General features: G+C 71.6%; 48 protein-coding genes, 3 tRNA genes and 1 pseudogene (1 of these 52 only partly in view). 33 read left to right on the forward strand and 19 right to left on the reverse strand.

Going from position 1 to position 55,242, the window contains the following annotated elements; genetic code table 11:
• The 3 genes and pseudogenes from ACIRA5_RS48915 to ACIRA5_RS48925 form a co-directional block, all read right to left on the reverse strand.
• Positions 1-234, reverse strand: a pseudogene (locus ACIRA5_RS48915) (3-oxoadipyl-CoA thiolase); the annotation flags it as partial.
• Positions 231-890: a CoA transferase subunit B gene (locus tag ACIRA5_RS48920; RefSeq protein ID WP_403703784.1), complete on the reverse strand. Its 660-nt coding sequence runs from the start codon at positions 888-890 to the stop codon at positions 231-233. The gene ACIRA5_RS48920 and the pseudogene ACIRA5_RS48915, both read right to left, overlap by 4 nt.
• Complete coding sequence (locus ACIRA5_RS48925; RefSeq protein ID WP_403703787.1) at positions 890-1,645, reverse strand: CoA transferase subunit A; 756 nt, start codon at positions 1,643-1,645, stop codon at positions 890-892. The genes ACIRA5_RS48920 and ACIRA5_RS48925 overlap by 1 nt, the downstream gene beginning before the upstream one ends.
• A gap of 221 nt (positions 1,646-1,866) precedes the next feature.
• Here ACIRA5_RS48925 and ACIRA5_RS48930 point away from each other — a divergent pair, with 221 nt between their 5' ends.
• The 4 genes from ACIRA5_RS48930 (at position 1,867) to ACIRA5_RS48945 (ending at position 6,560) form a co-directional block, all read left to right on the forward strand.
• Positions 1,867-2,370 (forward strand): MarR family winged helix-turn-helix transcriptional regulator, encoded by a 504-nt coding sequence (locus ACIRA5_RS48930; RefSeq protein ID WP_403703790.1) that lies wholly within the window; start codon positions 1,867-1,869, stop codon positions 2,368-2,370.
• Positions 2,371-2,459: 89 nt separating this feature from the next.
• Complete coding sequence (locus tag ACIRA5_RS48935; RefSeq protein WP_403703793.1) at positions 2,460-3,965, forward strand: hypothetical protein; 1,506 nt, start codon at positions 2,460-2,462, stop codon at positions 3,963-3,965.
• A gap of 100 nt (positions 3,966-4,065) precedes the next feature.
• Complete coding sequence (locus tag ACIRA5_RS48940) at positions 4,066-5,325, forward strand: AAA family ATPase (protein ID WP_403703796.1); 1,260 nt, start codon at positions 4,066-4,068, stop codon at positions 5,323-5,325.
• Positions 5,322-6,560, forward strand: a complete 1,239-nt coding sequence (locus ACIRA5_RS48945) for a VWA-like domain-containing protein (RefSeq protein WP_403703799.1) — start codon at positions 5,322-5,324, stop codon at positions 6,558-6,560. The genes ACIRA5_RS48940 and ACIRA5_RS48945 overlap by 4 nt, the downstream gene beginning before the upstream one ends.
• Positions 6,561-6,614: 54 nt before the next feature.
• On the opposite strand, the gene ACIRA5_RS48950 is transcribed toward ACIRA5_RS48945, so the two are convergent.
• Positions 6,615-7,616 carry a DUF3048 domain-containing protein gene (locus ACIRA5_RS48950; protein WP_403703955.1) on the reverse strand — a complete coding sequence of 334 codons (1,002 nt, stop codon included), beginning with the start codon at positions 7,614-7,616 and terminating at the stop codon, positions 6,615-6,617.
• A 155-nt stretch (positions 7,617-7,771) separates the two neighbouring features.
• Positions 7,772-8,842, reverse strand: a complete 1,071-nt coding sequence (locus ACIRA5_RS48955; RefSeq protein ID WP_403703802.1) for an ATP-dependent DNA ligase — start codon at positions 8,840-8,842, stop codon at positions 7,772-7,774.
• A 74-nt stretch (positions 8,843-8,916) separates the two neighbouring features.
• Here ACIRA5_RS48955 and ligD point away from each other — a divergent pair, with 74 nt between their 5' ends.
• Both ligD and ACIRA5_RS48965 read left to right on the forward strand, forming a co-directional pair.
• On the forward strand, positions 8,917-9,933 hold the full coding sequence (gene ligD, locus ACIRA5_RS48960) for a non-homologous end-joining DNA ligase (RefSeq protein WP_403703805.1): 1,017 nt from the start codon (positions 8,917-8,919) through the stop codon (positions 9,931-9,933).
• Positions 9,934-10,051: 118 nt separating this feature from the next.
• Positions 10,052-11,089, forward strand: coding sequence for a LacI family DNA-binding transcriptional regulator (locus tag ACIRA5_RS48965; protein WP_382179681.1), 1,038 nt, complete (start codon positions 10,052-10,054; stop codon positions 11,087-11,089).
• 78 nt (positions 11,090-11,167) lie between these two features.
• Here ACIRA5_RS48965 and ACIRA5_RS48970 read toward each other — a convergent pair whose 3' ends face one another.
• A complete protein-coding gene (locus ACIRA5_RS48970) occupies positions 11,168-11,833 on the reverse strand; it encodes a TetR/AcrR family transcriptional regulator (RefSeq protein ID WP_403703809.1) in 666 nt (221 codons plus the stop codon).
• A gap of 217 nt (positions 11,834-12,050) precedes the next feature.
• Positions 12,051-12,842 carry a VOC family protein gene (locus tag ACIRA5_RS48975; RefSeq protein ID WP_403703812.1) on the reverse strand — a complete coding sequence of 264 codons (792 nt, stop codon included), beginning with the start codon at positions 12,840-12,842 and terminating at the stop codon, positions 12,051-12,053.
• A gap of 234 nt (positions 12,843-13,076) precedes the next feature.
• Here ACIRA5_RS48975 and ACIRA5_RS48980 point away from each other — a divergent pair, with 234 nt between their 5' ends.
• From ACIRA5_RS48980 to ACIRA5_RS49010, 7 genes are all read left to right on the forward strand, one after another.
• Positions 13,077-13,325 (forward strand): WhiB family transcriptional regulator, encoded by a 249-nt coding sequence (locus ACIRA5_RS48980; protein WP_177324188.1) that lies wholly within the window; start codon positions 13,077-13,079, stop codon positions 13,323-13,325.
• Positions 13,326-13,477: 152 nt separating this feature from the next.
• A tRNA-Ala gene (locus ACIRA5_RS48985) sits at positions 13,478-13,549 on the forward strand.
• A 31-nt stretch (positions 13,550-13,580) separates the two neighbouring features.
• A tRNA-Gly gene (locus ACIRA5_RS48990) sits at positions 13,581-13,652 on the forward strand.
• Positions 13,653-13,680: 28 nt separating this feature from the next.
• Positions 13,681-15,018, forward strand: a complete 1,338-nt coding sequence (locus tag ACIRA5_RS48995) for an SDR family NAD(P)-dependent oxidoreductase (RefSeq protein WP_403703815.1) — start codon at positions 13,681-13,683, stop codon at positions 15,016-15,018.
• Positions 15,012-16,235 (forward strand): ribonuclease inhibitor, encoded by a 1,224-nt coding sequence (locus ACIRA5_RS49000; protein WP_403703818.1) that lies wholly within the window; start codon positions 15,012-15,014, stop codon positions 16,233-16,235. Before ACIRA5_RS48995 ends, ACIRA5_RS49000 begins: the two co-directional genes overlap by 7 nt.
• Positions 16,224-16,300, forward strand: a tRNA-Trp gene (locus ACIRA5_RS49005). The genes ACIRA5_RS49000 and ACIRA5_RS49005 overlap by 12 nt, the downstream gene beginning before the upstream one ends.
• 95 nt (positions 16,301-16,395) lie before the next feature.
• Positions 16,396-19,764: a hypothetical protein gene (locus ACIRA5_RS49010; RefSeq protein WP_403703821.1), complete on the forward strand. Its 3,369-nt coding sequence runs from the start codon at positions 16,396-16,398 to the stop codon at positions 19,762-19,764.
• A gap of 21 nt (positions 19,765-19,785) precedes the next feature.
• Here ACIRA5_RS49010 and ACIRA5_RS49015 read toward each other — a convergent pair whose 3' ends face one another.
• From ACIRA5_RS49015 to ACIRA5_RS49025, 3 genes are all read right to left on the reverse strand, one after another.
• A complete protein-coding gene (locus ACIRA5_RS49015; protein ID WP_403703824.1) occupies positions 19,786-20,763 on the reverse strand; it encodes an acyl-ACP desaturase in 978 nt (325 codons plus the stop codon).
• A 219-nt stretch (positions 20,764-20,982) separates the two neighbouring features.
• Entirely contained in the window at positions 20,983-21,759 is a 777-nt protein-coding gene (ddaH, locus tag ACIRA5_RS49020) for a dimethylargininase (RefSeq protein ID WP_403703827.1), read from the reverse strand.
• Positions 21,760-21,928: 169 nt separating this feature from the next.
• Positions 21,929-23,617: an ABC-F family ATP-binding cassette domain-containing protein gene (locus ACIRA5_RS49025; protein WP_403703830.1), complete on the reverse strand. Its 1,689-nt coding sequence runs from the start codon at positions 23,615-23,617 to the stop codon at positions 21,929-21,931.
• Positions 23,618-23,919: 302 nt separating this feature from the next.
• Between ACIRA5_RS49025 and ACIRA5_RS49030 the strand changes: the two genes are divergently transcribed.
• Both ACIRA5_RS49030 and ACIRA5_RS49035 read left to right on the forward strand, forming a co-directional pair.
• Positions 23,920-24,600, forward strand: coding sequence for a GPP34 family phosphoprotein (locus ACIRA5_RS49030; RefSeq protein WP_403703833.1), 681 nt, complete (start codon positions 23,920-23,922; stop codon positions 24,598-24,600).
• 142 nt (positions 24,601-24,742) lie between these two features.
• On the forward strand, positions 24,743-25,612 hold the full coding sequence (locus tag ACIRA5_RS49035; RefSeq protein ID WP_403703836.1) for an isocitrate lyase/phosphoenolpyruvate mutase family protein: 870 nt from the start codon (positions 24,743-24,745) through the stop codon (positions 25,610-25,612).
• 16 nt (positions 25,613-25,628) lie between these two features.
• On the opposite strand, the gene ACIRA5_RS49040 is transcribed toward ACIRA5_RS49035, so the two are convergent.
• A complete protein-coding gene (locus ACIRA5_RS49040; protein ID WP_101402127.1) occupies positions 25,629-26,045 on the reverse strand; it encodes an SsgA family sporulation/cell division regulator in 417 nt (138 codons plus the stop codon).
• Positions 26,046-26,330: 285 nt separating this feature from the next.
• On the opposite strand from ACIRA5_RS49040, the gene ACIRA5_RS49045 reads away from it, so the two are divergent.
• The 4 genes from ACIRA5_RS49045 (at position 26,331) to mmpA (ending at position 28,809) form a co-directional block, all read left to right on the forward strand.
• Entirely contained in the window at positions 26,331-27,392 is a 1,062-nt protein-coding gene (locus ACIRA5_RS49045; RefSeq protein WP_403703839.1) for a WD40/YVTN/BNR-like repeat-containing protein, read from the forward strand.
• A gap of 85 nt (positions 27,393-27,477) precedes the next feature.
• A complete protein-coding gene (locus ACIRA5_RS49050; RefSeq protein ID WP_403703842.1) occupies positions 27,478-27,804 on the forward strand; it encodes a plasmid stabilization protein in 327 nt (108 codons plus the stop codon).
• A gap of 60 nt (positions 27,805-27,864) precedes the next feature.
• The gene (locus tag ACIRA5_RS49055) at positions 27,865-28,587 is read left to right on the forward strand and encodes an endonuclease V (RefSeq protein ID WP_403703960.1); all 723 of its coding nucleotides are present in this window, start codon (positions 27,865-27,867) and stop codon (positions 28,585-28,587) included.
• Between the two features lie 75 nt (positions 28,588-28,662).
• Positions 28,663-28,809 carry a morphogenic membrane protein MmpA gene (gene mmpA, locus ACIRA5_RS49060; RefSeq protein WP_403703845.1) on the forward strand — a complete coding sequence of 49 codons (147 nt, stop codon included), beginning with the start codon at positions 28,663-28,665 and terminating at the stop codon, positions 28,807-28,809.
• Between the two features lie 19 nt (positions 28,810-28,828).
• Here mmpA and ACIRA5_RS49065 read toward each other — a convergent pair whose 3' ends face one another.
• Positions 28,829-30,001 carry a saccharopine dehydrogenase family protein gene (locus ACIRA5_RS49065; protein WP_403703848.1) on the reverse strand — a complete coding sequence of 391 codons (1,173 nt, stop codon included), beginning with the start codon at positions 29,999-30,001 and terminating at the stop codon, positions 28,829-28,831.
• 296 nt (positions 30,002-30,297) lie between these two features.
• On the opposite strand from ACIRA5_RS49065, the gene ACIRA5_RS49070 reads away from it, so the two are divergent.
• From ACIRA5_RS49070 to ACIRA5_RS49090, 5 genes are read left to right on the forward strand one after another with little or no spacing between them, the layout of a single operon-like run.
• Positions 30,298-31,464 (forward strand): CaiB/BaiF CoA transferase family protein, encoded by a 1,167-nt coding sequence (locus ACIRA5_RS49070; protein WP_403703851.1) that lies wholly within the window; start codon positions 30,298-30,300, stop codon positions 31,462-31,464.
• Complete coding sequence (locus ACIRA5_RS49075; RefSeq protein ID WP_403703854.1) at positions 31,464-32,477, forward strand: LLM class F420-dependent oxidoreductase; 1,014 nt, start codon at positions 31,464-31,466, stop codon at positions 32,475-32,477. The genes ACIRA5_RS49070 and ACIRA5_RS49075 overlap by 1 nt, the downstream gene beginning before the upstream one ends.
• A gap of 14 nt (positions 32,478-32,491) precedes the next feature.
• Positions 32,492-33,634 (forward strand): acyl-CoA dehydrogenase family protein, encoded by a 1,143-nt coding sequence (locus tag ACIRA5_RS49080; RefSeq protein WP_403703857.1) that lies wholly within the window; start codon positions 32,492-32,494, stop codon positions 33,632-33,634.
• A gap of 30 nt (positions 33,635-33,664) precedes the next feature.
• Entirely contained in the window at positions 33,665-34,879 is a 1,215-nt protein-coding gene (locus tag ACIRA5_RS49085) for an acetyl-CoA C-acetyltransferase (protein ID WP_403703860.1), read from the forward strand.
• A gap of 58 nt (positions 34,880-34,937) precedes the next feature.
• Positions 34,938-37,112: a 3-hydroxyacyl-CoA dehydrogenase NAD-binding domain-containing protein gene (locus ACIRA5_RS49090; protein WP_403703863.1), complete on the forward strand. Its 2,175-nt coding sequence runs from the start codon at positions 34,938-34,940 to the stop codon at positions 37,110-37,112.
• A 52-nt stretch (positions 37,113-37,164) separates the two neighbouring features.
• On the opposite strand, the gene ACIRA5_RS49095 is transcribed toward ACIRA5_RS49090, so the two are convergent.
• Positions 37,165-37,899, reverse strand: coding sequence for a MerR family transcriptional regulator (locus tag ACIRA5_RS49095; RefSeq protein ID WP_403703866.1), 735 nt, complete (start codon positions 37,897-37,899; stop codon positions 37,165-37,167).
• A 266-nt stretch (positions 37,900-38,165) separates the two neighbouring features.
• On the opposite strand from ACIRA5_RS49095, the gene ACIRA5_RS49100 reads away from it, so the two are divergent.
• The 3 genes from ACIRA5_RS49100 (at position 38,166) to ACIRA5_RS49110 (ending at position 40,767) form a co-directional block, all read left to right on the forward strand.
• Positions 38,166-39,632, forward strand: a complete 1,467-nt coding sequence (locus tag ACIRA5_RS49100) for an amino acid permease (protein ID WP_403703869.1) — start codon at positions 38,166-38,168, stop codon at positions 39,630-39,632.
• A gap of 43 nt (positions 39,633-39,675) precedes the next feature.
• Positions 39,676-40,155, forward strand: coding sequence for a macro domain-containing protein (locus ACIRA5_RS49105; protein ID WP_403703872.1), 480 nt, complete (start codon positions 39,676-39,678; stop codon positions 40,153-40,155).
• Between the two features lie 135 nt (positions 40,156-40,290).
• Positions 40,291-40,767 (forward strand): hypothetical protein, encoded by a 477-nt coding sequence (locus ACIRA5_RS49110; protein ID WP_403703875.1) that lies wholly within the window; start codon positions 40,291-40,293, stop codon positions 40,765-40,767.
• A gap of 94 nt (positions 40,768-40,861) precedes the next feature.
• Here the strand turns inward: ACIRA5_RS49110 and ACIRA5_RS49115 are convergent, their stop codons facing one another.
• The gene (locus ACIRA5_RS49115; protein WP_382259166.1) at positions 40,862-42,361 is read right to left on the reverse strand and encodes a M1 family metallopeptidase; all 1,500 of its coding nucleotides are present in this window, start codon (positions 42,359-42,361) and stop codon (positions 40,862-40,864) included.
• 180 nt (positions 42,362-42,541) lie between these two features.
• Here ACIRA5_RS49115 and ACIRA5_RS49120 point away from each other — a divergent pair, with 180 nt between their 5' ends.
• Positions 42,542-44,503, forward strand: coding sequence for a Xaa-Pro dipeptidyl-peptidase (locus ACIRA5_RS49120; protein ID WP_403703878.1), 1,962 nt, complete (start codon positions 42,542-42,544; stop codon positions 44,501-44,503).
• Positions 44,504-44,516: 13 nt separating this feature from the next.
• Here the strand turns inward: ACIRA5_RS49120 and ACIRA5_RS49125 are convergent, their stop codons facing one another.
• Positions 44,517-45,491, reverse strand: coding sequence for an FAD-dependent oxidoreductase (locus tag ACIRA5_RS49125; RefSeq protein ID WP_403703880.1), 975 nt, complete (start codon positions 45,489-45,491; stop codon positions 44,517-44,519).
• A 66-nt stretch (positions 45,492-45,557) separates the two neighbouring features.
• Here ACIRA5_RS49125 and ACIRA5_RS49130 point away from each other — a divergent pair, with 66 nt between their 5' ends.
• The gene (locus ACIRA5_RS49130) at positions 45,558-46,583 is read left to right on the forward strand and encodes an oxidoreductase (protein ID WP_403703883.1); all 1,026 of its coding nucleotides are present in this window, start codon (positions 45,558-45,560) and stop codon (positions 46,581-46,583) included.
• Between the two features lie 110 nt (positions 46,584-46,693).
• Positions 46,694-48,334 carry an ABC-F family ATP-binding cassette domain-containing protein gene (locus ACIRA5_RS49135; protein WP_101402144.1) on the forward strand — a complete coding sequence of 547 codons (1,641 nt, stop codon included), beginning with the start codon at positions 46,694-46,696 and terminating at the stop codon, positions 48,332-48,334.
• Between the two features lies 1 nt (position 48,335).
• On the opposite strand, the gene ACIRA5_RS49140 is transcribed toward ACIRA5_RS49135, so the two are convergent.
• From ACIRA5_RS49140 to ACIRA5_RS49150, 3 genes are all read right to left on the reverse strand, one after another.
• Positions 48,336-48,905 (reverse strand): putative glycolipid-binding domain-containing protein, encoded by a 570-nt coding sequence (locus ACIRA5_RS49140; RefSeq protein WP_403703886.1) that lies wholly within the window; start codon positions 48,903-48,905, stop codon positions 48,336-48,338.
• 126 nt (positions 48,906-49,031) lie between these two features.
• Complete coding sequence (locus ACIRA5_RS49145; protein WP_403703889.1) at positions 49,032-51,431, reverse strand: Tex family protein; 2,400 nt, start codon at positions 51,429-51,431, stop codon at positions 49,032-49,034.
• Between the two features lie 88 nt (positions 51,432-51,519).
• Positions 51,520-52,386, reverse strand: a complete 867-nt coding sequence (locus ACIRA5_RS49150; RefSeq protein WP_403703892.1) for a hypothetical protein — start codon at positions 52,384-52,386, stop codon at positions 51,520-51,522.
• Positions 52,387-52,497: 111 nt separating this feature from the next.
• On the opposite strand from ACIRA5_RS49150, the gene ACIRA5_RS49155 reads away from it, so the two are divergent.
• A complete protein-coding gene (locus ACIRA5_RS49155) occupies positions 52,498-53,451 on the forward strand; it encodes a GlxA family transcriptional regulator (RefSeq protein WP_403703895.1) in 954 nt (317 codons plus the stop codon).
• Between the two features lie 50 nt (positions 53,452-53,501).
• Positions 53,502-54,137: a DJ-1/PfpI family protein gene (locus ACIRA5_RS49160; RefSeq protein ID WP_403703898.1), complete on the forward strand. Its 636-nt coding sequence runs from the start codon at positions 53,502-53,504 to the stop codon at positions 54,135-54,137.
• Here the strand turns inward: ACIRA5_RS49160 and ACIRA5_RS49165 are convergent.
• Positions 54,127-54,915, reverse strand: coding sequence for an enoyl-CoA hydratase/isomerase family protein (locus ACIRA5_RS49165; RefSeq protein WP_403703901.1), 789 nt, complete (start codon positions 54,913-54,915; stop codon positions 54,127-54,129). The two genes, ACIRA5_RS49160 and ACIRA5_RS49165, sit on opposite strands and share 11 nt — an antisense overlap.
• A gap of 66 nt (positions 54,916-54,981) precedes the next feature.
• Here ACIRA5_RS49165 and ACIRA5_RS49170 point away from each other — a divergent pair, with 66 nt between their 5' ends.
• A protein-coding gene (locus ACIRA5_RS49170; RefSeq protein ID WP_352047735.1) for a DUF308 domain-containing protein crosses the window boundary here: on the forward strand, positions 54,982-55,242 show its beginning. Its footprint extends 324 nt past the window's final position; 261 of the gene's 585 nt are visible here — the first part of the coding sequence; the start codon lies at positions 54,982-54,984; its stop codon lies beyond the right edge, outside the window.

Genomic DNA, 55,242 nt, shown 5'->3' on the forward strand with positions numbered 1-55,242 from the left:
GGGCAGGCCGGCGAGCAGGGCGGCCATGCGGGCGACGTTGCGGTTCTCCTCACCGGCGCCGTTGGCGTTGCCGAGGTAGACGTCCTCGATCCGGGCGGGGTCCAGGTCCGGGGTGCGGGCCAGGAGTTCCCGGATGGCGTGGGCGGCGAGGTCGTCCGGGCGGACCGACGCGAGGCCTCCGTTGTACTTGCCGATGGGGGTGCGGACCGCATCGACGATGTAGACGTCCTTCACGGTTGGGTCTCCTCGCTGGGTTCGGCTGCGACACGGATCTTCGCGGCGGTCTTGGCCACGATCTCTTCGACCGTGACGCCGGGCGCGGTCTCGATGAGCACCAGCCCGTCGTCGGTGACGTCGAGGACGCCGAGGTCGGTGATGATCCGGTTGACGCACGCCTTGCCGGTGAGCGGCAGCGCGCACTCCTGAAGGATCTTCGCGGTGCCGTCCTTGGCGGTGTGGGTCATGACGACGATGACGGTGCGGGCGCCGTGGACGAGGTCCATCGCGCCGCCGATCCCGGTGATCATCTTCCCCGGGATGGCCCAGTTCGCCAGGTCACCGCCCGCGGACACCTGCATCGCGCCGAGCACGGCCACGTCGATGTGGCCGCCCCGGATCATCGAGAACGACAGCGCCGAGTCGAAGAAGGAGGCGCCCGGCAGGACCGTCACGGTCTCCTTGCCTGCGTTGATGAGGTCGGGGTCGACCTGGTCCTCGGTGGGGTAGGGGCCGGTACCGAGGATGCCGTTCTCCGACTCCAGGATCACCTCGACGCCGGCCGGGAGGTAGTTGGGGATCAGCGTCGGCAGCCCGATGCCGAGATTGACGTACTGCCCGTCCTGGAGTTCGCGTGCCGCACGGGCCGCCATCTCCTCGCGTGTCCACGCCATCAGCCGCTCACCGTCCGCTTCTCGATCATCTTCGCGGCGGCCTGCTCCGCAGTCAGCGCGACGACCCGCTGTACGAAGATCCCCGGCAGATGCACCGCGTCCGGGTCGATCCCGCCGGGCTCGACCAGCTCCTCCACCTCGGCGATCGTCACCCTGCCCGCCATCGCCGCGAGAGGGTTGAAGTTCCGGGTGGACCTGCTGAAGACGAGGTTGCCGTGCCGGTCGCCCTTCGCGGCCCGGACCAGCGCGAAGTCGGTGCGGATGCCGCGCTCCAGCACGTACTCGGTGCCGTCGAACTCGCGCACCTCCTTCGGCGGCGACGCCAGCGCCACCCCGCCGGAGCCGTCGTAGCGCCAGGGCAGGCCGCCGTCCGCGACCTGGGTGCCGACCCCGGCCGGGGTGAAGAAGGCGGGGATCCCCGCACCACCCGCACGCAACCGCTCCGCGAGCGTGCCCTGCGGGATCATCTCCACCTCCAGCTCACCCGCCAGATACTGCCGCGCGAACTCCTTGTTCGCCCCGATGTAGGAGCCGGTCACCCGCGCGATCCGCCCGGCGGACAGCAGCACCGCGAGCCCGGACTCCATCGCCCCGCAGTTGTTGGACACCACGCCCAGACCGCCGACTCCGCGCTCGTACAGCGCCTCGATCAGCACGTTCGGCACACCGCTCAGCCCGAAACCGCCGACCGCCAGGGTCGCGCCGTCCGGCACATCGGCCACCGCCTCCAGGGCTGTGGCGACCACCTTGTCCATCCGTGAAGCCCCATCTCTTCCCAGCGTCCAGACCCTCAATTACTCAGGGCACTGATTATTTCTGCGAGGTTTCACTCACGCTGCCACCAGCGGCCCGTGCCGTCAAGACTTCCATGAGATCGGCGGGTGTGTGGCCGTCAGCGCGCTGGTACGCAGCCCGGTGATGCGCGGTATCGTTCAGTGCACCAACGAAATGACGGACTCACCCAGGGGGAGCGCACATGGCCGCGGTGGACCTCACCACCCACCCCGGGCACCTCGCCCGGCGACTCCAGCAGGCCCACTATCTGCTGTGGAACACGATGGTCTCCGAGGAGATCACCTCTCCGCAGTTCGCGGTCCTGAACGCGCTGGTCGCGGAGCCGGGACTGGATCAACGCACGGTGGGGGAGCGAGTGGGCCTGGACCGGTCGACCATCGCCGAGGTCATCAGCCGACTCAGTCGCCGGGGCCTGCTCGACAAGGTGCGCGATCCGCAGGACGGCCGCCGCTTCCTGCTGCGCCTCACCGACGAGGGGACGCGTACGCACCGCAAGCTGACCGTGCGCACGGCGCGTATGAACCAGGTCTTCCTGACCCCGCTCTCCGCCGAGGAGCAGACCGTCTTCTTCGACCTCATCCAGCGTGTCTCGGACGCCGCGGAGGGGCTGCGCAACCCGACGGAACCCCTCACCACGCAACGCCAGGGGGTCCTTCGCCAGGCGACGCCGGGCGAAAACATCTGACAGATCACGGTCAGGAGCGCTAGGCTCCCCGCGATGATGACTCACTCTGTCGGCAGAATGGGGGTCCCGTCCGCGCAAGGTGAGTGCTGATGCTCACTCAGACCGCGCATGGGGATTCCCGCCTTTCCTTCTGGTTGCCCGTGCGAGAGTTCGCCGTGCCGCCCGCCATGATCGAGACTGCGACCGCCCGCCGCCGTGCCGGGGACTGGGCGGGGGCGTGCGCCGCCGCAGGCATCGATGTCGATCTCAACCTGCGTTCCGTGGCGCGCACTTACGGCCACGACCTCGCCGCTGGGGTCCGGGCCGATCTCCGCCATCTGGCTCCCGACCTGCTGCGCTGGCACATGCCGAGGATCGCTCCGCACGGACTGCTGCGCCCGGGTCTGACCATCGCCCTGGCTCGGTACGACGCCCAAGGGCGTGACGGCGTAGGCCCGGTGCACCTCGTCGTGCGGACTCCACCGGCCTGGGCGGACGGCGGTCAGCGGATCAGCCTCGCCGTGTGGGCCGCACCGCAGGCCGGAGCCCGCGACGGATCTCACGACCGATCCCCCTTCGAGGCCGGTGTCCGCCGGCATCCGCACCCCCGTCCCAGCCGCCGCTTCCGCCTCGACCTGCACCGCCATCTGTGGGACGCGCGCAGGACCGATGAGCTGCGCGTGCGGTCCGGGGCCGACCTGGCGCCCGACGACGTCCGCCCCGAGAACCCGGATCCGCGGGGAATCGGGCTGCGGGGGCGCGGGTGTGCCGTGGATCGCTGGGCGGCCGAGGCGGGGATTGTGCTCCAGGCCCAGGCCCAGGCCCAGTCTCAGGCCGAGTCCCAGGGGCGGACGGCCGGTACCGTCGCCGTGCGGCTCGGGGCCCGGGACCGGCTGGTCCTGGACGTGGCCGCGGACAGGGACGGCGTCGGGCCGCCGGGTGTGCGGATCGCGGCGGCGCCCACGGACGGCAGCGTCTCGGCGCTGCCCGTCCTGCCCGACGCGGCCACCTGGCTGCTGCCCGACCTGGAACTGATCCGCACCGGTTCGATCGAGGTCGATCGGCTGCATCCGCTGGTCGCCTCGGCACTGGTACCCGATCACGCGCCGACCGCTTCCTCCCGGGCGCGGGAGTATGCCCCGGCCGGTCCCTCCCGGACACCGGGCAGGGCCGGGCAGCCACGCCTCGTGGACTGCCGGGGAGCCCAGCACCGTATCGGCCTGGTCGACGGGGTGCTGGCACCGCTGGACCATGATCCGGCCGAGATCCGCCGGGAGGAACTGCTGGTCGCGCTGACCGGTACGCCGCTTCCCTGCCTGCGGGCCATCGACGAGGCGCACCGTCGTCCGGACTGCCTCACCGGTGTCCGCGAACGCCTGATCCATGGTGACACCGCCGGTGCGCTGGACGTCGTCGAGGGCCTGCTGGGTCCGGACGCGGTGCTGCGCAGCGGCCCACTGCGGGACGAACTCGAGGCGGCCGCGCTACGGCGGATCACGTACGGCCTGTTCAGAGCGGGCATGACCGGCCCCGGCCCCGGATCCGGCCGCCTGCTCCCTGGCCCCGACCGCCCCCGTGGGCACCGAGCGCACCCGCGCCACACGACCGCTCGCTGACCCGGGGACGTCCGCCCCCCCTGCGCCCACCTGGCCACCCAGCGCACCCGCCGAGCGCACCCACCCACTCGTTCCTCAACGACCTTAAAGGTGATGAGATATGCCCACATGTACACCGTTCGTTGCGACCGGCACTCCTGCCGACCCGGCCCCCGCCTCTCAGATCGACGTAGCCGGCGCGTTGCTGGCGCTGCTGCGTGACGCCGGCACCGAACCGCGCCCCGACATCCAGCTGGAGGCACTGACGCTGGCCGTGGCCGCCGACCTGCCCGTGCTCCTGTGGGGTGAGCCGGGGATCGGCAAGACCGCGGCCCTGACCCAGCTCGCCGCGGCCCTGGACCTTCCGCTGACCACCGTGATCGCCAGCGTGCACGAGCCGTCCGACTTCTCGGGACTGCCCATCGTCGGCGACGACCCCGCGCAGCAGGGTGTCCCGATGGCCCCGCCGGACTGGGCGGTGCGACTGGTACGGGCGGGCCGCGGGCTGCTGTTCCTGGACGAGCTGTCCACCGCGCCACCGGCCGTCCAGGCCGCCCTGCTCCGCCTCGTCCTGGAGCGGCGGATCGGCGCCCTTCAACTGCCGCCCGAGGTCCGGATCGTGGCTGCCGCCAATCCGCGGTCCTCGGCCGCCGACGGCTGGGAGCTGAGCCCGCCGCTGGCCAACCGGTTCGTGCATCTTCAGTGGACCCACGACCACGAGGTCGTGGTGCGCGGCCTCGGGGGGACATGGCCACGGGCGACACTGCCCCGGCTCGACCCGGAGCGGTTGCCACAGGCCGTGGACTTCGCCCGGCGCGCGGTGTGCGGGCTCCTCTCCGCCCGCCCCGCACTCGTGCACCGGCTGCCGAGCAACGAAACACGCCGGGGCGGTCCCTGGCCGTCGCCCCGAAGCTGGGAGATGACCCTGGGTCTCGTCGCCTTCGCCACCGCGGCCGGCTCCTCCCGAGAAGTGCTTTCCCTGCTGGTCAGGGGCACGGTGGGGGACGGTCCTGGGCTGGAACTGCTGGCAAGCCTCGACCGGATGGACCTCCCGGACCCCGAGACGCTGCTCGCCGACCCGGCGGGCGCCGACCTGCCCGAGCGGGGGGACCTCCGCCAAGCCGTGCTCGACGGTGTGGTGGCCGCGGTCCGCGGGCGTCCGGAGAAGTCCCGTTGGGACGCGGCATGGGCGCTCCTGGTGCGGGCGCTGGAGACCGGAGCCCCGGACCTGGTGGTCGTCCCGGCGACCACACTCGCCTCGCTGCGCCAGGAGGACTGGGACGTTCCGGCAGCGATCGAGCGGCTTGCCGGCGCGGTGTCCCTGTCCCGGCGGGCCGACCGGGCGGCGGTCCGGACCGCCGCCGCGAAGGCCGGACGATGACCGCGCCCGCACCGGGGACACTGGACCTCGACAAGCTCTTCGCCGCCCGGCTGCACGCCGCCCGGGTCCGGCCCTACCTGGCCACGGCGCTGTTCGCCCTGCACACCGTGGAGTCGCGGCGCGTGCCGACGATGGCCGTCGACCGGCACTGGCGCTGTTACGCCTCGCCGGCGTTCGTGGACCGGACCCCGGTGGAGGAACTGGCCGGGGTGTGGGTGCACGAGGTGTCGCACCTCCTGCGCGACCACCACGGGCGCGGGGACAGGGTCGCGCGGGAGCGCGGACTGACCGGCCCGGGGGAACGGCTGCGGATGAACATCGCCGCGGACTGCGAGATCAACGACGACGCGTTCGGCGACGGACTGCTCCGGCCCGAAGGCGTCGTCACGCCAGGGTTCTTGAAGCTGCCCGAGGGACAGCTCATGGAGGACTACCTGCGCCAGTTCCGCCTCGGGGCGCTCACCCAGAGCCTGGCCTGGCTGGACTGCGGAAGCGGCGCCGACGGACTCGAACGGGAGTGGGACCTCGGCCCGGACGGCGCGCACGGCCTCAGCCCGCAGGAACGGGACGCGGTGCGGTTCCGGGTGGCGCAGGGCATCACCGCCCGCCCGGGAGACACCCCGAACGGGTGGCGGCGGTGGGCGGACGAAGCGTTCCACCCGCCGCAGCCCTGGCGCGAGCTGCTGGGCGCGGCGGTCCGCTCGGCGGCCTCCAGCTCCGGCGTGGGAGAGGACTACACGTACGGCCGGCCGTCGCGGCGCTCGGCCGGGGTGCCCGGCGCCGTGCTGCCGAGCCTGCGACGCAGGCCGCCACGGGTCTGCGTGGTCATCGACACCTCCGGGTCGGTCAGTGACGCCGAACTGGGCAGCGCGCTCCTCGAGGTCACCGCCATCTCCCGCGCCGTGGGCGGCCGCCGCGACCTGGTCACCGTGGTGCCCTGCGACGCGGCGGCCCCGATCGCGCACCCGCTGTGCCGTGCCGAGGGAATACCGCTGGTGGGCGGCGGGGGTACGGACCTGCGCACGGGCTTCGCCAAGGCGCTCAGGGCGCAGCCCCGGCCGGACGTCGTCGTGGTCCTGACGGACGGGCAGACGCCGTGGCCGGACCGGCCACCGTGCCGGACGGTGGTGGGTCTGTTCCCCCGGCAGCCGGCAGCCGGGTCGGGGGACGAGGACGATCCCGACTACGCACCGGACACACCGCCCGCGTGGGCACGGGTGGTAGTCATCGGGTAGCCGCCGCCGCGGTCACGGCTTCGTCGTCACGGCTCAGTCGTCATGGCTTCCTCGTCATGCCTTGGCGAGGACCACCCACACCTGCCCCTTCGCGAAGTTCATCGGCGCGCCGTCGGTGGTCGTGAAGTCCGTGCCGTCGCCGGCGGTCGGGCGCTTCCAGTCGACGTCGAAGACCTTGCCGTCGCGCAGTACCTTCGCCGTCCCCGAGCCCACCGTCTCCGTGTACGGCGTGTTGTTGCCGAGGACGTCGTGGTACTTGGAGTTGCGCACCTTCACGTACTGCACGACCACGGTCGCGGGCGCCACCCGCTTCCCGTCCGAAGTCACCGTCGGTGTCCCGTCCATCGACACCAGCCAGCGGTGCTTGCTCGCCGACCAGGCGAAGGTGAAGCGGGCCGAGGGGAAGCGCACCGTGCGCGAGGTCTCCGGGCTGCCGCCCGCCGGGGCGGCACCGAAGTGGAACCCGGTGGTGAGGGCGGCGGCCCCCGGCGCGGAGCGCATGAGCTGCTTCGGGTGCAGAAAGAGGTTGTGAGGGGCGACCTTGGAGGCACTGCGGTAATACGCGCTGGAGCCCTGATCGGCCGACACCGCATGCACGGGTGCCTTGGCGATGACCGGCAGCAGCTTGTGCTGGGCACCCGAGAAGGCGAGCGTCGGCATGTCGAACTGGCGCAGCAGCTCCAGGTCCGACTCGCGCGCACTGCGCACCGGCCCGACAGCCTGGGGCAACTTGCTCGCGTAGATGGCCATCAGCCGGCTCAGACCGCCCTCGACCTGCTCCGCGTAGACGACATCCGCCGCGTCGAGACCCGTCTGAGGGCGCGCCGCGCTCACATTGTCGATCTTCACGGCGAGCACGGGACCGGCGCCGGCGGTACTGGAAGGGCTCTGGGTCGGCCCCGTCTCCTGCCCTTGGCTGTGGCTCGGTGCCGCGGCGCGTCCGTCGTCGGTGGCGCTGCTGCCCGAGGAGCAGCCCGTCATCAGAGAGCCCGCCGCGACGACGGTCAGCAGCGCCGCCGTCATCGCGCCGCACCGCGTCCGCGCCATCTGTCGCATGCTCAACGTGCCACCCTGTCCCGTGCTATCGATGGTGCGCTCATAGGTTCATCGGTGGCCATACCCGCTCACTTCTGTTCGCGCGCGTCGAGTTGGACCGATCAGCCCACTTGTTGGACCGATCGGGCCGCGGGTCGGTTGTGCGGGTGACAGCGTCAGTTCTGCGGGCCGAGGATCTCCGCGAGGTCGTATCCGACGGGCTCGTCCAACTGGCTGTACGTGCAGCTCTCCGCGGTCCGGTCCGGGCGCCAGCGGCGGAAACGGGCCGTGTGACGAAACCGCACGCCGTTCTCCATGTGGTCGTACGCCACCTCCGCCACGCGCTCGGGCCGCAGCGGCACCCAGGAGAAGTCCTTCTTCGTCGACCACCGGCTGGGCGCGCCCGGCAGCCGCGCGGACTCGTGCGCCGACTCCTGCGACCAGGCCGCCCAGGGATGCCGCTCGACATCCTCCATGCGCAGCGGCTCCAGCTCCTCCACCAGCTGTGCCCGCTGTTTCATCGGGAAGGCGGCGCTCACCCCCACGTGCTGGAGGGTGCCCTCGTCGTCGTACAGACCGAGCAGCAGGGAACCGACGACGGGCCCGCTCTTGTGGAGGCGGTACCCCGCGACGACGACGTCCGCGGTGCGCTCGTGCTTGATCTTGAACATGGCCCGCTCGTCCTGCCGGTAGCGCAGGTTGAGCGGCTTGGCGATGACCCCGTCGAGGCCCGCGCCCTCGTACTGCTCGAACCACCGCTGCGCCACCTCGCGGTCCGTGGTCGCCGGTGCCACGTGAACCGGGGCCGTCACCCCCGACAGCGCCATCGTCAGCAGGGCCCGCCGGTCGCCGAGGGCTACGTCGAGCAGGGACTCGTCGGCCAGTGCCAGCAGATCGAAGGCCACGAAGGAGGCGGGAGTCTTCTCCGCCAGCATCCGCACCCGGGAGTCCGCGGGATGGATACGCTCGGTGAGCGCGTCGAAGTCGAGCCGTCCCTCCCTGGCGATCACGATCTCGCCGTCCATCACACAGCGCTGCGGCAGCCGCTCCCGCAACGCCGCCACCAGCTCGGGGAAGTACCTGGTCAGCGTCTTGCCGGTACGACTGCCGAGCTCGACCTCGTCGCCGTCACGGAACACGATCGCGCGGAACCCGTCCCACTTCGCCTCGTACTGCATGTCCGGCGGGATCTTCGCCACGGACTTGGCGAGCATCGGCTTCACAGGCGGCATCACCGGCAGATCCATGCTTCGATTCTGCGGCGACACGATGCCTTTCGCCCGGTGTGCGAGCCGTGCGGGCTGGGCCTACCGTGGCTCGCATGGCCGATGCGGTGGAACTCGACGCAGCCGGGAGGACCGTACGTCTGTCCAGCCCGGGCAGGATCTTCTTTCCGGAGCGCGGCTTCACGAAGCTGGACCTCGCCCAGTACTACCTGTCCGTCGGCGAGGGCATCCTGCGCGCCCTGCGCAACCGCCCCACCACCCTGGAGCGGTACCCGGAGGGCGTCACGGGCGAGAACTTCTTCCAGAAGCGGGCGCCCAAGAACATGCCCGACTGGATCCCGACCGCGCACATCACCTTCCCCAGCGGGCGCACCGCCGACGAGATGTGCCCCACCGAGGTCGCGGCCGTGGTGTGGGCCGCGCAGTACGGCACCCTCACCTTCCACCCGTGGCCGGTGCGCCGCGACGACGTCGACCACCCCGACGAGCTCCGCATCGACCTCGACCCACAGCCCGGCACGGACTACGAGGACGCCGTGCGCGCCGCCCATGAGCTGCGCGAGGTCCTGCACGAGTACGGCGATCTGCGCGGCTGGCCCAAGACCTCCGGTGGCCGAGGGCTGCACGTCTTCGTCCCGATCGCGCCGCGCTGGACCTTCACCCAGGTCCGCCGGGCCGCGATCGCCGCCGGGCGCGAACTCGAACGCCGGATGCCCGACCAGGTGACCACCGCCTGGTGGAAGGAGGAACGCGGCGAGAAGATCTTCGTCGACTACAACCAGACCGCGCGGGACCGCACGATCGCCTCCGCCTATTCGGTACGGCCCCGCCCGCACGCCCCCGTCTCCGCGCCCCTGCGCTGGGACGAGGTGGCCGAAGCGCGTCCCCGGGACTTCGACCTGGCGACCATGCCCAAGCGCTTCGCCGAACTCGGCGACGTGCACGCCGACATGGACGACCACGCCTTCTCCCTCGAAGCGCTCCTGGAGCTGGCCAGCCGCGACGAACACGACCACGGCCTCGGGGACCTGCCGTATCCCCCCGAGTACCCGAAGATGCCGGGCGAGCCCAAACGGGTACAACCGAGCCGGGCCAAGCGCGAGGACGGCTAGGGCTTTCGGATCACGCCGGCAGTCCCCCAGCGACGGGGTGGACGTCGGTCGGGGAGCGCTCTCAACGCGGGCTGCCCGGGGCTATCCTTCTTGGCAACCGCCGAGGAGGAGCCCTGAGGTGACCGAGACAGCGTCGCGCCCCACGCTGGAGGCCGTGGCCGCGCGAGCCGGGGTCTCACGGGCCACCGCCTCACGCGTCGTCAACGGCGGCGACGGCGTGCGCGAACCGCTCGTCGAGCGCGTCAGACGGGCCGTCGAGGAGCTCGGTTACGTCCCCAACCAGGCCGCCCGCAGCCTGGTCACCCGGCGCCACGACGCCGTCGCCGTCGTCATCGCCGAACCGGAGACCAGGGTCTTCGCCGACCCCTTCTTCGCCCTCCAGCTCCGTGGCATCAGCAAGGAGCTGACCGCACACGACTCGCAGCTCGTCCTGCTGCTCACCGAGGGCCGCGACGACCACGCGCGCGTCGGCCGGTATCTCGCCGGCGGTCATGTCGACGGCGCGCTCGTCTTCTCGCTCCACCTCGACGACCCGCTGCCGGAGCTGATCCACGGCGCGGGCGTGCCGACCGTGTTCGGCGGGCGACCCGGCTGGGGCGACGGCGCGCGGCGGGCCGTCTACGTCGACAGCGACAACCGGGGCGGCGCTCGCGAGGCGGTACGCCATCTCGTCGGACTCGGCCGCACCCGCGTCGCGCACATCACCGGCGCGCTCGACCAGACCTCCGCCGTCGACCGGCTCGACGGCTTCCGGGACGTCATGGGCGACGCCGATCCGCGGCTCGTCGTCGAGGGCGACTTCACGCCCGCGGGCGGCGAGCGTGCGATGCGGGAGCTGCTGGAGCGCTGCCCGGACGTCGACGCGGTGTTCGCGGCGAACGACCTGACGGCCTCGGGAGCCCTGCGGGTGCTGCGTGAGCGGGGGCGGCGGGTGCCGGACGACGTCGCCGTGATCGGGTTCGACGACATGCTGCCGGTCGCCGAACAGACGGACCCACCCCTCACGACGGTCCGTCAGGACATAGAGGAAATGGGCCGGTTGATGGCCCGACTGCTGCTGCGGGACCTCGATCGCCGGGCGGGCAAGCAGGGGGCGGACGGTGGCCCGGCCGGCGTGGTGCTGCCGACGACGTTGGTGCGACGGGTTTCCGCGTAGGACCGTTCCCGTGGTGCGCCCGCCCGCTGCGTTCCTGTGGTGCGCCCGCCCGCTGCGGTTCGCATCCCTTCGCTTACTTCAGTCCCGGTGCGGGCCCAAGTTGCCGAGGAACGTGCCCAGTTGGGGCGGGGTGAGCGACGGCTCGGGCAGTGGGGCGGCGGCGGGGGAGGCGCGCAGTCCGTCGAGGAGGAGGGCAAGGGGGCGGCGCCAGGCGTCCGGGGCGGTGCTCGTGAGGGCCGGGACGGCGCGGCCGAGTACGGCAAGCGCCACGAGGAGGTCCTCGGTGGTGAGATCGTCGCGGACCGTGCCCTGTTCGCGGCCGCGGCGCAGGAGCACCTCCACCGTCTCCCGGTTGTGGGCGTGCACGGAGTCGAGGGAGTGGACGCCCTCCAGATGGGTGGTCATCAGATCGTTGGCGCCGCGGTCGGTGGCGAGGCCCTCGAAGACCTCTTCGACGTATCCCAGCAGACCCGCCCAGGCGTCCTCGGCGGTCCGGGCCCGGTCTCCGGCGTCCATGGTCTGCGTGAGCGAGTCGCTGAAGACCGCGTCGACCAGCGCGGCGCGGCTGGGGAAGTGCCGGTAGAGCGTGGCGTTTCCGACACCGGCCCGGCGCGCGATCACATCGAGCGGCGCGTCCAGGCCCTGCGCGGCGAACACCTCGCGAGCCGCCTCGACCAGCAGCTCGCGGTTGCGCCGCGCGTCGCGCCGCCGCACCGGATCGGGCCCGTTCACGTCGACCTTCATCGTGTCGCCTCTCGGAAGTTCCGGGGAGCACTCCCCGGAACTGATGGTAGCGTCGAACTGAGAAATGGGGAGTGATCCCCACTTTTCGGGCGGAGTACAGCAGCTTTCCGGGCAGAGGGCAGCAGACCAGGGCGGGGCCGAAGGCAGACCAGGGCAGGAGTGAAGAGGGGGCCGGTGGGACCCACGTGCAGGAGTCTCACCGGCCTCGCTCGTACGCTCAGCTCTCCCGCGTCGCGCTCTTGATGACCGCGAAGCGCGCCCCGTACGGGTCGGCGAGCTTCGCCATGCGGCCGACGCCCTCCAGGTCCGTGGCGGGCATACGGACCGTGCCGCCCAGCTCCTGGGCCTTGCTGACGGAGGCGTCCGTGTCGGTGACCTCGAAGTACGGCAGCCAGTACGCGCCCGACTGCGCCTCGGTCGGGTCGTCGGCCAGCGGGACGACGCCGCCGAACATGTCCGTCTCCTGCGCCCCGGCGGGGTTGATACAGGTGTACGTGCCGCCGGGGAACGGAGTGGCCGAGGTCTCCCAGCCGAACACGGAGTTGTAGAACGCGGCGGCCGCCGGCTCGTCCGGGGTGTAGAGCTCGACCCAGCACAGCGAACCCGGGTCACCCGCCACGTCGATGCCCTTGTTCAGGCCCGGCTGCCAGATGCCGAAGGACACACCCGCCTCGTCCGCGAGAATCGCCATGTGGCCCTGGCCCATGACGTCCATGGGCTGGAAGAGCACGCTGCCGCCGGCCTGCTCGGCCGCCTTGGCCGTGGCCTGCGCGTCGGGGCTCTGGAAGTACACCGTCCAGCAGGGCTGGCCCTGCTCCTCGGTGGTCTGCATACCGCCCGCGGCGGTCTTTCCGGCGAGCTGGAAGAAACCGTAGCCGCCGGCGTCGGGGCCTGCCGACTGGAACTGCCAGCCGAAGAGGCCGCCATAGAAGGATGAGGCGCCTTCGATGTCGGGGGTGCCGACATCGAGCCAGTTCGGAGCGCCGGTGACAAAACGGGTGGTGAGCATGTTGTGCCCTCCTTTTGAGGGGTCCCGTTGCCTGTACTGCCGAGTCTGGCACCGCCCACTGACAATCGCTGCCAGGACTCCCACCGCGGGCAGGAGAGACCATGGTGACTACCCTGGGTGATCGGTTATGGTTGTTTTGTTTTCATCCTGTGCGGCGAGCCGCCTGGTACCTCGGTACGTGGCGTTGATCCCGCGTTGATCGAACGTTTTTCGCGGCGCGGCACGATTCTCGTCATGCACACCGACACCATGACCCCGGCCGACTCCGCCTGGCAGGAGCAGGCGTTGTGTGCGCAGACCGGGGCCGATTTCTTCTTTCCCGAGCCGGGCAGCTCGGTGCGTGAGGCAAAGCGCATCTGCGGGATGTGCGAGATGCGCTCCGCCTGCCTCGAGTACGCGCTGAACAACGACGAACGCTTCGGCGTCTGGGGCGGCCTGTCCGAGAAGGAACGGCTGAGCCTCCGGCGCGCGGACCAGAACTGACCCCTACGAAGCCGAAACGGCCCCCGACGACGCCGGGCCCCGCGCCGGACGCCGTGAACAGCCGCGTCCGGGCGGCGCCTTGCCCCGGTCCGGGCCCTGCCGTAATTCGGTGGGGCGATCCGGTGGCGGTGGCTAGGATCGCCGTGGCGCACCCGGGCGTAGAGCAGAGGCAGACTCGCCGCCTTGGCAAGGCGGATACGCCGGTTCGAATCCGGTCGTCCGGGCTGCGTCCAGCCGGGTGGACCGGGACAGCTGGGTCCTGTGGAGCAGAGGCAGACTCACCGCCCGTCCAAGGCGGATACGCCGGTTCGAATCCGGTCAGGACCACGGCGGCGCACACGCGGGGCGGGGACACATGGGTGACGGCGGCGCGATCACACAGGACGAACTGGCGGCGTTCCACCGTACGGTCGGCAAGCTGCGGGCACTGCCCGTCGACGACCCGGTGAGGCTGCGCGCCGAACAGGTCGCCGCGTCCTTCGCGAGAGACGGGCGGGTGCGCAGGCGCAAGGTGCGCGGCGCCGAACTCTCCGCCGCCGACGCGGCCGTGATGGCCGCGACCGCGACGGGAGCGCTCGACCGGCGGGAGGACGCACCGCTCGCCCGCCCCGGGGGCGGCGGCGTCTTCGTGAAGCCCCGCTCCTGCTATGTCTGCAAGACGCCCTATCGACAGGTCGATGCCTTCTACCACCGGCTGTGCCCGGACTGCGCCGCCGACAACACCGCACGGCGTGCGCTCACCACCGACCTGAGCGGCCGTCGCGCGCTGCTCACCGGAGGCCGGGTCAAGATCGGCTTCCAGCTGGCCCTGATGATGCTGCGCGACGGCGCCGAACTCCTGGTCACCAGCCGCTTTCCGCACGACACCATGCGTCGCTTCCGCGCCGAACCGGGCAGCGCGAAGTGGCTGGACCGGCTGACGGTGCTGGCGGTGGATCTCCGTGATCCGCGCCAGGTGCTGGGGATCTGCGAGCAGTTGAGGCAGGAGGGCGAGCCTCTCGACATCCTGGTCAACAACGCCGCGCAGACGGTACGGCGGCCCGCCGACTCCTACGCGCTGCTGGCCGCCGGGGAGCGCGCCGGACTGCCCGAAGGGGCCCGAGAGGCGCCGGGGTTCACCCCGATGCGGGCGCTGGCCGGTGGTGGTCCTGCGGCGCTCCCCGCGGCGCTGCGGGAGGCCGACGAGGCAGGGCTGCTGCCCGACCCCTCCCCGGAGAACTCCTGGTCGGCCCGGCTGGGCGCACTCGACCCGGCCGAGGTCCTGGAGACCCAGTTGGTCAACGCGCTCGCCCCGGCGCTGCTCTGCGACCGGCTGCTGCCCCTGCTGCTCGCCTCGCCCCACCCGCGGCGATACGTCGTCAACGTGACCGCCGTCGAGGGCCGCTTCGCCGTACGCAACAAGATGGCCGGCCATCCGCACACCAACATGGCCAAGGCCGCCCTCAACATGCTCACGCGCACCAGCGCCGCCGAACTCGCCGAACAGGGCGTACACATGTGCGCCGTCGACACCGGCTGGATCACCGACGAGAACCCCGCTCCCAAGAAGGAGCGGATGGCGGGCGCGGGGTTCCGCACCCCCCTCGACATCGTGGACGGAGCGGCCCGGGTGTACGACCCGATCGTGCGGGGCGAGGCGGGCGCACCCGTGTCCGGGGTGTTCCTCAAGGACTACCGGGAGGCGGAATGGTGACCGAGCCGCAGCGGCAGCCGGACCCGCGGTTCGCGGGCGTACCGGCGGTCGTACCGCGCCCTTTGACCGAACTCGCCCCGCTGCTCGACTGGTTGCGCGACGGCCGTCCGGCCGGCGAGCGGCTGGACTTCACGGCCGGTACGGCGCTGCCCGACGGGCGCCTCGACCTGTGCAAGCAGGGACTCGGAGCGCGGGGCGCTGCGCTGGTCGCCGAGGCCCTCGCCGAGATGTCCGGCGTCTCGGAGGGGCCGTCTCCCGTACGGCACTTGCTGCTCGGCACCGACGGGCTCGGCGACGAGGGAGCCGCCGCGGTCGCCGCGCGCGCCGAGGTCGAGACGCTGTACCTCGGCTGCAACGGGATCACCGCCGGCGGCGCCTGCCGCATCGCCGACCACCTGCGCGCCTCGCCGCGGGTCGTCACGGGCGTCTGGCTCAAACGCAACCCGCTGGGCAGCGGGGGAGGGCGGGCCGCGGCCGAACTCGTCGAGGCCGCACGGTCGTTGCGCACGCTGGACCTCGTGCAGACCGGGCTCGACGCGACGGGCGCCGTCGTCCTCGCCGATGCCCTCCTCGCCGCGGCTGAGAACGGCCGCCGCGTCGAGCGGCTGTTCGTGGGCGGCAATCCGCTCGGCGCGGCGGGCGCGGTGCCGCTGTCCGCGCTTATCGCCGAGGGCGCGGTCGACGAACTCTACGTATCCGCGGCAGGGTTGGGAGACGCGGGCGCGCTGCGTCTCGCCGGCGCGCTCGCGCGGGCACCGCACGGACGGCTCACCCGGCTCTCCGTCGCCAGCAACGGCATCGGGCCGAACGCCGCCGCCCGGCTGGTGGCGGCGGCGACCGAGGCGGGAGTCACCCTGCTCGACCTCGGGCGGGTGCGGGCGGCCGCGGTGCTCGGCGCCGCCGACAACCGCGTCGACCTCACGGCGGCCACCGACATCGCGCACACCCTCGCGAGCGCCGAACACCGCCTCACCCACCTCGTCCTCGCGCACACCGGCATGCGCAGCCGCGAGGCCCACCGTCTCCTCGACACCGCCCCGCGCGCCGCGACCGCGACCCGGTTCGTGCTGGGGCGGTCCATCGCGACCAGTGTGAAGCGGCGCCTGGACGCGCTCAGCGCGCACATCCCGATGCCGTCGGTCCCGGCCGACGTCGCCGCTGTACGCAGCGTCCACCGCACGGCGCCGCTACGCTCGGACTCAAGGGCGGGGCCGTAGCGCAGAGGCAGGCGCACCTGGTCTCCAAAACCGGAACACGCTGGTTCGAATCCAGCCGCCCCGCCCCCTGCCCCTCAGGTTTCCCGACGATGACCCCGGCCCGCCGGAGCACACCGGGAAACCAGTACGCCACGCGCGCTTCAGCAGGCACAATCCCCGCATGGATCGCACCCCGCAGCGGCACGCCGACAGTCTGCTCAACGCCCTCGACCCGCTGCCCTTCCCCCAGCGCATGCGTGAACTCGCCCTGCGGGTGAAGGAGCAGGCCCCGCTGCGGCCCTTGCTGGAAGAACTCGAATCCCGCGGACCCTACGAACGGGGGATCGCCGTCGTCGCGGCCGCCGTCGGCCGCGACGCCGAGTGGATCGCGGACCGCATCGCCGACCCGGACGCCTTCGTGCGCGGACACGCCCTCCGGGTCGCGGACAGCCTCCGAGTGCCCGACTCCGCCTACGAGTCGGCGCTCGACGACGCCCCGGAGGCGATCCGCAGGGAGCTGGTGCGCGCGATCGTCGCGGGACGGCGCACGGCACTGGCCGACCACCTGCTGCCGGGGCTGCGGCGGGACTGGGGCGACGCCGAGGCGGCCCGTCTGCTGCCGGGCTGCGCGCCGGAGACGGTCGCCCGGCTGCTGCCCGGACTCTTCCACGCCGTCACCGGCTGGAAGACCCTCGCCAGGCGGCATCCCGGCACCCTTCTCGATGTCGCCGAAGGCGAGCTGGCGGCGCTCCCCGAGGCCCTGCGGGACACCTGGTGGGGCCGGTACGTCCCAGGTGTGGCCGCCACGGTCGCGACGCAGCCCCTGCGCGTGCTCGACCTTCTCGTACGCTTCGGGCCCGCCACCCTGCCCCTCCCGCTGCACGACCACTTCCCGCGGTTCGCGGCGGCCGACCCGAGCCGGCTGCTGCGACTGCTGCTCACCCCCACCGGATTCGCCGCGCGCCGCTATAGGTCCCTGAGGCCCACCGTGCTGCGCAGGCTGGCCCGTTCCGACGCGCCCGAACTCCTGGCATTCAGCAGGGTCCTGGCCGACTGGGGTGATCTCGCGCCGCTCGTGAAGGCACTGCCGCCGGCGCGGCGCCACGCCTTCTACCAGGCCGCACAGGAAGGCCGAGGAGCCGGACACTCCACCATCGACGCGATGACCCTCGCGGTGCTGCCACGCAGCAGTGTCGCCGAAGAGGCCCGACGCATGGCGGCCGCCGCACGCGAGCACGGCGCCTCCTGGAACTCCCTGCTGCTCGCCGAGTCCTTCCTGCCCGTCGAGGAAGCACGCGAACGGCTGGTCCAGGCCACCCGCCGCCCGGCCGCCGAAGACCGCGCCGAAGCCTGGCCGTTGCTCATCCGCAACGCCGCCCGCTCCGGCGATCACACGGCCATCACCTCCGTCCTGGAGGAGATGGGCCGGCTGCGCAACGAACACGACCCGGTGCGCTCGGCCGCGCTCGACGCACTGTCCAGGGTGCGGCCCGCGCTGTTCACCGAGGACGCCGAGCCGTACCTCGACCGCATCACCGCGGACGCCGTCGAGGCCCGCGACTCCTCGCCCGCCACCCGGGAGAACCTCAGCGACCTCGCCCTGTCCGTACTGCGCGAGCACGCGGCGGGCGGACAGCGTGAGCTGGTGAACTGGGCTCTGCGCACCCTGGTCCGGATCTCCGGCAACACCGGTGGCGCCGACCTCGGCCGTCTCGACACGACGCTGCGGCGCGGCCAGGAGCACCAGGTGTACGAGGCCCTGCGCCCCTGGATCGAGGCGGGTGCCGAAAAGGCCGACTACAGCCTCGCCTTCACGCTCGCCCGCGCGGTCGGGCGGCGCGCCGCCGGCATGCCCGAACTTCAGGAACTCCTCTGGCAGGCCATCCGGTACGGCAATGACGCGACCATGCGCCACGCGGTCGAACTGTGGCTCGAGCCGCCCGGGACCCGCGACGAACGGGTGGCCCGCATCCTCGCGTTCGAACCGTCCGCGGGCGCGCTGTGGCCGGTCCTGGGGATCGTCACCCGGCACCGCACCGACCTGCTCGACCCGCTGCTCGCCGAGACCCCTCCGTACGGCCGCTTTCTGACCAAGGGCACCCCCTGGACCGTACCGGTGGACCGTGACGTACGGCGCTGGGTGCCACGCCAACAGCGCGCGGTGGCACGACAGTTGGCGGACCGGACCGAGGACGCCGCGCTGCCGCTCTTCGATCGGTCCGCCGCCCTCGCGCAGGGCGCCCTCGTCCCCGGCAGCGGCACCGATCTCGTACGCCGTTGGACCGGGTCCCCGGACGTGCTGCTCGCCGAGGCGGCGCTCGCCGCACTCGCCCGTACGGACCGGCCCGCTGACGCGCTGCCCGAGCTGCTGGCGCACGCGGATGGCGAGCGGGCCCGGGTCGCGGTCTACGCGGCCACGCAGGCGTCCCGGTACGTGGCACCCTCGCTCCTGGCCGCGCAGCTGCGCGCGGTGCTCTTCGCGCCGCGCGCCAAGGTGACCAGCCGCAAGGAGGCCGCCCGGCTCGCCGCCGTACGGCTCCCGATGCCACGGGCTGCGGCGCTGCTGACCGAGGCGTACGCGGCGCCGGGCACCCATGCCGACGTCCGCGCCGCCATCGTGGCCTTCGCGGGCGGTCTGCTCGCCGAGGAACCGGTCTGGGGCATGCTGCGCGACGCCGCGGGCGCCGAGCCGGTCCTGCGCACCGCGATCCTGCGCGTCACCCCGCTGGACCTGCCCGAGCCCCAACGCGAGCGGTACGCCGGGCTGGTTCGCGAGGTGTCGTCCACCGAAGACCCCGAGACCGCCACCCTCGCCTTCGACGCCCTGGCCCGCTGGGCGCCCTGGTCCCCCGAGTCGCCGACGGTCCTCGCCGACGCCGTCACCGATCTGACGGGGCGCATCAGCTGGCAGGCGGCGGCCGATGGTCTGGTGACCGCGGCGGCGGGCTCACCACGCGGTGGCCGGGGCCTTCAGCAGGCGCTGCGGACGTTGGCGGAGGCGGAGACGGCCGCCGCGACGGAGGGGATCGGCCGCGCCGATGCCGGCGAGCGTCGCGACCGACCGGCCAGGCGGCGCGTCGACCACCTCGTCGTGCGCCTCGCCCAGCGTGCCAGAACGTCCCCGCGACCCATCAGGCCGGCGGCCCTCGCCGCCGGCGAGCTGCTCGCCGGGTACGACGCCTTCGTACCGCAGGCGGCCGCGATCACGGCGTTCCACCTGGACCTGGACGGGGAACCGGGGGATCTCGAGCGCCTGGCCGCGCTCACCGAGGGACGCCCGGCGCTGGCCGCACGGACGGCCCAGGAGCTCGGGGAGCGACTGCGACGGCGGGCACACGAGGGGGATCCCGACGTCCTGCTGGAGGTGGTGCGGCGGCTGGGCGCGCACGGCGGGCACGGCGAGGGGCTCCTCGCGGCGGCCGTCACCGGGGCGATCGGCGCCCGCACGGGCTGGGCCGCGCCCTGGCGGGAGCGGCTGAGAGCACTGCGCCGCCACCCGGTGGCCGACGTGCGGGACGCGGCGCTTGACCAGGTGACGGCGTACGAGTGACGCGGCTTCGACCGGAGAGGGTCAGCCGGCGGCGCGCGCGGCCATCCGCGCCTTGCGGGCCGCGAGCTTCTCGTCGAACTTCGAGGCCTCCGCGTCCAGGCCGCCCATGAAGAAGCCGAGCTCCTCCTGGGCCTGCAGGCCCTCGGGGCCGAGGCCGTCCATCTCCAGGACCTTCAGGTGGCGCAGCACCGGCTGCAGCACGTCGTCGTGGTGGATGCGCATGTTGTAGACCTCGCCGATGGCCATCTGCGCGGCGGCGCGCTCGAAGCCGGGCATGCCGTGACCGGGCATCCGGAAGTTGACGATGACGTCGCGGACGGACTGCATGGCCAGGTCGGGGGCCAGCTCGAACGCGGCCTTGAGAAGGTTCCGGTAGAAGACCATGTGTAGGTTCTCGTCGGTCGCGATGCGCGCCAGCATGCGGTCGCAGACCGGGTCGCCCGACTGGTGACCGGTGTTGCGGTGCGAGACGCGGGTCGCGAGCTCCTGGAAGGCGACGTACGCGACCGTGTGCAGCATCGAGTGGCCGTTGTCCGACTCGAAGCCCTCGTTCATGTGCGCCATACGGAACGCCTCGAGCTTGTCGGGGTCGACGGCGCGCGAGGCGAGCAGGTAGTCGCGCATCACGATGCCGTGTCGGCCCTCCTCGGCGGTCCAGCGGTGCACCCAGGTGCCCCAGGCGCCGTCACGGCCGAAGAGCGCGGCGATCTCGTGGTGGTAGCTCGGCAGGTTGTCCTCGGTCAGCAGGTTGACGACCAGCGCGATCCGGCCGATCTCCGTGACCTTGGACTGCCCCTTGTCCCAGGCCTCGCCGTCCTCGAAGAGGCCGGGGAAGTTCCGGGCGTCGCTGAACGGCACGTACTCGTGCGGCATCCAGTCCTTGGCCACCTTGAGGTGGCGGTTGAGCTCGGTCTCGACGACTTCTTCCAACGCGTAGAGCAGCCGAGCGTCGGTCCAGGCGGCGGACGGGCTGCCAAGGTGGGGAGAAGTGATCGTCACGGGTGCTCCAGGGGGACGTGAAAATACCGAGCGAGTTACTGAGGGTGTTGCCGGGTGTGTTACCGAGGGTGTTGCCGAGCGTGTCGCTCGGCGGGTCACCGAGCGGGAGACGAAACCTACGGCATCGTAGGCTACGTATCCGTAGGTTACGAAACCGTAGGTTAAGTTCGCTGTAAAGAGTGCCTGATCAGTGGGGGTCTGAGTAGCGAGCGGGCGTGCTCAGACGTACAGCTCCCGAAGCCGTACCGAGAGGCATGTCACACACCCCTCGAGCTTCTCGAACTCGCTGATGTCCACGAGAACCGGCTCGTGACCGAGGCCCGTGAGCAGCTCCGCCGTCTTCGGGGCGCTCGCCGCCATCAGCAGCTTCCCGCCGCCGAGCAGCACGACGTGCGCCCCGGACTCCTCCGGTACCGGCAGGAAGCGCGGGAACAGCGACGGCGTGTCCACCAGGGGCTCATGGCCGATGACCGTCCCGTCGGGCAGCGCGGTGACCGCCGACTTCAGATGCAGCACCTTGTTCACGGGTACGGCCACGACCCGCGCCCCGAGCGGTTCGAGGGCCGCCCGCAGCTGCTGGACCCCGGCCGCGTTGGTGCGCCCGCCGCGGCCCACGTACACCGTGTCGCCGACCTTCAGGACGTCGCCGCCGTCCAGGGTGCCCGGTTCCCAGATCCAGTTCACCGAGCAGCCCAGCCGGGCCACGGCCTCCTCGACCCCGGCGGTCTCGGCGCGGCGGGACTCGGCGCCGGGGCGGGAGATCAGCGCGACATTGCGGAAGACGACCACGGCGTCCTCGACGAACACCGAGTCGGGGCAGTCGTCGGCCGGATCGACCTCGACGGTCTCCCAGCCGTGCGTGCGCAGCGCCTCGGCGTACGCCTCCCACTGCTCGACGGCCAGGTCGACGTCCACCTTCTCGCGCTCGATGTGCGTCACCAGTCCCTCGGCGAGACGGGGACTGGGCCTGCGGATGAGGGCTTTCTGGCTGGGCACGTGCGGTCTCCGAATCGGCAGGGTGCATCGGCGCACATCATGCAGCGCCGTTCGCGCGCACAACAGCCCCCGACTCGGCACCCCCGGACCGGACGGCGGGCGGACCCGCGTCCGAATGTGACGCGGGGCGGTGCCCGGAGGCGACGTTAGTCAGCCTCCGGGCCCGGCGCTATGTCGGATACCCGACAGCTTCCGCCGTGGTTTCTTTCAGTTCTCCTCCTTCCAGCAACAGCCGGCGTGTGATTCCGATCGACTCCAGGAACGGCAGGTCATGGCTGGCGACGATCAGCGCGCCCTCGTAGGACTCGAGCGCCGTGGTGAGCTGGCGGACGCTCGCCAGGTCGAGGTTGTTGGTCGGCTCGTCGAGCATCAGGAGCTGCGGCGCGGGCTCGGCGAGCATCAGCGCCGCGAGCGCCGCCCGGAAGCGTTCGCCGCCGGAGAGCGTCGCCGCCCGCTGGTCGGCCTTCGCCCCCTTGAACAGGAAGCGGGCGAGCCGCGCCCGGACCCGGTTGTTGGTGGCGGCGGGCGCGAAGCGGGCCACGTTCTCGGCCACGGTCAGCTCCCCGTCGAGCACATCGAGCCGCTGGGGCAGGAACCGGAGCGGCACATGGGCCAGCGCCTGGCCGGACACGGCCTCCAGCTCCCCGGCGATCGTCCGCAGCAGCGTCGTCTTGCCCGCGCCGTTGCGCCCGATCAGCGCGATCCGCTCGGGCCCGCGCAGATCGAACACACCGTCCACGCGCGCGCCGTACCGCAGCTCCAGGTTCTCCAGCGTGAGCACGGTGCGGCCCGGCGGTACGGCCGTGTACGGCAGGTCGACACGGATCTCGTCGTCGTCCCGTACGGCCTCCACCGCGTCGTCGAGCCGGGCCTTCGCCTCGGTGAGCTTCTCCTCATGCATGATGCGGTGCTTGCCCGCCGACTCCTGGGCGGCCCGTTTGCGCGCACCCATGACGATCTTCGGCTCGCGCTTCTGCTCGAACATCTTCTGCCCGTAGCGCTTGCGACGTGCGAGCTTGACCTGCGCGTCGACCAGCTCGCGCTTCTGCTTCTTCAGATCGGCCTCGGCGACGCGCACCATGCGCTCCGCCGCCTCCTGCTCGCCGGCGAGGACCTCCTCGTACGCGGAGAAGTTGCCCCCGTACCAGGTGACCTCTCCCACCCGTCGCCCGCCGCCACCCTCAACCGAGGCGCTTCGCGCCGCACCTCTTCCTCGGTGCAGATCGGCGATCTGGTCGACCAGATCCAGCAGTTCGCGGTCGTGGCTGACCACGACCATGACCCCGGACCATGCCTCGACGGCCGCGTACAGCCGCCTGCGCGCATACAGGTCGAGGTTGTTGGTGGGCTCGTCCAGCAGCAGGATGTCCGGCCGACGCAGCAGCAGCGCGGCCAGGCGCAGCAGGACCGACTCGCCGCCCGAGACCTCGCCGATGGTGCGGTCCAGCTCGACGTGCCCGAGTCCGAGTTCGCCGAGCATGGCGAGCGCCCGCTCCTCGACGTCCCAGTCGTCGCCGACGACGTCGAAGTGCTCCTCGGCCGCGTCGCCCGCCTCGATGGCGTGCAGCGCGGCACGCGTGGCGGCGATGCCGAGCGCCTCGTCGACCCGCAGGGCGGTGTCGAGCGTGACGTTCTGCGGCAGGTAGCCGACCTCGCCGGTGACGCGGATCGTGCCGTCGGCCGGGGCCAGTTCGCCCGCGATCAGCTTCAACAGGGTGGATTTCCCTGATCCGTTGACGCCGACGAGCCCGGTCCTGCCGGGGCCGAAGGCGATCTGAAGGTCGTCGAAGACGGTGGTTCCGTCAGGCCAGGTGAAGGAGAGGGAGGTGCAGCTGAGGGAGATGGGGAAAGAAGACATGAGGGCCTCGCGATTACTGGGTGCGGTCAGGGGCACGCGTTCGGGACACCGCGAGGTGACGACGATCCGGTCAGGAGGGCGGAAAGAAGGCCCCGTGATCCGGAGGACGGCTCATACGCCGAGGTCGCACGCTGCGCACACGGGGGCGCCGAAAGCCCACTGTGTGACGCGGTGTCTCAGACCTCAGACGAGCAACGTCCTTCTCCGATCGACGACAACAGGACCGCTCTACACCGTAGGAACGGCCCTGAACGCTGTCAACGCATTAACGTGGCCCCGACCTCGACCCCGAAGGAGACGCCGTGCCCAACGGCTCGCTGTCGCTGCCCGCCCGGCTCTATCTGCTGGCCTGGGACACCACGAGGCTCAAGGTCACGGGGGCGACCCACCTCCACCACCTGGTGCGGGCCGGCGCCCTCACGGAGCTCGCCCAGCGCGGACTGCTCGCCGACGTGGACGGCATCGCCACACCGGTCGACGCCGACGCCCATACGGGGGACCTCGTGCTCGACGGACTCCTGGAACTGGTGGAGGAGTCCCGGCCCCGGAAGTGGAAGGCGTGGGTGACCCTGCGGGCGCGCGTCACCCTGGACGCGGTCCGCGCGCAGCTCGCCGCCGAGGGATACCTGCGGGCCGAGAAGAAACGGGTGCTCGGGCTCTTCCCGTCCGTGGAGTACGAGCTGGAGCGGGTGTCCGCGGTGGAGGCGCTGCGGGAGGAGGCACGGACCGTGTTGGAGGGGCCCGTGGCCGTCGAGGAGGTCTCCGACCGCGACGCGGCCCTTGTCGCCCTCGCCGCCGCGGCCGAACTGCGCACGCTGGCGTCGGGCAAGGACCGCAAGCTGTACAAGCAGCGCATCGAGGAGCTGACCGACCGCAGCGGAGCGGCGGCACCGGCGCTGAAGAAGGTCATCCAGGAGGTGCGCACCGCGATCGTCGTGGCGGCCACGGCGGCGGCGACGTCGGGCGCGGCAACGGGGGGCTGAGGCGCGCGGGAAGGGGCGGGGCAGGGGCGCGGGGGGCACGCGAGCAACCCCCGGCGACCCGGACCCGGCCATGCTCCCCCTCCCCACGTACATGTCGCATTCCTGCCAGCCCCGCCCTGCCTCCGGTGATGGGATCGTCCCCATGACGAACCAGAACCCCACCCACGAAACCGCCCTCGCCTTCCGCGCCCTGCACATCCCCGGCCGCCCTCTCATCCTCCCGAACGCCTGGGACACGACGAGTGCGCGCCTGGTCGAGGAGGCGGGGAGCGCCGCCGTGGCGACGACCAGCGCGGGGCTCGCCTGGGACCTGGGAACGGCCGACGGGGACAGGCTGGACAGGGACCGGGCCCTCGGCGCGGTCGCTCGCATCGCTGCCGCGGTCCGGGTCCCGGTGAGCGCGGACATCGAGAGCGGCTATGCGAAGGACGCTGCCGGCGTCGGGGACACGATCCGCGCGGTGCTCGCGGCCGGCGCCGTGGGCGTGAACATCGAGGACGCGCTGTACGACGGCGAAGGTGACGACGGTGCGGGTGTCGGCGACGGAGGCCGTGGTCCGCTGCGTCCGGTCGCCGAGCAGGCGGAGCGTATCGCCGCGGCCCGTGCCGCAGCCGATGCGGCGGGTGTCCCGCTGTTCATCAACGCGCGCATCGACACCGTTCTGAGGAGAGCGGGAGGGGTCGAGGAGACCCTGGAGCGAGCCGCCGCCTTCCTCGCCGCCGGAGCCGACGGGATCTTCGTTCCCGGGGCCGTCGACCCGGGGACGGTCAAGTCGCTCGTGGCGGGTGTCGAGGGCCCGCTCAATGTGCTGGTCGGTCCCGGCGCACCGTCCGTCGCCGAGCTGGCCGCGCTCGGGGTCGCCCGGATCAGCACGGGCTCGAGCATCGCTGAGGCCGCGCACGCCGTGGTCCGCCGTGCCGCGCGGGAGCTGCTGGGCGCGGGGACCTACGACTCGCTGACCGGTGGACTCGACTACGCCGAGCTCAACACCCTGCTGGGCGGCGCTCGCTGAGGGCGGGGGGCGTCGCTCAGCAGGTGCCCCGCATCAGCTCCTCCAGGTCGTGGTCCAGGTCGACCTGGAGATGCTCGAGTCCGACAGGCACCAGTTCGGTCGTGCGCTGGAGGAACTTCCGCACCTCGCCCGAGCGCACATGCACCACGGCGGTGCCCTCGGGGGCGTGGAACTCCAGAACGGTGCGGTCGTAGCCGTACGGCCGCACCCGTACGTCGCCGTACCCCACGGAGTCCTCCATGCCGGACGCGAGCAGCTCGCGCGCGAACGTCCAGCAGACCTCCACGCCCTCCAGTGTGGCCGGGGCGGGGAAGGTCATACGGACAGCGAAGGGGTCGCTCCGGTCGTAGTGGAGCGTTGCGGGAATGCTCGGCATCCGCGGGGCGGCGGCGACGAGGCGGGCCTCTACGGGCTGCTCGATGACGGTGGACAACGCCTTGCTCCCTTGTGACGGCTGGACGAACTCCGGGCGGATGAGGCCGGGCAATGTATGAGACGACGGAATGAGCCATTCAGTGCACCTGAAACGCAAGTGACCTCTGTCACCGAGTTCATTCACCTCGGTGACACGTAGTGATCCATTTCTCGTTCCGACATGCCCGCGATACCGGAGAGGACACCAACCGGGGCCCCCGGGTTCCCACCGAGGGCATCTGGACGGCGCCCGGGGAGTGGGCTAGCTTCGCCCGCCATGAGGGGCTTGGGGAAGTCGAGACGTATGAGTCGGGCGGTCACCGTGGGACTGTGCGCGGCGGCGTTCGCCGCCGCGCTGACGGCGGCGCCCGCGCAGGCACACGAGGCGGGGAAGGCGGCCCACTGGGCGCTCAAGGACAGCGGCAGCGACGTTCGTTTCCGCGGACTGTCGGCCGTCAGCCGCGACACCGCCTGGGTGGCGGGTGCCAAGGGCACCGTCCTGCGCACCACCGACGGCGGCGCGAGCTGGCGGAACGTCTCGCCGCCGGGCGCCGCCGACCTGGAGTTCCGCGACATCGAGGCGTTCGACGCGCGGCGCGCGGTGGTCCTCGCCATCGGTGAGGGCGAGGCCTCCCGGGTCTTCAGGACCGACGACGGGGGCACGACCTGGACCGAGTCCTTCCGCAACACCGACGCGAAGGCCTTCTACGACTGTCTGACCTTCTTCGACCGGCGCCACGGCCTCGCGATGAGCGACCCCGTGGACGGCAGGTTCCGCATCCTGTCCACCAGCGACGGCGGACGGTCCTGGAAGGTGCTGCCCAGCGACGGCATGCCCGCCGCGCAGGACGGCGAGGCGGGCTTCGCCGCCAGTGGACAGTGCCTCGTGAGCGCGGGATCGCACGATGCCTGGCTGGCCACCGGCGGGGGCGCACACGCGCGTGTGCTGCATTCCACCGACCGGGGACTGACCTGGAAGGCGGCCGAGACGCCGATCCCGGCGGGCGACCCGGCGCGTGGCGTCTTCGCCCTCGCCTTCCGGGACCGCGCCCACGGCCTCGCGGTCGGCGGCGACTACCGCGCCGACCAGCCATCGCCCCGGGCGGCCGCACTCACCCCCGACGGCGGGCGCACCTGGACCCCCGCCGCCCAGCCGCCGCCCGCCTACCGCTCCGGTGTCGCCTGGCTCCCGCACAGCCGCAGCTCCGCGCTCGCGGTCGGCCCGACCGGCACCGACCTCACGACCGACGGCGGCCGCACCTGGCGCACCCTGGACACCGGCTCGTACGACACCGTGGACTGCACCCCCGACCTGGGCTGCTGGGCGTCCGGCGAGAAGGGCCGGGTGGCACGTCTGGAACGCTGACCGTCGCGTGCCCCGAGGCGAGCGGGGTACCCGTGTCGCCGACGCGCAAGCGAGCGATCGGCGACACGGAAGGAAGTGAGCCGCCATGCCCCGTGGCTCCAGCCCCAAGCGGGAACGCCAGTACGAGCACATCAAGGAGAGTGCTCTCGACCGGGGAGAGAGCAGGGAGCGCGCCGAGGAGATCGCCGCGCGCACCGTCAACAAGGAGCGCGCCCGGGCCGGCGAGTCGAAGACCGCGAGCCGCACGTCCACCGAGGACATCTCCTCCGGCAGGCGCGGCGGCCTGCGCTCCCACCGGGGCGCCCAGGGACCCACGTACGACCAGCTGTACGAGGAGGCCAAGCGCCGCGACATCCACGGCCGGTCGGACATGAACAAGGAGGAGCTGAGGCGCGCGCTGGGCGACAAGTGACCGCCCAAAGACCTCTTCCGGTGCTGTGGGCCTAGGCTCGTCGGCACCATGAACACCTCGTTGAACACCGTACCGATTCCGGCGGGTTGGCCCGCGACCGAGGAGCAGGCCCGCGCCGTGCAGGACGCACTGCGGGGGCGCGTGGTGCTCGACGAGCCCGGGCCGCCGCCCGGCGCCGGCAGAGTGACGGGCGTGGACGTGGCGTACGACGACGAGCGGGACGTCGTCGTGGCCGCGGCCGTCGTGCTCGACGCGGCGACCCTCGCCGTCGTCGCCGAGGCCACTGCCGTCGGACAGGTCTCCTTCCCCTACGTCCCCGGGCTGCTCGCCTTCCGCGAGATCCCGACCGTGCTGGCCGTGCTCGACGCGCTGCCGTGCCCGCCGGGTCTCGTGGTCTGCGACGGCTACGGGCTCGCCCACCCCCGCCGCTTCGGCCTCGCCAGCCACCTCGGCGTCCTCACCGGGCTCCCCACGATCGGGGTGGCCAAGAACCCGTTCACCTTCTCCTACGAGGAGCCCGGCGCCCCGCGCGGCAGCGCCTCCCCGCTGCTCGCGGGCGAACCGACGGGCCCGGAGGAGGTCGGTCGCGCACTGCGCACCCAGGACGGCGTCAAGCCGGTCTTCGTCTCGGTCGGCCACCGGGTGAGCCTTGACAACGCCTGCGCGCACACCCTCGCGCTCACCCCGAAATACCGCCTCCCGCAGACCACCCGAAGCGCGGACTCCCTGTGCCGACGGGCCCTGAAGGAGGCAACTCCCTCAGGAGCCTCACCCGTTGACTGAGTAGGTGCCCTGAGTACGTGTTCTGAGTACCTGTACGGATGTGCGGGCGCCGTCATGATCGGCAGGCTGTTGCGCATGACGACGCACCGTTCCCCCCAGCCCGCCACCGGAGCCACCCAGCCCGTCGAGCGCACCGTGATGGCCGCGCTGGTCCTCTCCGTCCTCGCCGGGGTCGGCTGGATCGGCGGGATGATCTACACGGTGCTGGGCTGGCCGCTCTAGAGGGACGTTCCGGACGGTCCTACCGGGACGCGGCCACCCGGAAGGTGATCCCCGCCGCGCGCAGCCGTTCGATGAGCGCGTCGCCCATCGCCACCGCCGTCGTGACCTGTCCTGCCGTTTCCGGCAGGTCGTCGAAGGCGAGCGACAGCGCGGACTCCGCGAACATCTTGGCGGTCTCGCCGTAGCCGGGGTCGCCACCCGCGACCTCCGTGAACACGCGGCGCCCGCCGCCCTCGCCCACGAATCGCACCGAGAACCAGCTCTTCGCCCGCCGCGCGGCACTGGGGCCCTCGCCCGGCTTGATCCGGCCGGACAGCCAGCGTCGCGCGGGCGGCACCTGGGCCGCCGCGAACAACGCGCCGACGGCCGTGACCCCGCCCACCGCGACCGGCAGCCGTTCGACGGCCGCGTAGTGGCGGTAGCGGAAGTCGGGCCCGTAGCGCTCCAGCGCCCGCGCCGAACGCTGCACGATCTGGGCGTCGATGGTGGGCAGCGGCAGCGCCCATGCCCCGACCTCCTTGGCGAACCGCGGAGTGCTCAGCGGCGCGTGTGCCCGCCGTCCGACCAGCCGTGGTTCGTGCCGTCCTCGATCCCGCGCCGCGGCCAGGATGAGCCGCCCGCGCGCGAACTGGGTGAGCGCGGAGGCGAACGTGCCGCCCGAGAACATCGCCTGTGCGCGCACGAAACCGTCGACCCGCAGCGGCACGTCCTCGGGCAGCTGCCGCACCGTGAAGTAGGCGCCCAGGTCGTGCGGAATCGAGTCGAAGCCGCAGGCGTGCACCAGGCGGGCCCCGGTCTCCCGCGCGCGTGCGTCGTGCCGGACGTACATCAGGTCCACGAACTCGGGCTCGCCGGTGAGGTCCAGATAGTCGGTGCCCGCGTCGGCGCAGGCGGCGATCAGCTCCTCGCCGTGCAGGATGTACGGCCCGACGGTCGTCGCCACCACGCGCGCGCCGCGGGCGAGTTCGCGCAGCGACGCCGGATCGGCGACATCCGCCAAGAGCACGTCGGGGGCGCCGGACAGCCGCTCCCGCAGCCGTGCCAGCTTTTCCTCGTCGCGGCCCGCGATCGCCCAGCGCAGCCCCTCGGGCGCGTGGGCGGCGAGGTACTCCGCGGTGAGGGCCCCGACGAACCCGGTGGCTCCGAAGAGCACGATGTCGTACGTGCGATCCGTCCCGTTCAGCCTGCTCATGACACCCCATCCGTCGTGCGCGAAGCGCCGTTGTCGGTGGCTGAGGCTAGCGTGAGGTGCGAGCAGCCGAACGACGAGGTCGACACAGAGGTCGGAGGTGGCCATGGCCGTGCAGGGGAACGCGCGCCGGCCGTGCGGCGGCATACGTCGCTGACGTGCCCTGTTTTGCGACCTTTCGGCATGATCCGCCACCCGGGATTTAACTAAGCGCTTGCTCGCTGGGGGCTTGCCCGGCGTGGAACACGTTCTTAACATCTCTGATGTCACATCAGTGGTGTCACAGTGCTGGGGGCTCGATGGCAGTGACAGGGACGCCGGCGTACGGCCCGCTGGCCGGAGTGCGTGTGGTGGAGCTGGCGGGTATCGGCCCCGGCCCGTTCGCCGCCATGCTCCTCGCCGATCTCGGCGCGGACGTCGTCCGCGTGGACCGGCCCGGCGGCACGGGGCTCGCCGTCAACCCGGAGTACGACATCACCAACCGCAACAAGCGGTCGGTCGTGATCGACCTGAAGGCCGAGGACGGCCCCGCCCGCGTCCTCGATCTGGTCGAGCGCGCGGACATCCTCGTCGAGGGCTACCGCCCCGGCGTCGCGGAGCGCCTCGGCGTCGGCCCCGAGACCTGTCACGCCCGCAACCCGCGGCTCGTCTACGGCCGGATGACCGGCTGGGGCCAGCAGGGCCCGCTCGCCCCGCGTGCCGGGCACGACATCGCGTACATCGCGCTCACCGGCACCCTCGGCATGATCGGCAGGCCGGACGAGCCGCCCGCGGTCCCCGCGAACCTCGTGGGCGACTACGCGGGCGGCTCGCTCTACCTCGTCGTCGGCGTCCTCGCCGCGCTCCACCACGCGCGCGCCACCGGCGCCGGGCAGGTCGTGGACACGGCGATCGTCGACGGCGCCGCGCACCTCGCCTCGATGATCCACGGCATGCTCGCCGCGGGCGGCTGGCAGGACAGGCGCGGCGCCAACCTCCTGGACGGCGGCTGTCCGTACTACGGAACGTACGAGACGGCCGACGGGAAGTACATGGCGGTGGGCGCCCTGGAGCAGCAGTTCTACGCCGAGTTCGTGGAACTGCTCGGCATCGAGGAGTACGCCGATGCCCGAAAGGACCTGACACGCTGGGGCGAGCTGCGCGAGGCGGTCGCCGCCCGCTTCAAGACCCGCACCAGGGACGAGTGGACCGCGGTCTTCGAGGGCTCCGACGCCTGCGTGGCCCCCGTCCTGTCGCTGAGGGAGGCCCCGGCCCACCCCCACCTCGCCGCCCGCGGCACCTTCACCGACCACGGCGGCATCACCCAGCCCGCCCCCGCACCCCGCTTCTCCCTGACCCGCACCTCCGTCCGCACCGGCCCCGCGCTGCCGGGCGCCGACACCGTGGACGTGGCCCGCGACTGGGACGTACCACGGCTGACGCGGCACGACCTCATGAAAGACGACTCGATGAAGGACGGCGACTGATGGAGCTCTCCCTCCCGCTCGACTACGCGGGCGACCCCCGGCAAGCCGCCGACGAGGTCGCCGCCCTGGAGTCCGCGGGTCTGGACGCCGTCTGGGTCGCGGAGGCCTACGGTTTCGACGCGCCCACGATCATGGGCTATCTGGCCGCCCGCACCGAGCGTATGAAGATCGGCTCCGGGATCCTCAACGTCTACTCGCGCACCCCGGCGCTCCTCGCGCAGACCGCCGCCGGACTCGACGCGATCTCGGGCGGCCGCGCCATGCTGGGGCTCGGTGCCTCGGGCCCGCAGGTCGTCGAGGGCTGGCACGGGAAGGCGTACGACAAGCCCCTGGGCCGCACCCGCGAGGCCATCGAACTGACCCGCCGCATCCTGCGCCGCGAGGTCATCGACCACCACGGCATCACCGACATGCCCCGCCCCGGCGGCCTGGGCAAGCCCCTGAAGCTCCTCACCAAGCCGGTGCGCCCCGACATCCCGCTGTACGTGGCCTCCCTGGGCCCCGCCAACGTGCGGATGACCGCCGAACTCGCCGACGGCTGGCTGCCCACCCTCTTCATCCCGGAGAAGGCCCACCAGGTGTGGGGCGGCCCCCTCGCGGAGGGCGCCGCACTGCGGGACCCGGCGCTCGGCCCGCTGCGGACCGTCGCGGGCGGCCTGCTCGCCATCGGCGAGGACGCGGCGGCCGTACGGGAGCTCGCGCGACCCACAATCGCCCTCTACGTAGGCGGCATGGGCGCCCCCGGCAAGAACTTCTACAACGACCTCGCCGTGGCCTACGGCTACGAGAAGGAGGCCCGGCTCATCCAGGAGCTGTACCTCTCCGGCCGGAAGAAGGAGGCCGAGGCCGCCGTACCGGCCGAGTTCTGCGAGCTGATCTCGCTGTGCGGGCCCAGGAGCTATGTGCGCGAGCGTGTCGAGGCCTTCCGGGAGGCCGGGGTCGACATGCTCAACATCACTCCCGTGGGACCGGAGCCGGCCCGGCTGGTCGAGACCGTCAAGAGCTGGCTCTAGGAGGGCATGCGCACATGAAGCGGCAGATTTTCGGCGCCGAGCACGACGCGTTCCGGGAGACCGTGCGCACGTTCCTCGCCAAGGAGGTGACGCCGTACTACGAGCAGTGGGAGAAGGACGGCATCGTCTCGCGCGAGGCCTGGCGTGCCGCCGGGAAACAGGGGCTGCTCGGCCTCGCCGTACCGGAGGCGTACGGAGGCGGCGGCAACGCCGACTTCCGCTACAGCGCCGTACTCGCCGAGGAGTTCACGCGCGCGGGGGCCGCCGGTCTCGCCCTCGGGCTGCACAACGACATCATCGGGCCGTATCTGACGGACCTCGCCACCGAGGAGCAGAAGCGGCGCTGGCTGCCCGGGTTCTGCGACGGTTCGCTCATCACGGCGATCGCGATGACCGAGCCCGGCGCCGGATCCGACCTCCAGGGCATCAGGACGCACGCCGAGGACCGGGGCGACCACTGGCTGCTCAACGGCTCCAAGACCTTCATCTCGAACGGGATCCTCGCCGACCTGGTGATCGTCGTCGCTAAGACGACCCCGGAGGGCGGCGCCCACGGTCTGTCTCTGCTCGTCGCCGAGCGCGGCATGGCAGGCTTCGAACGTGGCCGCAATCTCGACAAGATCGGGCAGAAGGCGCAGGACACGGCCGAGCTGTTCTTCCACGACGTACGCGTCCCCAAGGAGAACCTGCTCGGGGAGCTCAACGGCGCCTTCGTGCACCTCATGACGAACCTCGCGCAGGAACGCATGGGCATCGCCGTCGCCGGGATCGCGGCGGCCGAGCACCTGCTGGAGATCACCACCCAGTACGTCAAGGAGCGCGAGGCCTTCGGACGGCCGCTGGCCAAGCTCCAGCACATCCGCTTCGAGATAGCCGAGATGGCGACCGAGTGTGCCGTCACCCGTACGTTCCTCGACCGCTGCATCGTCGACCACACGAACGGCGAACTCGACGCCGTGCACGCCTCGATGGCCAAGTGGTGGGCCACCGAACTGCAAAAACGCGTCGCGGACCGCTGCCTCCAGCTGCACGGCGGCTACGGCTACATGACGGAGTACCGCGTCGCCAGGGCCTTCACCGACGGCCGCATCCAGACCATCTACGGCGGGACCACAGAGATCATGAAGGAGATCATCGGCCGCTCCCTGCTCGGCTGATCCTCCGCACCCTCCCCGAAAGGCTTATCAGTGAGCACCGAAGCGTACGTGTACGACGCGATCCGCACCCCGCGCGGGCGCGGCAAGGCGAACGGCGCCCTGCACGGCACCAAGCCCATCGACCTGGTCGTCGGCCTCATCCACGAGATCCAGCGCCGCTTGCCGGACCTGGACCCGGCCGCGATCGACGACATCGTGCTCGGTGTCGTGGGCCCGGTCGGCGACCAGGGCTCCGACATCGCGCGGATCGCCGCGATCGCCGCCGGACTGCCCGACACGGTCGCCGGCGTCCAGGAGAACCGCTTCTGTGCCTCGGGCCTGGAAGCCGTCAACCTGGCCGCGATGAAGGTCCGCTCCGGCTGGGAGGACCTGGTGCTCGCGGGCGGCGTCGAGTCGATGTCCCGCGTGCCCATGGCCTCGGACGGCGGCGCCTGGTTCGCCGACCCGATGACCAACATCGCCACCAACTTCGCGCCCCAGGGCATCGGCGCCGACCTCATCGCCACCATCGAGGGCTTCTCACGGCGGGACGTCGACGAGTACGCGGCCCTCTCCCAGGAGCGTGCGGCGGCCGCCTGGAAGGACGGCCGCTTCGACCGGTCCGTCGTCCCCGTGAAGGACCGCAGCGGGCTCGTCGTCCTCGACCACGACGAGCACATGCGCCCCGGCACCACCGCAGACTCGCTCGGCAAGCTGAAGCCCTCGTTCGCGGACATCGGCGAGCTGGGCGGCTTCGACGCCGTGGCCCTCCAGAAGTACCACTGGGTCGAGGCGATCGACCACGTCCACCACGCGGGCAACTCCTCCGGCATCGTCGACGGCGCCTCCCTGGTCGCCATCGGCTCCAAGGAGGTCGGCGAGCGCCACGGCCTCACCCCGCGCGCCCGGATCGTCGCCGCGGCCGTCTCCGGCTCCGAGCCCACGATCATGCTCACCGGCCCCGCGCCCGCGACCCGCAAGGCGCTCGCCAAGGCCGGGCTGACCATCGACGACATCGACCTCGTGGAGATCAACGAGGCCTTCGCCGCGGTCGTCCTGCGCTTCGTGAAGGACATGGGCCTGTCCCTCGACAAGGTCAACGTCAACGGCGGCGCGATCGCGCTCGGTCACCCGCTCGGCGCCACCGGCGCGATGATCCTCGGCAGCCTCGTCGACGAACTGGAGCGCCAGGACAAGCGCTACGGCCTGGCCACGCTGTGCGTGGGCGGCGGCATGGGCATCGCGACCATCGTCGAGCGACTGTAACCCCCGGCGGGACCCCCAGACTTCCACGGCTTAAACGGCTTCTACGGAGACCCTCCTCATGACCGAGAGCACCACCATCCGCTGGGAACAGGACGAGACCGGTGTCGTCATCCTCGTCCTCGACGACCCCAACCAGTCCGCCAACACCATGAACCAGGCCTTCAAGGACTCGATCGCGGCGATCGCCGAACGCGCCGAGGCCGAGAAGGACTCCATCCGGGGCATCATCTACACCTCCGCCAAGAAGACCTTCTTCGCGGGCGGCGACCTCAAGGACATGATCAAGGCAGGCCCGGAGAACGCCCAGGAGGCCTTCGACACCGGGACGGCCATCAAGTCCTCCCTGCGCCGCATCGAGACCCTGGGCAAGCCGGTCGTCGCCGCCATGAACGGCGCGGCCCTCGGCGGCGGCTACGAGATCGCCCTCGCCTCCCACCACCGTGTCGCCCTGGACGCCCCCGGCTCCAAGATCGGCCTGCCCGAGGTCACCCTCGGCCTGCTGCCCGCGGGCGGCGGCGTCACCCGCACCGTCCGCCTCATGGGCATCACCGACGCCCTGCTGAAGGTGCTCCTCCAGGGCACCCAGTATTCCCCGCAGCGGGCCCTGGAGAACGGGCTCGTCCACGAAGTGGCGGCCACCTCCGAGGAGATGCTCGCCAAGGCGCGCGCCTTCATCGACGCCAACCCCGAGTCGCGGCAGCCCTGGGACAAGCCCGGCTACAAGATCCCGGGCGGCACGCCGTCGAACCCGAAGTTCGCGGCCAACCTGCCCGCCTTCCCGGCCAACCTGAGGAAGCAGCTGGGCGGCGCCCCCTACCCGGCCCCGCGCAACATCATGGCGGCCGCCGTCGAGGGCTCCCAGGTCGACTTCGAGACCGCGCTGGTCATCGAGGCCCGCTACTTCACCGAGCTGGTCACCGGGCAGACCTCGAAGAACATGATCCAGGCGTTCTTCTTCGACCTCCAGGCGGTCAACTCCGGCGCCAACCGCCCCCAGGGCATCGAGCCGCGCCAGGTCCGCAAGGTCGCCGTCCTCGGCGCCGGGATGATGGGCGCCGGCATCGCCTACTCGTGCGCCCGCGCGGGCATCGACGTCGTCCTGAAGGACGTGTCGGCGGACGCGGCGGCCAAGGGCAAGGCCTACTCCGAGAAGCTCTGCGCGAAGGCCGTCTCCCGGGGCCGTACGACCCAGGCGAAGGCCGACGAGCTGCTCGCCCGCATCACGCCCACCGCCGACCCGAACGACCTGGCCGGCTGCGACGCTGTGATCGAGGCCGTCTTCGAGGACACGGCCCTCAAGCACAAGGTGTTCCAGGAGATCCAGAACGTCGTCGAGCCCGACGCGCTGCTGTGCTCCAACACCTCGACCCTGCCGATCACCGTCCTTGCCGAGGGCGTGGAGCGGCAGGAGGACTTCATCGGGCTGCACTTCTTCTCGCCCGTCGACAAGATGCCGCTCGTCGAGATCATCAAGGGCGATCGGAGCGGCGACGAGGCGCTGGCGCGCGCCTTCGACCTCGTACGGCAGATCAAGAAGACCCCGATCGTCGTCAACGACTCGCGCGGCTTCTTCACCTCCCGCGTCATCGGCCACTTCATCAACGAGGGCGTCGCGATGGTCGGCGAGGGCATCGAGCCCGCCTCCGTCGAGCAGGCGGCGGCCCAGGCGGGCTACCCGGCCAAGGTCCTCTCCCTGATGGACGAGCTGACGCTCACCCTGCCGCGCAAGATCCGCAAGGAGTCCAGGCAGGCCGTCGAGGAGGCGGGCGGCACCTGGCAGACGCACCCGGCGGAGGCGGTCATCGACCGCATGGTCGACGAGTTCGGCCGCACCGGGCGCAGCGGCGGCGCGGGCTTCTACGAGTACGGCGCGGACGGCAAGCGCGGCAAGCTCTGGCCCGGCCTGCGCGAGCACTACACCAAGCCCGGCCACGAGATCCCGTTCAAGGACATGCAGGAGCGCATGCTCTTCTCCGAGGCGCTGGACACCGTCCGGCTCCTGGAGGAGGGCGTGCTGACGTCCGTCGCCGACGCCAACATCGGATCCATCTTCGGGATCGGCTTCCCGGGCTGGACCGGCGGCGTGCTCCAGTACATCAACGGCTACGACGGAGGTCCGTCCGGATTCGTGGCACGCGCGCGTGAACTCGCCGAGCGCTACGGGGAGCGGTTCACGCCGCCCGCGCTGCTCGTCGAGAAGGCGGAGAAGGGCGAGAGGTTCAGCGACAGCTGACGTATCGCCGAGCGGGAGGCGCGCGGGTGTGGCTCAAGGAGTCCTCAGTGGCTCAGGACTCCTTGAGCCACTCCCGCAGCTCCGCCTTCAGGGAGCGCTGGAACGTGGTCAGCAGCGCCTGCACCACCAGCGGCTGCATGTGGGCGGACAGGGACTTCACCGCCGCCACCGACTCGTGCTCGCCCACCGCCTCGCGCAGCAACGCGGACAGCTCGCGTGCCGCCGCGCGGGAGTGCTCCAGCAGGACGCCGCGCGCGGCGAGGATCGACTCGTGCGCGAGCGGTACGTCGAGGAGCTGGATGCCGAGCGCCAGCAGCGCCGGGTCCACGCGGAAGGAGCCGGGGGAGCGCGAGCTGTCCGGGCCGTCGGATGTGCCCTCGGCCCGCTCGATGACGTTCATCGCGACCAGCCGCTCCAGGGCCTCCTCGCCCAGCGGGCGGCCGGCCCGTCGTTCCAGTTCCTCGCGTGTCATGTCCTCCGCCGCGTCCGGCGCCCACGAGGCGACCACGGCACGGTGAAGGGCGAGATCCCGGGCGCTCAGGTCGGCCGGCAGTTGCTGAAGATGGCGCTCGATCGCGGCCAGCGTCATGCCCTGACGCTGCAGCTCCTCGATGAGCGCGAGCCGGGCCAGGTGCTCCTGGCTGTAGTGCCCCACCCGGCGGGGTCCGATCACGGGCGGCGGGAGCAGCCCCTTGGAACTGTAGAAGCGGACCGTGCGGACCGTGACGCCCGCGCGTGCCGCCAGCTCGTCGACCGTGAGCGTCGGCTCCTCGGTGTCCGTCGTCATGGCAGGTCCTCGCCTCGTCGATGGTGCAGCGATCAGGTGCAACAGTATTGCTGTCTCACCGGTTCTGTGAAAGCGCTGTCGACGAGTTCTGCACCCTTTGATCACCATGTGAGATGTTCCGCGGTGTGAGCTGTGCCATCGCATCAGGGGGATCCCTCGGGGAAGGTGGCTCCTTGGTCTGCGCCGCGTCAGGGGTGGTGCGGGCCGAGGCACATCCGGAAACCCGCGCACTCGGTGCGTGGGCGCACCAGAGAGTAGATCCACGCGTGAGCAAGGACGCCGTAGACACGGCCAAGGCCGCATCCCGCACCGACGCGGCCCGCACGCCCGCGGACGCAGGCGACGCCGGTTACAGCAAGGACCTCAAGGCCCGCCACGTCAACATGATCGCCATCGGTGGCGCGATCGGCACCGGACTCTTCCTCGGCGCCGGCGGCCGCCTCCACAACGCGGGACCCGCGCTGGCGATCGCCTACCTCGTCTGCGGAGTCTTCGCCTTCTTCGTCGTGCGGGCGCTCGGCGAGCTGGTCCTCTACCGGCCGTCCTCCGGGTCCTTCGTGTCGTACGCGCGCGAATTCCTCGGTGAGAAGGGCGCGTACGTCGCCGGGTGGATGTACTTCCTCAACTGGTCGACGACCGGCATCGCCGACATCACCGCGATCGCGCTCTACACGCACTACTGGAGCTTCTTCACCGACATCCCCCAGTGGGTGCTGGCGCTGATCGCCCTCGCGGTGGTCCTGGCCGTCAACCTGATCTCGGTGAAGATCTTCGGCGAGATGGAGTTCTGGTTCGCGATCGTCAAGGTCGCCACCCTCGTCTCCTTCATGCTGGTCGGCATCTTCCTGCTGGCCACGCACCACGACGTGGGCGGCCAGAAGCCCGGCCTGAGCGTCATCACGGACCACGGCGGTCTGCTCCCGCACGGGATCATGCCGGTCGTCCTGGTGATGCAGGGCGTGATCTTCGCGTACGCGGCCCTGGAGCTGGTCGGCGTCGCCGCGGGCGAGACCGCCGAGCCGGAGAAGGTCGTCCCGCGCGCGGTGAACTCGATCATGTGGCGCGTGGGCCTGTTCTACGTCGGCTCGGTCGTGCTGCTCGCACTGCTGCTGCCCGGTTCGGTCTACTCGGCCGACGAGAGCCCCTTCGTCACCGTCCTGTCGAAGATCGGCGTCCAGGGCGCCGGTGACGTCATGAACCTGGTCGTCCTCACCGCGGCCATGTCGTCCCTGAACTCCGGCCTGTACTCCACCGGCCGCATCCTGCGCTCCATGGCGATGGCGGGCTCCGCGCCCCGGTTCACCGCGAAGATGAACCGCAACCAGGTCCCGTACGGTGGCATCCTGCTCACCTGCGCGGTGTGCGTGCTCGGCGTCGGCCTGAACTACCTCATGCCCAGCCAGGCCTTCGAGATCGTCCTGAACGTGGCGTCCCTGGGCATCATCAGCACCTGGGTGATCATCATGGTCTGTCACCTGGTGTTCGTCCGCCGCGCCAAGGACGGCCTGGTCACCCGCCCGTCCTTCCGGCTCCCCGGCAGCCCTGTGACCGAGATCGTCACCATCGCCTTCCTGCTGGCCGTGCTCGGCCTGATGGGGAACGACCCCGAGGTCGGCCGCAAGACCCTGCTCCTCATCCCGGTGATCGGGGCCCTGCTGGTCGGCGGCTGGTTCGCGATCCGCCACCGGGTCTCGAAGACCACGGACCAGGAACTGAGCGAGCTGACGAAGTAGCAGATCGCACGCCGCTGTCAGTGGCGGTGCCTAGGGTGGCGTCATGTCGGAGATCACATATGTCCGGGGTGACGCCACCGCTCCGTCGGTCAAGGGCGTCAAGCTGATCGCTCATGTCTGCAATGACATCGGGGGCTGGGGGAAGGGGTTCGTCCTGGCCCTGTCCCGCCGCTGGCCCGAGCCGGAGGCGGCGTACCGGGCGTGGCACCGGGACCGGGCGCACAACGACTTCGGGCTGGGCGCGACCCGGTTCGTCCAGGTCGAGAAGTATGTGTGGGTGGCGAACCTGATAGGTCAGCGGGGCACTCGGACGGGCAGCAAGGGGGTCCCCGTCCGCTACGAGGCGATCGACACGGGCCTCGCCCACGTGGCGGTCAAGGCCGCCGAACTCGACGCGTCCGTCCACATGCCCCGCATCGGCTGCGGTCTGGCCGGCGGCGACTGGTCCCGGGTGGAGCCGCTGATCATGCGACGGCTGGTGGAGCGGGGGGTGGCGGTGACGGTGTACGACTACGGGGCATGAGCGGGGCCCGCAGGACGGGCGCGCGGTTTCTCGCGCCGATGGTGGGCCCACCGGGGGCGTTCAGACGGGCTGTTTTCGGTCAACTCTGGCGCAGATGCGCGTTGGTTCGCACGCATGAGCGGGTAAGTCACGGCCATGGAACTCATCCCCTACCCGATAGGTCCACTCAACCCGAAGGTTCAGGACCTGGGCTACGCCCTGGCGCTGTTCGCCTTCATCTACCTGTTCGTCGCCCGCGTGCTCCCGCGGATGAACCGGGCGCTCGCACTGCGGGACGACGCGATCAACGGCGCCAAGGAGCGCGCCGAAGCCGTGCGCGCCCGCGCCGAGAGTGAGCGTCTCGGGACCGAGGCCCTGTTGGCCGAGGCCCGCCACGAAGCCGCCCGCATCCGCCAGCAGGCCCTCGAACAGGGCTCCGCCCTGATCGCCGAGGCCCGCGCGGACGGGCAGCGCGAACGTGACGCCGTGGTGGCCGACGGCCGCGCCCGCATCGAGTCCGAGTGCGCGGCGGCCGACGCCGAACTCCGGATGTCCGTATCGGAGTTGGCCTCGGAGCTGGCGAGCCGCATCGTGGGCGAGCGGATCACGGCCCCGGTGGAGCAGGGCAACTGACGCCCGTTCGCGAACGGCCCGCACTCGCCCGCCCTGGGAGACGGAAGCACGGGCGAGTGGGCTGAGGCCCCGTTGAGGGGCCCGCGGTGCCGGTTCAGCCGGAGTGGACGGAATCCGTTGCCGCGATCTTCTTCCACGACCTGGGCTGCGCCGGGGCCCCCGCCGTGGCCGGGGCCACCGCGATCGACGCACCCCGCGCCGCGGGCGCCGCCGGCTTCGACGGCTCGAACAGCCAGGTGTCGAAGAGCGTGGCGAGCGACTTGCCCGACACCTTCTCCGCGTACTTCTGGAAGTCCCCGACCGACGCGTTCCCGTAGGCGTGTTCCCGCGGCCATCCCTTCAGGATGGCGAAGAACGTGTCGTCCCCGACCTCGTTGCGCAGCGCCTGCACCGCCACCGCCCCCCGGTCGTAGACCGCCGTGTCGAACTGGTTGTCCGGACCGGGGTCACCCGGCGCGACCTTCCAGAAGGCGTCGTCCGCCGGATGCGAGGCGTACACGTAGTCCGCGAGCTCCTGCGCCGTCCCCTCGCCCTCGTGCTCGGACCACAGCCACTGCGCGTACCGCGCGAAGCCCTCGTTGATCCAGATGTCCTTCCAGCCCTTCAGGGACACGTCGTCGCCGTACCACTGATGCGCCAGCTCATGGACGACCACCGAGGTGTTGGAGCCGTTCGCGAACTGCCGGGGGCTGTAGTAGACGCGGGTCTGGGTCTCCAGCGCGTACCCGGTGGTGGTGTTCGGCACGTATCCGCCCACCGAGCTGAAGGGGTACGGGCCGAAGTAGCCGGTCAGCCAGTCGACGATCTCCCCGGTCCGTTCGACGCTCGCCCGCGCGGCCCCGTCGTTGTCGCCGAGGTCCTTGCTGTACGCGTTGACGACCGGGACGCCGCCGGCCGTCGTGCCCGTCGTGATGTCGAACTTTCCGATGGCGAGCGTGGCGAGATAGGTCGCCTGCGGTTTGTTGGACCGCCAGCTGTAGCGGGTCCAGCCGAGCCGTGAACTCGTCGACTGGAGCGTGCCGTTGGAGATCGCCTGCGTACCGTCCGGCACGGCCACCGAGACGTCATAGGTGGCCTTGTCGCTCGGGTGGTCGTTGCTGGGGAACCACCACCAGGCCGACTCGGGCTCGTCCGCCGCGACGGCCCCGTCCGGAGTGCGGTGCCAGGTCGAGAAGCCGTACGCGCTCTTCGTCGAGGGCACCCCGCTGTAACGGACGACGACCGTGACGGGCGTGCCCTTCGGCAGCGGAGTCGCCGGGGTGATCTCCAGCTCGTGCTGGCCCGAGGTGGTGAAGGAGGCCTTCGCCCCGTTGACCCGCACCTCGCTTACATCGAGCAGGAAGTCGAGGTCGAAGCGTGAGAGGTCCTGCGTGGTGGTGGCCAGGAGGGTCGCCGTTCCCTGCAACTCGTCGGTGGCCGGCTGGTACTGGAGCCGCAGGTCGTAGTGCGAGACGTCGTATCCGCCGTTGCCGTAGGCCGGGTAGTAGGGGTCGCCGATACCGGGCGCCCCGGGGGTGTAGTCCGCCGCCGATGCCGGGATCGCCAGCAGCAGGGAGGCGGCGAGCGCGCCCGGGGCGATGAGTCTGCGGTGCACGAAGAGCTCCAAGTCATGGGGGAACGAGGACAGTTCGGAGCCTATTGACTCCCTGTGCCGTCCCCCTGTCCATCGCCCCTCGCGTCACACGATCGCCATTCGGCCGACATGACCGATTCGGGCCCGGCTGCCTCCACCGACCCTCTTTTGTACCGGAGTTGACCGGGGTACCTTCCGCGCATGCCGAAACCAGCGCGCCGTATGCGCTTCACGACCTGGAGATCGCTCGCGACGGCGGTCACCGCCGCCCTGATGGCCGTCTTCCTCGCCCCCGCCGCCGCACACGGCGCGCCCCGGGAGAGCACCCCCGCCTACTCGTACGAGAACGCGATCCGCGAAGCCGTCTGGGTGGACACCGGCCTCGACGGCGACGGCGACGGGAAGAGCGACCGCGTCGCCGTCGACATCGTCCGGCCCCGTGAACTCGCCCAGCAGGGCCGCAAGGTTCCCGTGATCATGGACGCAAGCCCGTACTACTCCTGCTGCGGGCGCGGCAACGAGAGCCAGCTCAAGACGTACGACGCGAACGGCGACGTCGTCCAGATGCCGCTGTTCTACGACAACTACTTCGTGCCGCGCGGCTACGCCGTCGTCGGCGTCGACCTGGCCGGAACCAATCGCTCCGACGGCTGCGTGGACGTCGGCGGCCGCTCCGACGTCCAGTCCGCGAAGGCCGTGGTCGACTGGCTCAACGGCCGGGCCAAGGGCTACACGACGCGTACCGGCGCCGACCGGGCCAAGGCGACCTGGACCAACGGCAGAACCGGCATGATCGGCAAGAGCTGGGACGGCACCATCGCCAACGGTGTCGCCGCGACCGGCGTCAAGGGCCTGAAGACCATCGTGCCGATCAGCGCCATCTCCTCCTGGTACGACTACTACTTCGCCAAGGGCGCCCCGCTGTACGACTCGGGCCCGGACTGGCTCTCCGGCTACGTCGACAGCCCCGAGGCCACCGCCAAGTGCGCCGCCGTGCAGCAGAAGCTCGTCGACGGAGCGCCGCGCACCGGTGACTGGACCAAGTTCTGGACCGAGCGCGACTACGTGAAGGACGCGAGCAAGGTCAGGGCGAGCGTCTTCCTGGTGCACGGCATGCAGGACCTCAACGTCCGCACCAAGAACTTCGGCCAGTGGTGGAGCGCCCTCGCCAAGAACGGCGTCGAGCGCAAGATCTGGCTCTCCCAGACCGGCCATGTCGACCCCTTCGACTTCCGCCGCGCCGCCTGGGTCGACACCCTGCACCGCTGGTTCGACCACGAACTCCTCGGCTACGACAACGGCATCGACGACGAGCCCATGGCCGACATCGAGCGCCACCCCGACCAGTGGGTCACCTCCGGCGTCTGGCCGCCCCGCGGGACGCAGACGACGACACTGCGTCCGGGCACGGGCACCCAGGCGGGCGTCGGCACCCTCGGCCTGCGTACGGGTTCCGGAACCGAGGCCTTCACCGACGACCCGCAGCTGAGCGAGACCGACTGGGCGGCCCACATCGACCGGTCCACCTCCGAGAAGGCCGGGTTCGTCACCAAGCCGCTGACCAGGGACCTGCGTCTGTCCGGCTCCTCCAAGGTGATCGTCACGGCCACGCCGACCACCTCGACCGCCCACCTCTCCGCGGTCCTGGTCGACCTGGGCCCGGACACCATCCGCGACTACGCCGACGGCGGTGAGGGCATCACCACCCTCACCGACCGCACCTGCTGGGGTCCGAGCACGACCGGCGACAACTCCTGCTACAAGGTCACCCAGGCGAAGAAGACCGACGTCGCCGCCACGGTCTTCAGCCGCGGCTGGGCCGACCTCGGCAACTACGCCTCCGACCTCAAGGGCGGCCCGCTCACCCCGGGCAAGGCGTACACGATCACGCTCGACCTGGCCGCCACCGACCACGTCGTCCCGGCCGGACACCGGCTCGCCCTGATCGTCGCGGGCACCGACAAGGACCTCATCGACCCGCCGTCGACCACTCCGACCCTCACGCTGGACCTGTCCCGTACGTCCGCCCATGTGCCGTTCGTCGGCGGCGCCGGTGCCTTCGCCAGGGCCACGGCGGGCTCCACCGCCGCCGCGAGCACGGCCGGCCTCGACGGCGTACGCGATCCGAGCAGTGCCCTCCGGGTCCCGGGGGACTCCCGCTGATCCGCTGACCCCCTCAAGGGCGCACGGCGGCCGGTTCCTCGCCCAGCGCGAGCCCGGCCGCCTCCCGCGCACAGCCCCAGGCCACCGTGACGCCCGCGCCGCCATGACCGTAGTGGTGCACCAACACCCGCCCGTCGGGCAGTACTTCACGCTCCAGCCGGACCGTGTCACGCACCGGCCGCAGCCCCACCCGATGGCCCAGCACGCGCGCCCCGGCGATCTCCGGCCGCAGCGCCACACACCGTTCGACGATCGCTTCGGCCGCCGCCGGATCCGGCGTGAGCGACCAGTCATCGTCGTCGGTCGTGCCACCCAGCACGAGCCGGTCCGGGTGCGGGAAGACATAGGTTGTCGTGCCGGCGTCCCTGTCCGTCGACACGAGCCAGGTATGGACCCCGGGGTTCTCCACGATCACGAGCTGCCCGCGCACGGGCCGTACGGCCGGATCCGGTACGAGCGTGTGGGCGCCCAGACCTGTGCAGTTGACGACGACCGGAGCCTGGACCTCCGCGAGATCCGTCACTGTCCGTGTCTCGATGGCTCCGCCCGCCCGCAGGAACCGCTCGCGCAGCCAGCGCAGATGCACCGGCATGTCGATCAGCGGCAGCCGCGCCCACAGCCCCGTACCCGCGTACTCCTCGGCCGTGGCCACGCGCAGCCCCGGCACCCGGGCGGCCCACGGCTCCAGCGCGTCCAGTCGCGTCTCGCCCTGTACGCCCTCGACCACGCGTACGCCCGTCTCCTGGGACCGGGCCGCCAACTCCTCGTACACGGAGAGTGATTGCAGGGCCCATTCACCCGCGAGCGCCTTCGGCCGGATGTGGTACGGCCACCACAGCGCGCCGGCAACGGCCGAGGTGGTCAGCTCGCCGGACTCCCGCGCCCACACCCGTACCCGCCGGCCGCGCTCGGCCAGGACGATCGCCGTCGTCAACCCGACGACACCGCTTCCGACCACGATCACGTCACCGCTGGGCGCGTTGTCCATGCCGGGACGTTAGCGGAATATGTCATGCCGTGCTCACATCACTCTCAGTCTGGGGATACTCACAGCATGTCTGCCGAGTACGCGACCTTCGGCCTGGCACCGGCGATGCGTGCCGGTGGAGTCCTCGCCAACGGTGACTACCAAGTGCACCGGGACTTCGTCGACTTCATCGTCGACGGCCGCCCGCTGCTGTACCAGCTCTCCGACCTCGACGCGGTGTCCCCGCTCGCCTCCGACGTACCACCCGCCATCTTCACCGCCCAGGTCCGAAGCCTCCTCCTGGAGGCCGAGGCGCCGCTCGACGACGGCCGCTACGTGATCTACGGCTGTCCCGAGTGCGAGGGCATCGAATGCGGTGCCGTGACCGCCGTCATCGAGAAGGACGACTCCTGCGACGACTACGTGTGGCGCGACTTCGCCTGGCAGACCGGCGAACACGCGGATCTGGAGCTCAACGGCTACCACGGGATAGGGCCGTTCCGCTTCCAGGGCGCCGAGTACCGCAGCGCCCTGAACTCGCTGCTCCTGGGCGACCCCGGGGCGCGCCGCCGGGTCCTGCTCATCGGCGCACGGGTCGCCGTGCTCGCCAAGCTCGCCGCCGCCCTGCGCACCATCGGCATCGGCGCCGACATCACCCGCGACGCCACCGACGTCCCGGCCGAGGAACTCCGCGGATACGGCGCGGTGGCCTTCGGGCGCGCCGTCGGCGAACAGGAGCGCGCGGCCGTACGGCGGTCCTTCGAGCGGGCCGGGGTCGAGGTCGCCTACGTCGACGGCCTGGCCCCCGTCGTCCCGCTCCTCGTCGCGCAGATCGAGAATGCCCTGGACCGCAGTCCCCACGAGCTGCGCCGCCTCACCCGCCTGGTCGCCGCCGACGGCGAGGCGGGCATCGAGGTGACCTCCACCTGCCGGGTCCAGATCACCGCGTACCGCCTCGACCGGCTGTACCGCACGCACACGCAGGAGGTCTTCGACGGGATCCTGGAGGCGGGCAGACACCGGATCGCCCTGGACGCCAAGGCCGTGAAGGGGGAGTCCTTCCTCGTGGCGCGGACCTCGGGGAGTGTGCTGGTGGAGGCGATGGCCCACTGAGCGGGCCGCACGGACACGGGGGTGCGGCCCCGCACGGAAACCGGGACGTGGCCCCGCACGGAATCGGGAGGCGCAGCCGGGGCGGCCGGGCCGTTAGGATCGGCCTCCTGATGACTGCCACTCTCGTCGCCAAGAACCTCGCCGCCGGACACGGCGACCGCTCGCTCTTCTCCGGGCTCGACCTCGTGGTCGCGCCCGGCGATGTGATCGGACTCGTCGGTGCCAACGGCGCGGGCAAGTCCACCCTGCTGCGGATGCTCGCCGGACTGCTCACGCCCGAGGAGGGGGAGCTGCGGCTGTCCCCGCCGTCGGCGAGCGTCGGCCATCTGCCGCAGGAGCCGGAGCGGCGGGAGGGCGAGAGCGTCCGGGAGTTCCTGGCCCGGCGCACCGGTGTGGCCGAGGCCCAGCGTGTCATGGACGAGGCGACGCAGGCACTCGTCGACGGCGCGCCGGGCGCGGACGACGCGTACGCGGAGAGCCTGGAGCGCTGGCTCGACCTGGGCGGCGCCGACCTCGACGAGCGTGCCGAGGAGGTCGCCGACACCCTCGGGCTCGGCGTCGACCTCGACCAGCCGATGACGTCCCTGTCCGGCGGCCAGGCGGCCCGCGCCGGACTCGCCTCCCTGCTCCTGTCCCGCTACGACGTCTTCCTGCTCGACGAACCCACCAACGACCTGGACCTGGAGGGCCTGGAGCGGCTCGAACGCTTCGTCTCCGGGCTGCGCGCGGGCACCGTCGTCGTCAGCCACGACCGCGAGTTCCTGACCCGCACGGTCACCAAGGTGCTCGAACTCGACCTCGCCCAGCAGCAGATCACCCTCTACGGCGGCGGCTACGAGGCCTACCTGGAGGAGCGCGACACCGCCCGCCGGCACGCCCGCGACGACTACGAGGAGTACGCCGACAAGCGCTCCGCCCTCGAAGGCCGCGCCCAGATGCAGCGCTCCTGGATGGACAAGGGCGTGAAGAACGCCCGGCGCAAGGCGAACAACGACAACGACAAGATCGGCCGCAAGTTCCGCAGCGAGGCCAGCGAGAAGCAGGCCGCCAAGGCCCGTCAGACCCAGCGCATGATCGAGCGCCTGGACGTCGTCGACGAGCCGCGCAAGGAGTGGGAGCTGCGGATGGAGATCGCGGCCGCACCGCGCTCCGGCGCCGTCGTCGCCACCCTGCGTGACGCCGAGGTGCGGCGCGGCGACTTCACCTTCGGCCCCGCGACCCTCCAGATCGACTGGGCGGACCGGGTCGCCGTCACGGGTGCCAACGGCGCGGGCAAGTCGACCCTGCTCGGCGCCCTGCTCGGCCGGGTCCCGCTGGACGCCGGTCACGCGACCCTCGGCTCCGGCGTCGTCGTCGGCGAGGTCGACCAGGCCCGCAAACTCTTCCACGGCTCCGAGTCCCTGCTCGACGCGTTCAGCGCCGCCGTCCCCGACACCGAACCGGCCGAGGTCCGCACCCTGCTGGCCAAGTTCGGCCTCAAGGCGGAACACGTCCTGCGCCCGGCGGCCACCCTCTCTCCCGGCGAGCGCACTCGCTCGGCCCTCGCCCTCCTCCAGGGCCGTGGTGTCAACCTCCTCGTCCTCGACGAGCCGACCAACCACCTCGACCTCCCGGCGATCGAACAGCTGGAGGCGGCGCTCGACACGTACGAGGGCACCCTGCTCCTCGTGACCCACGACCGCCGCATGCTCGACGCGGTCCACACCACGCGCCGGCTGGAAGTGGCGGCGGGCAAGGTGACGGAGCGCTGACCTACGCCGTGACCAGCCGTCGCGCCATCGTGGGGTAGTCCACGACGTACCCCTCCGCGTCGAACTCCAGATCGCTGCGGTCGTCACCGGACGAGAAACGCACGCGCCCGCCGTCCCCGGTGCGCCCGAGATGCGTGTACGTCTGCTGCGACGCCCGCACGGCCAGGTCCGGCACCGACACCCAGGCGATCAGGAACTCCCGCTCACCCGGCCCGAGATGCAGCCCGTGGCGCAGCACCGGCATCGTGTTGGTGAGCGGACACAGGCCCAGGTCGCAGTCGAGGGCTCCACCGAGGTCGGGCAGCCAGTCCCCGTCCGCCGTCCAGTGCCCCTCACCGTCGTGCCGCAGGTCCAGCGAGCGGGTGCCCGAGGCCGTCTCGGCGCTCACACGCAGCCGCCGGGTCACGAACCCGTCGACGGTGTCGAGCTCGTAAGAGATCCAGTACGGCTCGGGAACCGTCCCGACTGCACGCCCGCGCGCCCGCAACGAACGGGCGCCGGACGTGATCCAAGAGGTCTCGAGCCCCTTGCTCTCAGTGACTTCCCAGGTAATGACACGCGAGCCGACCATACGGTCACCTTAGGATCCGGGGCTCGTACAGCGCCCCGAAAGGGGCGCGGGGCAGTGACATACACGCACGCGGCTCCGCTGCGTGGGCGCGCTCAGCCACTGATCACCCGCAGCTCCCCCGGTGGCTCAGCGCCTGCCCTTCTTCGGATCGACAAGCCCCGCGCGCCGCAGCGCGTCGGCCATCGCACTGTTGGCCGGCGGCGGAGCGGCCTGCCGCGAACCGCCACCACCACCGCCTCCGCCCGCCCCGCCCCGCTGCTGACGCTGCTGCTGGCGCTGCTGCGGAGGCCGGCCGCCCCGCTGCGGACGCCCACCCCCACCCTGCTCATCCGACCCGGTCGCCTCGTCGTCGAGCCGCAGCGTGAGAGAGATCCGCTTGCGCGGGATGTCGATCTCGAGCACCTTCACCTTGACGATGTCACCCGGCTTCACCACATCACGCGGGTCCTTCACGAACGTCTTCGACATCGCCGAGACATGCACCAGACCGTCCTGGTGGACGCCGATGTCCACGAAAGCCCCGAACGCGGCCACGTTCGTGACGACCCCCTCGAGCACCATCCCGGAGGCCAGGTCGGAGATCTTCTCGACGCCCTCCTTGAAGGTGGCCGTCTTGAAGGCGGGGCGCGGGTCGCGCCCGGGCTTCTCCAGCTCCTTCAGGATGTCCGTGACGGTCGGCAGACCGAACGTCTCGTCCACGAAGTCGGTCGGCCTGAGCGAGCGCAGCACACCGGTGTTGCCGATCAGGGAGGCGACCTCGCTGCCCGCCGTCTTCACCATCCGCCGCACCACCGGGTACGCCTCCGGGTGCACGCTGGACGCGTCCAGCGGGTCGTCCCCGCCCCGGATGCGCAGGAAGCCCGCGCACTGCTCGTACGCCTTCGGGCCGAGCCGGGCCACCTTCTTGAGGGTGGTACGGGACGTGAAGGGGCCGTTGGCGTCGCGGTGCGCCACGATGTTCTCCGCGAGCCCGGAGGTGATGCCGGAGACGCGGGCGAGCAGCGGGGCGGAGGCCGTGTTCACGTCCACGCCCACGCCGTTCACACAGTCCTCGACCACCGCGTCCAGGGACCGGGAGAGTTTCACCTCGGACAGGTCGTGCTGGTACTGCCCGACGCCGATGGACTTCGGGTCGATCTTCACCAGCTCGGCCAGCGGGTCCTGGAGGCGGCGCGCGATGGAGACGGCGCCGCGCAGCGACACGTCCATGTCGGGCAGCTCCTGCGAGGCGAACGCGGACGCCGAGTACACCGACGCCCCCGCCTCGGACACCATCACCTTGGTGAGGTTCAACTCCGGGTGCTTGGTGATGAGTTCACCGGCGAGCTTGTCGGTCTCGCGGGACGCCGTGCCGTTGCCGATCGCGATCAGCTCGACCGCGTGCTCCTTGGCGAGGCGGGCGAGCTTGGCGATGGCCTCGTCCCACTTGTTGGCCGGGACGTGCGGGTAGATGACGTCCGTGGCCACGACCTTGCCGGTCGCGTCGACCACGGCGACCTTGACACCCGTACGGAAACCGGGGTCGAGGCCCAGCGTCGCGCGGGTGCCCGCCGGGGCGGCGAGCAGCAGGTCCCGCAGGTTCGCCGCGAAGACGTTCACCGCCTCGTCCTCGGCGGCCGTGCGCAGCCGAAGGCGCAGGTCGATGCCGAGGTGCACGAGGATGCGGGTCCGCCAGGCCCAGCGGACCGTGTCCGTGAGCCACTTGTCGCCGGGACGACCGCGCTCGGCGATCTGGAAGCGGTGGGCGACGATCCCCTCGTACGAGGAGGGACCGGGCCGCTCGGAGGGCTCCTCGGGCTCCAGGACGAGGTCGAGGACCTCCTCCTTCTCACCGCGCAGCATGGCGAGGACGCGGTGCGAGGGCAGCTCCTTGAAGGGCTCGGCGAAGTCGAAGTAGTCGGCGAACTTGGCGCCCGCCTCCTCCTTGCCGTCCCGCACCTTGGCGGCCAGGCGCCCGCGCACCCACATGCGCTCGCGCAGCTCGCCGATCAGGTCGGCGTCCTCCGAGAACCGCTCCGTGAGGATCGACCGGGCGCCGTCCAGCGCGGCCTGCGGGTCGGCGACGCCCTTGTCCGCGTCGACGAACGCCGTCGCCGCGGCGAGCGGGTCGACCGACGGGTCGCCGAGCAGGCCCTCGGCCAGCGGCTCCAGGCCCGCCTCGCGTGCGATCTGCGCCTTCGTGCGCCGCTTCGGCTTGAACGGCAGATAGATGTCCTCGAGCCGCGCCTTCGTCTCGGCGCCCCGGATCTGCGCCTCGACCTCCTCGGTGAGCTTGCCCTGCTCGCGCACCGATTCGAGGATCGCCGTGCGCCGCTCCTCCAGCTCCCGCAGATAGCGCAGCCGCTCCTCGAGGGTGCGCAACTGCGCATCGTCGAGCATCTCGGTCGCTTCCTTGCGGTAGCGGGCGATGAAGGGCACCGTCGACCCGCCGTCGAGCAAGTCGACGGCGGCCTTGACCTGCCGCTCCCGTACGCCGAGCTCCTCGGCGATCCTGCCTTCGATGGACCCTACGAGGGGTGTCGTCACGATCCCGTACCGCCTTCTCCACTGAGGTTGCGCGGCAATTGTGGCAGGTGGCACCGACAACGGGGGATCAGGGCGCCGATCGGCGCTGTCAGCCCTTGCCGGTCATGCCCTCGGGGAACGCGCCGGCCGCCAGCGCCCGCATCAGGATGCCCCGTGCCAGCTCGGTGAGGCGCTCCACGCCCGCGGCGCCCAGATGCTCGTACGGGGCACGGTCCAGCCGGTCCGTGCGGTCCTCGATCTCCTGGCGCAGGGTCACCCCTGCCTCGGTCAACTCTCCGTCCGAGTCGAGCAGTCCGCGCTCGCGCAGCCGTTCGACCGCCGCGTCCCAGTGCGCCCGCGACCAGCCGCGCGTGCCCAGTGCCCACTTCGGGGCCATGCCCTTGCCGGTCGCGGTGTGGCTCACCAGAGCCTCGACCGGGTCGAGTTCCGCGTCGAGCAGCGCCGCGAGGTGACCGTCGCCCCGGTGCTCGCGCAGCAGCGTGGCGCCGTGCCAGAGGGCGAGGTGCGGCGCGTCGGGCACGGGCAGGTCCGCGTGGGCGGAGTACAGCGGGCGCGCGGTCCTGGCGCAGGCCTCGGCCGCCCGCAGGGCGAGCTCCGCGGCCTCGGCCATCTCCTTGGAGGCGAGGACGTCCTCGCCGAGGAGCCGGCGCCAGGTCGCGTCGACGGCACGCACGCGTGCCGCGAGGACGGTCTCCGGGGACGCCTTCTTCCACACCTCGGGCACATGCCGGGCCACCAGCTCGTGGCGGAAGTTGTAGAACGTCGCCGTCACCGTGCCGGGACCCACCGGCCCCATGGCGGCGGCCCGCACGGCGAAGTACGCGCCGCTGCTGTCCTCGATCCCGACGGCGGCCAGCTCCCGGCCCAGGTCCGGCGAGAAGTAGTGCGTCGAGTGCAGCGGGTTGAGGACGTTGTGGCAGCGCCGCCCGGCGCGCTCCGGCAGAGGTGTGCTCATATCCGAAGGTTACCGACTGGTCGGTACGCAGGGAAGGCGGGAGAGGCGATGGCAGGAAAGGTGGGGTACCCGTCCTTGCGGCCATCACCCCGCTCGCCAAGAATCGAGAGCATGCGAACCGTCCTGGTCGTCCTCTTCGACGACGTGCAGAGCCTCGACGTCACGGGCCCCGTGGAGGTCTTCGCGGGCGCCGAGGCCTTCCGCGGCGGCTCGTACCGCATCCACACCGCCTCCCTGGACGGCGCACCCGTGCGTACCACCAGCGGCCTCACCCTCGTCCCGGACCACGCCCTCGCCGACGCGCCCGCCCCGCACACCCTGCTGGTCCCGGGTGGCCGGGGCACCCGGCGCCCCGACCCCCGGCTGACCGACTGGCTGCGCGCGCACGGGCCGCGCGCCGAGCGCCTGGTCTCCGTCTGCACCGGCGCCATCCCGCTCGCCGAGGCGGGCCTCCTGGACGGCCGCCGCGCGACGACGCACTGGGCGTACTGCGACAAGCTCGCCCGCGACCATCCGGCCGTCCAGGTCGACCCCGACCCCATCTACGTGCGGGACGGACAGGTGTCCACCTCGGCCGGCGTCACCTCCGGCATCGACCTCGCCCTCGCGCTCGTGGAGGAGGACCTCGGCCGCGAGGCCGCCCTGACGGTCGCCCGCCACCTCGTCGTCTTCCTGCGGCGCCCGGGCAACCAGGCCCAGTTCAGCGCCCAGCTGGCCGCGCAGACGGCGCGGCGCGAACCGCTCCGCGAGGTCCAGCAGTGGATCACCGAGCACCCCGGCGACGACCTGTCCGTCGAGTCGCTCGCCGCCCGTGCCCGGCTCTCGCCCCGGCACTTCGCCCGCGCCTTCCAGGCCGAGACGGGCATGGCCCCGGGCCGGTACGTCGACCGCGTGCGCCTCGAACACGCCCGGCGTCTCCTGGAGGACACCCCCGACGGGGTCGAGGAGATCTCCCGCGCCTGCGGCTACGGCACCCCCGAGACGATGCGCCGTGCCTTCGTGAAGGCGCTCGGCACGGCACCGGCGGAGTACCGGCGCCGCTTCCGCCCCGCCCCCACCCGCTGACCAGCCCTCACCTGTCGCCCCTGTCCCACCCACCCGTGGAAAGGAACCCGATGCAGATCGCCATCGTCCTCTTCGACCGCTTCACCGCCCTGGACGCCGTGGGACCCTACGAGACCCTCGGCCGCCTGCCCGACGCGGAGACCGTCTTCGTCGCGGAGCACACCGGCCCCGTCCGTAACGAGACCGGCAACCTGGCCCTGACCGCCGACAGGGCCCTGGCGGAGGTGCCGCACCCGGACATCGTCGTGGTCCCCGGCGGGCCGGGCCAGACCCCGCAGATGGACAACCGGGTCCTGCTGGACTGGCTGCGCGCCGCCGACACCACGAGCACCTGGACGACCTCCGTGTGCACCGGCTCCCTGCTGCTGGCCGCCGCGGGGCTGCTCGAGGGCCGCCGGGCCACCTCGCACTGGCTGGCCCTCGACCACCTCAAACGCTTCGGTGCCGAGCCGACCGGAGAGCGGGTGGTGTTCGACGGGAAGTACGTCACCGCGGCCGGCGTGTCGTCCGGCATCGACATGGGGCTCGCCCTGCTCGGACGGATCGCGGGCGACGAACACGCACAGGCCGTACAGCTGCTGACGGAGTACGACCCGCAGCCGCCCTACGACGCAGGGTCCCCCCAGAAGGCTCCCGCACATCTCGTGGCGGAGTTCCGGGCGAAGAGCCGCTTCATCATGGAGTAGTCGCGGTGGAGGACTGGGCAGTCGCGGTGGAGGCCGGCGTGGTCCAGGTGAAGCGCGGCGGCCGGCGCTCCAGGAACGCGGCGACGCCCTCCGCGGTGTCGTCGCTCCCGCGCGCCTGCTCGGCCCAGTACGCGTCCCGGTCGGTCCGTCCATGGGCGAATTCCTTGGCGGACGCCTGCGTCAGCAACGACCGTGCGGCCAGGACGCGGGTGAACTCCCCGACCCGCTTGTCGAGTTCGCCCTCGGGCAGCACCTCGTCCACCAGACCCGTGCGCAGCGCCCGTTCGGTGTCGATCAGCTCGCCCGAGAACAGCAGGTACTTGGCGGTCGCCGGACCCACCAGCGACACCAGCCGCCGGGTGGCCGAGGCCGCGTAGACGATCCCCAGCTTCGCCGGCGTCACTCCGAACCGCGCGCCTTCCTCCGCGAGCCGCAGATCGCAGGCCGCCGCGAGCTGGGATCCACCGCCGACGCAGTACCCGCGGATCGCCGCGAGCGTCGGTTTGGGGAACGCGGCTAGCGCCTCCTCGGCGTTCACGGCGAGCCCCTGCGCCTCGTCCGAGGAGCCCCGCAGCGTCGAGATGTCGGCCCCCGCGCAGAAGGTGCCGCCCTCGCCGGTGAGCACGAGGACGCGGACATCCGGGTCGGCGGCGAGCCCGTCGAGCAGGGGCGGCAGCGCCCTCCACATGTCGGCCGTCATGGCGTTGCGCTTGGCCGGGTGGTGAATGACGACGGTGGCGACCCCGTCGCCCACGCTGTGCAGCAGCTGCGGCTCCATACGCCGGATGCTATCCGCAACCCTCGAACGTACGATCAAGAAGGGGCCGGGCGCGAGGAGGCGCTGATGGCCAGGACCAAGGACAGGGCGCCGAGCGACGCGACCACGAATCTGACGCGCGGCCTCAGCTGGACCGCCGCGTTCGGCGTGATCCTGGTGCTCGCGGGGCTCGTCGGGCTCGTCTACACCGGCGTGGCGACCCTGACCTCGATGATCCTGTTCGGCTGGCTGCTGCTGATCGGCGGCGCGGTCGGACTGCTGCACGCCGTCCAGGCCCGCGGCACCAACTTCTTCTGGCTCGGGGTGGTGGTCGCGGCCCTGAACATC

Origin of the sequence: Streptomyces sp. NPDC096311 (genome assembly GCF_044763085.1) — a bacterium.
Classification (GTDB): Bacteria; Actinomycetota; Actinomycetes; order Streptomycetales; family Streptomycetaceae; genus Streptomyces.

What these genes read in the sequence shown, in the direction of transcription:
- ACIRA5_RS49070 (WP_403703851.1), top strand. Translation starts at nt 30,298, where the DNA reads ATGGCAGTGACAGGGACGCCGGCGTACGGCCCGCTGGCCGGAGTGCGT.
- ACIRA5_RS49160 (WP_403703898.1), top strand. Translation starts at nt 53,502, where the DNA reads ATGCAGATCGCCATCGTCCTCTTCGACCGCTTCACCGCCCTGGACGCC.
- ACIRA5_RS48955 (WP_403703802.1), bottom strand. Translation starts at nt 8,842, where the DNA reads ATGGATCTGCCGGTGATGCCGCCTGTGAAGCCGATGCTCGCCAAGTCC.
- ACIRA5_RS49120 (WP_403703878.1), top strand. Translation starts at nt 42,542, where the DNA reads ATGCCGAAACCAGCGCGCCGTATGCGCTTCACGACCTGGAGATCGCTC.
- ACIRA5_RS49130 (WP_403703883.1), top strand. Translation starts at nt 45,558, where the DNA reads ATGTCTGCCGAGTACGCGACCTTCGGCCTGGCACCGGCGATGCGTGCC.
- ACIRA5_RS49135 (WP_101402144.1), top strand. Translation starts at nt 46,694, where the DNA reads ATGACTGCCACTCTCGTCGCCAAGAACCTCGCCGCCGGACACGGCGAC.
- ACIRA5_RS49110 (WP_403703875.1), top strand. Translation starts at nt 40,291, where the DNA reads ATGGAACTCATCCCCTACCCGATAGGTCCACTCAACCCGAAGGTTCAG.
- ACIRA5_RS49140 (WP_403703886.1), bottom strand. Translation starts at nt 48,905, where the DNA reads ATGGTCGGCTCGCGTGTCATTACCTGGGAAGTCACTGAGAGCAAGGGG.
- ACIRA5_RS49065 (WP_403703848.1), bottom strand. Translation starts at nt 30,001, where the DNA reads ATGAGCAGGCTGAACGGGACGGATCGCACGTACGACATCGTGCTCTTC.
- ACIRA5_RS49105 (WP_403703872.1), top strand. Translation starts at nt 39,676, where the DNA reads ATGTCGGAGATCACATATGTCCGGGGTGACGCCACCGCTCCGTCGGTC.
- ligD (WP_403703805.1), top strand. Translation starts at nt 8,917, where the DNA reads ATGGCCGATGCGGTGGAACTCGACGCAGCCGGGAGGACCGTACGTCTG.
- ACIRA5_RS48940 (WP_403703796.1), top strand. Translation starts at nt 4,066, where the DNA reads ATGCCCACATGTACACCGTTCGTTGCGACCGGCACTCCTGCCGACCCG.
- ACIRA5_RS48995 (WP_403703815.1), top strand. Translation starts at nt 13,681, where the DNA reads ATGGGTGACGGCGGCGCGATCACACAGGACGAACTGGCGGCGTTCCAC.
- mmpA (WP_403703845.1), top strand. Translation starts at nt 28,663, where the DNA reads ATGACGACGCACCGTTCCCCCCAGCCCGCCACCGGAGCCACCCAGCCC.
- ACIRA5_RS48945 (WP_403703799.1), top strand. Translation starts at nt 5,322, where the DNA reads ATGACCGCGCCCGCACCGGGGACACTGGACCTCGACAAGCTCTTCGCC.
- ACIRA5_RS49050 (WP_403703842.1), top strand. Translation starts at nt 27,478, where the DNA reads ATGCCCCGTGGCTCCAGCCCCAAGCGGGAACGCCAGTACGAGCACATC.
- ACIRA5_RS48970 (WP_403703809.1), bottom strand. Translation starts at nt 11,833, where the DNA reads ATGAAGGTCGACGTGAACGGGCCCGATCCGGTGCGGCGGCGCGACGCG.
- ACIRA5_RS48980 (WP_177324188.1), top strand. Translation starts at nt 13,077, where the DNA reads ATGCACACCGACACCATGACCCCGGCCGACTCCGCCTGGCAGGAGCAG.
- ACIRA5_RS48920 (WP_403703784.1), bottom strand. Translation starts at nt 890, where the DNA reads ATGGCGTGGACACGCGAGGAGATGGCGGCCCGTGCGGCACGCGAACTC.
- ACIRA5_RS49080 (WP_403703857.1), top strand. Translation starts at nt 32,492, where the DNA reads ATGAAGCGGCAGATTTTCGGCGCCGAGCACGACGCGTTCCGGGAGACC.
- ACIRA5_RS49125 (WP_403703880.1), bottom strand. Translation starts at nt 45,491, where the DNA reads ATGGACAACGCGCCCAGCGGTGACGTGATCGTGGTCGGAAGCGGTGTC.
- ACIRA5_RS49090 (WP_403703863.1), top strand. Translation starts at nt 34,938, where the DNA reads ATGACCGAGAGCACCACCATCCGCTGGGAACAGGACGAGACCGGTGTC.
- ACIRA5_RS49000 (WP_403703818.1), top strand. Translation starts at nt 15,012, where the DNA reads ATGGTGACCGAGCCGCAGCGGCAGCCGGACCCGCGGTTCGCGGGCGTA.
- ACIRA5_RS49035 (WP_403703836.1), top strand. Translation starts at nt 24,743, where the DNA reads ATGACGAACCAGAACCCCACCCACGAAACCGCCCTCGCCTTCCGCGCC.
- ACIRA5_RS48925 (WP_403703787.1), bottom strand. Translation starts at nt 1,645, where the DNA reads ATGGACAAGGTGGTCGCCACAGCCCTGGAGGCGGTGGCCGATGTGCCG.
- ACIRA5_RS49150 (WP_403703892.1), bottom strand. Translation starts at nt 52,386, where the DNA reads ATGAGCACACCTCTGCCGGAGCGCGCCGGGCGGCGCTGCCACAACGTC.
- ACIRA5_RS49045 (WP_403703839.1), top strand. Translation starts at nt 26,331, where the DNA reads ATGAGTCGGGCGGTCACCGTGGGACTGTGCGCGGCGGCGTTCGCCGCC.
- ACIRA5_RS49025 (WP_403703830.1), bottom strand. Translation starts at nt 23,617, where the DNA reads ATGTCTTCTTTCCCCATCTCCCTCAGCTGCACCTCCCTCTCCTTCACC.
- ACIRA5_RS49155 (WP_403703895.1), top strand. Translation starts at nt 52,498, where the DNA reads ATGCGAACCGTCCTGGTCGTCCTCTTCGACGACGTGCAGAGCCTCGAC.
- ACIRA5_RS49095 (WP_403703866.1), bottom strand. Translation starts at nt 37,899, where the DNA reads ATGACGACGGACACCGAGGAGCCGACGCTCACGGTCGACGAGCTGGCG.
- ACIRA5_RS49010 (WP_403703821.1), top strand. Translation starts at nt 16,396, where the DNA reads ATGGATCGCACCCCGCAGCGGCACGCCGACAGTCTGCTCAACGCCCTC.
- ACIRA5_RS48935 (WP_403703793.1), top strand. Translation starts at nt 2,460, where the DNA reads ATGCTCACTCAGACCGCGCATGGGGATTCCCGCCTTTCCTTCTGGTTG.
- ACIRA5_RS49075 (WP_403703854.1), top strand. Translation starts at nt 31,464, where the DNA reads ATGGAGCTCTCCCTCCCGCTCGACTACGCGGGCGACCCCCGGCAAGCC.
- ACIRA5_RS48975 (WP_403703812.1), bottom strand. Translation starts at nt 12,842, where the DNA reads ATGCTCACCACCCGTTTTGTCACCGGCGCTCCGAACTGGCTCGATGTC.
- ACIRA5_RS48950 (WP_403703955.1), bottom strand. Translation starts at nt 7,616, where the DNA reads ATGCGACAGATGGCGCGGACGCGGTGCGGCGCGATGACGGCGGCGCTG.
- ACIRA5_RS49165 (WP_403703901.1), bottom strand. Translation starts at nt 54,915, where the DNA reads ATGGAGCCGCAGCTGCTGCACAGCGTGGGCGACGGGGTCGCCACCGTC.
- ACIRA5_RS48930 (WP_403703790.1), top strand. Translation starts at nt 1,867, where the DNA reads ATGGCCGCGGTGGACCTCACCACCCACCCCGGGCACCTCGCCCGGCGA.